50 protein-coding genes (1 of these 50 running past the window's edge) are annotated in these 57,671 nt (G+C 61.1%); 32 read left to right on the top strand and 18 right to left on the bottom strand.

Annotated elements, in window-relative coordinates; translation table 11 throughout:
* The 4 genes from AAGW23_RS12420 to AAGW23_RS12405 form a co-directional block, all read right to left on the bottom strand.
* Positions 1-32, bottom strand: the 5' end (the start) of a protein-coding gene (locus tag AAGW23_RS12420; RefSeq protein WP_342406793.1) for an NADP-dependent oxidoreductase. The gene continues 1,003 nt to the left of window position 1, outside the view; the window shows 32 of its 1,035 coding nt (coding positions 1-32); it begins with the start codon at positions 30-32; the stop codon falls past the left edge of the window.
* 169 nt (positions 33-201) lie between these two features.
* Positions 202-534: a hypothetical protein gene (locus AAGW23_RS12415; protein ID WP_342406792.1), complete on the bottom strand. Its 333-nt coding sequence runs from the start codon at positions 532-534 to the stop codon at positions 202-204.
* Positions 535-877: 343 nt separating this feature from the next.
* Entirely contained in the window at positions 878-1,198 is a 321-nt protein-coding gene (locus AAGW23_RS12410) for a hypothetical protein (protein WP_342406791.1), read from the bottom strand.
* 86 nt (positions 1,199-1,284) lie between these two features.
* Entirely contained in the window at positions 1,285-1,638 is a 354-nt protein-coding gene (locus AAGW23_RS12405; RefSeq protein ID WP_342406790.1) for a hypothetical protein, read from the bottom strand.
* A gap of 384 nt (positions 1,639-2,022) precedes the next feature.
* Between AAGW23_RS12405 and rfbD the strand changes: the two genes are divergently transcribed.
* On the top strand, positions 2,023-4,068 hold the full coding sequence (rfbD, locus tag AAGW23_RS12400) for a dTDP-4-dehydrorhamnose reductase (protein ID WP_342406789.1): 2,046 nt from the start codon (positions 2,023-2,025) through the stop codon (positions 4,066-4,068).
* Positions 4,069-4,187: 119 nt separating this feature from the next.
* The gene (locus AAGW23_RS12395) at positions 4,188-5,351 is read left to right on the top strand and encodes an NAD(P)-dependent oxidoreductase (protein ID WP_342406788.1); all 1,164 of its coding nucleotides are present in this window, start codon (positions 4,188-4,190) and stop codon (positions 5,349-5,351) included.
* A 200-nt stretch (positions 5,352-5,551) separates the two neighbouring features.
* On the opposite strand, the gene AAGW23_RS12390 is transcribed toward AAGW23_RS12395, so the two are convergent.
* Positions 5,552-5,761: a hypothetical protein gene (locus tag AAGW23_RS12390; RefSeq protein WP_342406787.1), complete on the bottom strand. Its 210-nt coding sequence runs from the start codon at positions 5,759-5,761 to the stop codon at positions 5,552-5,554.
* Between the two features lie 227 nt (positions 5,762-5,988).
* Positions 5,989-6,357, bottom strand: coding sequence for a DUF2892 domain-containing protein (locus AAGW23_RS12385; protein ID WP_342406786.1), 369 nt, complete (start codon positions 6,355-6,357; stop codon positions 5,989-5,991).
* 636 nt (positions 6,358-6,993) lie between these two features.
* Here AAGW23_RS12385 and hppD point away from each other — a divergent pair.
* The 6 genes from hppD (at position 6,994) to AAGW23_RS12355 (ending at position 15,035) form a co-directional block, all read left to right on the top strand.
* Positions 6,994-8,073, top strand: a complete 1,080-nt coding sequence (hppD, locus tag AAGW23_RS12380; protein ID WP_342406785.1) for a 4-hydroxyphenylpyruvate dioxygenase — start codon at positions 6,994-6,996, stop codon at positions 8,071-8,073.
* A 300-nt stretch (positions 8,074-8,373) separates the two neighbouring features.
* Positions 8,374-8,730: a hypothetical protein gene (locus AAGW23_RS12375; RefSeq protein WP_342406784.1), complete on the top strand. Its 357-nt coding sequence runs from the start codon at positions 8,374-8,376 to the stop codon at positions 8,728-8,730.
* A gap of 95 nt (positions 8,731-8,825) precedes the next feature.
* Positions 8,826-10,079, top strand: coding sequence for a TolC family protein (locus AAGW23_RS12370; RefSeq protein ID WP_342406783.1), 1,254 nt, complete (start codon positions 8,826-8,828; stop codon positions 10,077-10,079).
* Positions 10,076-11,521 carry an efflux RND transporter periplasmic adaptor subunit gene (locus AAGW23_RS12365; RefSeq protein WP_342406782.1) on the top strand — a complete coding sequence of 482 codons (1,446 nt, stop codon included), beginning with the start codon at positions 10,076-10,078 and terminating at the stop codon, positions 11,519-11,521. The genes AAGW23_RS12370 and AAGW23_RS12365 overlap by 4 nt, the downstream gene beginning before the upstream one ends.
* Complete coding sequence (locus tag AAGW23_RS12360) at positions 11,518-14,682, top strand: efflux RND transporter permease subunit (protein ID WP_342406781.1); 3,165 nt, start codon at positions 11,518-11,520, stop codon at positions 14,680-14,682. Before AAGW23_RS12365 ends, AAGW23_RS12360 begins: the two co-directional genes overlap by 4 nt.
* Entirely contained in the window at positions 14,679-15,035 is a 357-nt protein-coding gene (locus AAGW23_RS12355; protein WP_342406780.1) for a copper-binding protein, read from the top strand. The genes AAGW23_RS12360 and AAGW23_RS12355 overlap by 4 nt, the downstream gene beginning before the upstream one ends.
* Before the next feature lie 199 nt (positions 15,036-15,234).
* Here the strand turns inward: AAGW23_RS12355 and AAGW23_RS12350 are convergent, their stop codons facing one another.
* The 3 genes from AAGW23_RS12350 to AAGW23_RS12340 form a co-directional block, all read right to left on the bottom strand.
* Entirely contained in the window at positions 15,235-15,651 is a 417-nt protein-coding gene (locus AAGW23_RS12350) for a GFA family protein (RefSeq protein ID WP_342406779.1), read from the bottom strand.
* A 219-nt stretch (positions 15,652-15,870) separates the two neighbouring features.
* Positions 15,871-16,659: an alpha/beta hydrolase gene (locus tag AAGW23_RS12345; protein WP_342406778.1), complete on the bottom strand. Its 789-nt coding sequence runs from the start codon at positions 16,657-16,659 to the stop codon at positions 15,871-15,873.
* Positions 16,660-16,860: 201 nt separating this feature from the next.
* Entirely contained in the window at positions 16,861-18,498 is a 1,638-nt protein-coding gene (locus AAGW23_RS12340) for an AMP-binding protein (protein ID WP_342406777.1), read from the bottom strand.
* A gap of 602 nt (positions 18,499-19,100) precedes the next feature.
* On the opposite strand from AAGW23_RS12340, the gene AAGW23_RS12335 reads away from it, so the two are divergent.
* The 3 genes from AAGW23_RS12335 (at position 19,101) to AAGW23_RS12325 (ending at position 22,033) form a co-directional block, all read left to right on the top strand.
* Positions 19,101-19,868 (top strand): TerC family protein, encoded by a 768-nt coding sequence (locus tag AAGW23_RS12335; RefSeq protein WP_342406776.1) that lies wholly within the window; start codon positions 19,101-19,103, stop codon positions 19,866-19,868.
* 286 nt (positions 19,869-20,154) lie between these two features.
* Positions 20,155-20,370 (top strand): hypothetical protein, encoded by a 216-nt coding sequence (locus AAGW23_RS12330; protein ID WP_342406775.1) that lies wholly within the window; start codon positions 20,155-20,157, stop codon positions 20,368-20,370.
* Positions 20,371-21,319: 949 nt separating this feature from the next.
* On the top strand, positions 21,320-22,033 hold the full coding sequence (locus AAGW23_RS12325) for an HDOD domain-containing protein (protein ID WP_342406774.1): 714 nt from the start codon (positions 21,320-21,322) through the stop codon (positions 22,031-22,033).
* Between the two features lie 412 nt (positions 22,034-22,445).
* On the opposite strand, the gene AAGW23_RS12320 is transcribed toward AAGW23_RS12325, so the two are convergent.
* Positions 22,446-23,234 (bottom strand): IclR family transcriptional regulator, encoded by a 789-nt coding sequence (locus AAGW23_RS12320; protein WP_342406773.1) that lies wholly within the window; start codon positions 23,232-23,234, stop codon positions 22,446-22,448.
* A gap of 116 nt (positions 23,235-23,350) precedes the next feature.
* On the opposite strand from AAGW23_RS12320, the gene hmgA reads away from it, so the two are divergent.
* A complete protein-coding gene (hmgA, locus tag AAGW23_RS12315; protein ID WP_342406772.1) occupies positions 23,351-24,655 on the top strand; it encodes a homogentisate 1,2-dioxygenase in 1,305 nt (434 codons plus the stop codon).
* A 16-nt stretch (positions 24,656-24,671) separates the two neighbouring features.
* On the top strand, positions 24,672-25,973 hold the full coding sequence (gene fahA / locus AAGW23_RS12310) for a fumarylacetoacetase (RefSeq protein ID WP_342406771.1): 1,302 nt from the start codon (positions 24,672-24,674) through the stop codon (positions 25,971-25,973).
* A gap of 69 nt (positions 25,974-26,042) precedes the next feature.
* Here fahA and AAGW23_RS12305 read toward each other — a convergent pair whose 3' ends face one another.
* The 4 genes from AAGW23_RS12305 to AAGW23_RS12290 are packed head-to-tail and all read right to left on the bottom strand — an operon-like array spanning position 26,043 to position 30,847.
* On the bottom strand, positions 26,043-27,110 hold the full coding sequence (locus AAGW23_RS12305; protein WP_342406770.1) for a hypothetical protein: 1,068 nt from the start codon (positions 27,108-27,110) through the stop codon (positions 26,043-26,045).
* 3 nt (positions 27,111-27,113) lie between these two features.
* A complete protein-coding gene (locus AAGW23_RS12300) occupies positions 27,114-27,362 on the bottom strand; it encodes an acyl carrier protein (RefSeq protein ID WP_019339589.1) in 249 nt (82 codons plus the stop codon).
* Complete coding sequence (locus tag AAGW23_RS12295) at positions 27,359-29,278, bottom strand: HAD-IIIC family phosphatase (RefSeq protein ID WP_342406769.1); 1,920 nt, start codon at positions 29,276-29,278, stop codon at positions 27,359-27,361. Before AAGW23_RS12295 ends, AAGW23_RS12300 begins: the two co-directional genes overlap by 4 nt.
* Before the next feature lie 30 nt (positions 29,279-29,308).
* Entirely contained in the window at positions 29,309-30,847 is a 1,539-nt protein-coding gene (locus AAGW23_RS12290; protein WP_200639555.1) for an MBOAT family O-acyltransferase, read from the bottom strand.
* A gap of 663 nt (positions 30,848-31,510) precedes the next feature.
* On the opposite strand from AAGW23_RS12290, the gene AAGW23_RS12285 reads away from it, so the two are divergent.
* Positions 31,511-33,193 carry a methyl-accepting chemotaxis protein gene (locus tag AAGW23_RS12285; protein WP_200639556.1) on the top strand — a complete coding sequence of 561 codons (1,683 nt, stop codon included), beginning with the start codon at positions 31,511-31,513 and terminating at the stop codon, positions 33,191-33,193.
* Between the two features lie 276 nt (positions 33,194-33,469).
* On the opposite strand, the gene AAGW23_RS12280 is transcribed toward AAGW23_RS12285, so the two are convergent.
* From AAGW23_RS12280 to AAGW23_RS12265, 4 genes are all read right to left on the bottom strand, one after another.
* Positions 33,470-34,810 carry a short-chain fatty acid transporter gene (locus AAGW23_RS12280; protein ID WP_342406768.1) on the bottom strand — a complete coding sequence of 447 codons (1,341 nt, stop codon included), beginning with the start codon at positions 34,808-34,810 and terminating at the stop codon, positions 33,470-33,472.
* Between the two features lie 133 nt (positions 34,811-34,943).
* Positions 34,944-36,125 carry an acetyl-CoA C-acetyltransferase gene (locus AAGW23_RS12275; protein WP_342406767.1) on the bottom strand — a complete coding sequence of 394 codons (1,182 nt, stop codon included), beginning with the start codon at positions 36,123-36,125 and terminating at the stop codon, positions 34,944-34,946.
* A 75-nt stretch (positions 36,126-36,200) separates the two neighbouring features.
* Positions 36,201-36,860, bottom strand: a complete 660-nt coding sequence (locus AAGW23_RS12270) for a CoA transferase subunit B (protein ID WP_200639559.1) — start codon at positions 36,858-36,860, stop codon at positions 36,201-36,203.
* Between the two features lie 24 nt (positions 36,861-36,884).
* Positions 36,885-37,583, bottom strand: a complete 699-nt coding sequence (locus tag AAGW23_RS12265; protein WP_342406766.1) for a CoA transferase subunit A — start codon at positions 37,581-37,583, stop codon at positions 36,885-36,887.
* Between the two features lie 148 nt (positions 37,584-37,731).
* On the opposite strand from AAGW23_RS12265, the gene AAGW23_RS12260 reads away from it, so the two are divergent.
* From AAGW23_RS12260 to pcaD, 18 genes are all read left to right on the top strand, one after another.
* Positions 37,732-38,631, top strand: a complete 900-nt coding sequence (locus AAGW23_RS12260; RefSeq protein WP_342406765.1) for a LysR family transcriptional regulator — start codon at positions 37,732-37,734, stop codon at positions 38,629-38,631.
* Positions 38,632-38,857: 226 nt separating this feature from the next.
* A complete protein-coding gene (locus AAGW23_RS12255) occupies positions 38,858-39,811 on the top strand; it encodes an AraC family transcriptional regulator (RefSeq protein WP_342406764.1) in 954 nt (317 codons plus the stop codon).
* A 204-nt stretch (positions 39,812-40,015) separates the two neighbouring features.
* Positions 40,016-41,941, top strand: a complete 1,926-nt coding sequence (locus tag AAGW23_RS12250; RefSeq protein WP_342406763.1) for a PAS domain S-box protein — start codon at positions 40,016-40,018, stop codon at positions 41,939-41,941.
* A 226-nt stretch (positions 41,942-42,167) separates the two neighbouring features.
* Entirely contained in the window at positions 42,168-43,529 is a 1,362-nt protein-coding gene (benA, locus tag AAGW23_RS12245; RefSeq protein WP_342406762.1) for a benzoate 1,2-dioxygenase large subunit, read from the top strand.
* Positions 43,529-44,017 carry a benzoate 1,2-dioxygenase small subunit gene (gene benB, locus AAGW23_RS12240; RefSeq protein ID WP_342406761.1) on the top strand — a complete coding sequence of 163 codons (489 nt, stop codon included), beginning with the start codon at positions 43,529-43,531 and terminating at the stop codon, positions 44,015-44,017. The genes benA and benB overlap by 1 nt, the downstream gene beginning before the upstream one ends.
* Before the next feature lie 10 nt (positions 44,018-44,027).
* Entirely contained in the window at positions 44,028-45,038 is a 1,011-nt protein-coding gene (gene benC / locus AAGW23_RS12235) for a benzoate 1,2-dioxygenase electron transfer component BenC (RefSeq protein ID WP_342406760.1), read from the top strand.
* Positions 45,039-45,110: 72 nt separating this feature from the next.
* Positions 45,111-45,890 carry a 1,6-dihydroxycyclohexa-2,4-diene-1-carboxylate dehydrogenase gene (locus AAGW23_RS12230; RefSeq protein WP_342406759.1) on the top strand — a complete coding sequence of 260 codons (780 nt, stop codon included), beginning with the start codon at positions 45,111-45,113 and terminating at the stop codon, positions 45,888-45,890.
* 103 nt (positions 45,891-45,993) lie between these two features.
* The gene (locus tag AAGW23_RS12225; RefSeq protein ID WP_342406758.1) at positions 45,994-47,337 is read left to right on the top strand and encodes an MFS transporter; all 1,344 of its coding nucleotides are present in this window, start codon (positions 45,994-45,996) and stop codon (positions 47,335-47,337) included.
* Positions 47,338-47,366: 29 nt separating this feature from the next.
* Entirely contained in the window at positions 47,367-48,488 is a 1,122-nt protein-coding gene (locus AAGW23_RS12220; RefSeq protein ID WP_342406757.1) for a muconate cycloisomerase family protein, read from the top strand.
* Positions 48,489-48,503: 15 nt separating this feature from the next.
* Complete coding sequence (gene catC / locus AAGW23_RS12215; RefSeq protein ID WP_342406756.1) at positions 48,504-48,794, top strand: muconolactone Delta-isomerase; 291 nt, start codon at positions 48,504-48,506, stop codon at positions 48,792-48,794.
* 74 nt (positions 48,795-48,868) lie between these two features.
* The gene (gene catA, locus AAGW23_RS12210) at positions 48,869-49,807 is read left to right on the top strand and encodes a catechol 1,2-dioxygenase (protein ID WP_342406755.1); all 939 of its coding nucleotides are present in this window, start codon (positions 48,869-48,871) and stop codon (positions 49,805-49,807) included.
* Positions 49,808-50,010: 203 nt separating this feature from the next.
* A complete protein-coding gene (locus AAGW23_RS12205) occupies positions 50,011-51,234 on the top strand; it encodes a benzoate/H(+) symporter BenE family transporter (protein ID WP_342406927.1) in 1,224 nt (407 codons plus the stop codon).
* A 97-nt stretch (positions 51,235-51,331) separates the two neighbouring features.
* A complete protein-coding gene (locus tag AAGW23_RS12200; RefSeq protein ID WP_342406754.1) occupies positions 51,332-52,603 on the top strand; it encodes an OprD family porin in 1,272 nt (423 codons plus the stop codon).
* A 91-nt stretch (positions 52,604-52,694) separates the two neighbouring features.
* Positions 52,695-53,537 (top strand): IclR family transcriptional regulator domain-containing protein, encoded by an 843-nt coding sequence (locus tag AAGW23_RS12195; protein WP_342406753.1) that lies wholly within the window; start codon positions 52,695-52,697, stop codon positions 53,535-53,537.
* Positions 53,538-53,722: 185 nt separating this feature from the next.
* The gene (locus AAGW23_RS12190; RefSeq protein WP_342406752.1) at positions 53,723-54,592 is read left to right on the top strand and encodes a CoA transferase subunit A; all 870 of its coding nucleotides are present in this window, start codon (positions 53,723-53,725) and stop codon (positions 54,590-54,592) included.
* Positions 54,592-55,386 (top strand): CoA-transferase subunit beta, encoded by a 795-nt coding sequence (locus AAGW23_RS12185; RefSeq protein ID WP_342406751.1) that lies wholly within the window; start codon positions 54,592-54,594, stop codon positions 55,384-55,386. The genes AAGW23_RS12190 and AAGW23_RS12185 overlap by 1 nt, the downstream gene beginning before the upstream one ends.
* Positions 55,383-56,588 carry a 3-oxoadipyl-CoA thiolase gene (pcaF, locus tag AAGW23_RS12180; RefSeq protein ID WP_342406750.1) on the top strand — a complete coding sequence of 402 codons (1,206 nt, stop codon included), beginning with the start codon at positions 55,383-55,385 and terminating at the stop codon, positions 56,586-56,588. The genes AAGW23_RS12185 and pcaF overlap by 4 nt, the downstream gene beginning before the upstream one ends.
* A gap of 139 nt (positions 56,589-56,727) precedes the next feature.
* Positions 56,728-57,516: a 3-oxoadipate enol-lactonase gene (pcaD, locus tag AAGW23_RS12175; RefSeq protein ID WP_342406749.1), complete on the top strand. Its 789-nt coding sequence runs from the start codon at positions 56,728-56,730 to the stop codon at positions 57,514-57,516.
* Positions 57,517-57,671 lie beyond the last annotated feature (155 nt).

Below are 57,671 nucleotides of genomic sequence, written 5' to 3'. Positions count from 1 at the left end.
ATGCTGCGATTGAGTTGCGACTGCTGTGGCATCGAGGTTCTCCCATGTTTGATCAGCGGATCAAATTGGGAGCTCGTCTCGCGCGGGACGTTCCATCGTATGGGCAGCGACCTGCTATCTCGCTGGCGGTGAAACCACGGTTTGATACAACCGCCCCCGTGAGGGAGCGGCTACACCGCAATGCACGCTCGAACCATGGCGTCAGAGGTCGAGCCAGCCTTCGTTTTCAGAATCTTCGCGGAACCGGTTGTACTCGTCTTCGTTCCAGTCGCCGCTCTTGTCGCGGTCGTAGGTGTTGTACACGCCCTGACCATACTCATCATTGGTAAGTACCCCGTCCCGGTCCGCGTCCCAGCGCGAAAACATGCCATCGTTATCGAAGCGAGTACCCCACTCGTTGTAGTCCACGGAGCCGGACCTGTCGGCGTCCCAGGCGTTGTAGTCCATATCCGCTGCGTAGGCCATGACCGAGCCGCCTGCAAGGGCCGCCGCTACAGCGAGACCGCCGACTGTTTTTTGCCATTTGATGTTCATGCTGCTTCTCCTCCGCAAATTTCCGGGTAGTCATCACCAGAGGATGGCGCTGACATTAATTTCGTAACCAGTGAGCAGACAGAGTTCTGGCAAAGCGCCGGTTACCGACCCACGGCTGTGCCGTGGCCAATTGAAGCATCCAGCGCGATTGCTGTACGCCACGCCAGAAAGTGAAGGGGAGGTACTGCCAGAACGCTCAGCGAAAAACCAGGCGAACGATCAGGGTCGGTGCTGCGCGGGCGCGCTTATCCGGTAAGGCCGAATGGTTGTATCACCCGGCCTATTGCCGCGGTCTTGGCGGGATCTGTAGGCGGCAGAGAACATAGTGTCCAGACCCTGGCTGCTATTCAATTTCTCCCGGTGTAGCGGAGTAGTGCGCCGGGTCCTTTGTCACCGTGTCCTGCTCAGTGCGATGCATGTTGCGGTTGGGCACGCTGTCGTTCTCAGGCAGGCCTTTAACGACACGGCCATCCTCCGTGACGATTTGCCCCTGATCGTTGTGGTGGGTTTCGAGCTTTTTCATCGGAGCGGGCGTACCCATTGGGCTTGGACGTGACCCGGTATCGTCTTGCGGCGTGCCAGCTGGCCACTGTGCCAGGGCCGGTTGGGCGGCGCTCGCCAGTAAAGTGGCCAACGTCAACGACATTAGAAGGGATCTGTTCATAACAGTCTCCTGATCTGCCTGTTCGGCAGATTGGTGGTTTGGGGCCGTCCAGGCAGACGGTCCATGGTCGTGCAGGCTCAATGCGACTAAGCGCCCTCGGGCTGACACACCAACAACGCAATGGGCCCTCCACTCGAATATTTGCCGGGTACCCTCGCCACGGCTTGTTCGTTTGGGCTTATCGACATCGCTGGCGTCGCCGTCATCACGGTTTCTTCCGGCAGCGCATGGAACTGGCACGACGCAACTTCCGGGCTGCGATTGGTTATCTTGATCGCTGGAACGCCGCGCAGATCAACGTCGTCCGAGGATGCCTCCGGCACTCCGAGTTCTTCAATCTCGAGGTTCATACCGTTCAAGCGGGTAACAACTAGCGGCTCCTGGGCGAACGCAGGCAGAGCAAACGCCAAACTGATCAATGCTGATAGAGGTCTATGCATTCTGCTTCTCCGTTTTGGTGACTTATTCATGTGAACAGGGCGGGCACGGCGAGTTCGGGCATTCAATCGAGCCTTCCAGCAGGTCGTTCGAATCAGCCCGTGAAGGGCCGCTTCGGATGGCCTGTCATTGATCCAGCTAAGGTAGTTCGCACCACGCCGGGCGTTAGGAATGGCGGTGCATAGGGACGTACTTCACTCAAGCCAGCCGGGGGCCTGCGGCGGGCCACATCTTGTTGCAATTCACTGAACCCCTTTCCTCTTCTTAGGTCAGAGCTGAGCGTCGCGGCTCAAGGCTGTTCCACAGCGCAGCGCACCCTGCCGCCAGGTCAGCAAGTCGTCTACCAGGTCGTAGTTTCCCCTTTATTAATGTTGCTGAGCGCGCCAATGGATAAGATCTACGCCGTCGTACTGTCTTATAAACGCAAGGATTTGCTTAAGCGCTGTCTGGATGGAATCGGTGCCCAGAGCCGCCCCTGCGACGCCGTTATCGTGGTCGACAACGCCAGCAACGATGGGACCGAGGAGATGTTGCTCGAGTCGAACATCGCCAATCTCAAGGTCTATGTACTGTCCCAAAACACCGGTGCATCAGGTGGTTTCAGTGCCGGGTTTCGCATCGCTTATCAGCAGGGAGCTGACTTCGTCTGGATGATGGACGATGACGTCATTCCCGAACCCGATGCGCTGGAACAATTGCTTGAGGCGGATCAGCGACTCGCTGAGCGCAAACAGCCCCGTGCTTTCCTGTTATCGATGGCCTTTACCGAGGCGGGGTTGCTGACCAACGTGCCGCGAATCGATGAGCGTACCAACGCCATCGATTACGAAAACTGGCCTACGTTGCTGGATATCGGGGTGGTGCCGGTGCGACCCGCTACCTACGTATCGATTCTGGTGCCGCGAAAATCGTTGGCTCAGCACGGTTTGCCCCTGGCCCCCATGTTCATGTGGGGGGACGACACCGAGTTTACCTTGCGTATCAGCCAGCACACGCCCGGTTACCTTGTCGCCGCGAGCAGGGTTCTGCACTTGCGACGCGCCAGCGGCACGATCGATATCCTGCGCGAGCCTGACCCCAGCCGGATTGCGCTGCACCGGCATCTGGTGCGAAACGAAATTTTTGTGGCACGCCGATACTTCCGCAAACGCCGCGTAGTGGGCCTATATACCTCGCGTCTGAACCTGGTTGCGGCAATGCTTCTGCGAGGACAGTTCGCCAAAGCACGCATCATTCTTTCCGGTCTGGTTGAAAGTCTCAGCTTCTCGCCGTCCGCTGAGTCGGCCGATGCGCCGGTTGAGGCGCTGGGGGTGACCGTGCGTGAGTTGCTCCCAAAGCGGTCAGACCTTGCAAGTGAAGCAACCTCGCCGCCGGACGCCGCCCATTCAGTGGATAGTTGCGCCGAAAAACCAGCTGAAGAGCGGCAATCCAACCTGCGGATTTTGGTTTGCGGCGCTGAAGGGCAGGTCGGCTACTGCCTGATCAATCAGGCCGCGAGCTTCGGCTTGGAAGCCATAGGCCTGTCTCGCCAGGCGTTGGACATCACCAATGCGGAGCAGGTGTGCGAGGCCATAGATCGTCACAAACCGGCGCTGATCATCAACGCTGCGGCCTACACCAATCTCGATCACGCCGAAGCCGAGGTGGCCCAGGCGCAAGCAGTGAATCGAGATGGTGTAGCCAACCTGGCTGCCGCCGCCCGGCAGTTCAATATTCCCTTGTTCCATCTGTCGAGCGAATACGTCTTCTCCGGTGATGCTGACAAACCTTACCGTGAGACGGATCAGCCGACGCCCAACAGCGTATACGGCTCCACCCGTCGCGCGGGCGAGGTGGCGATCAGCCAGACGTTGGATCGCTACCTCATTCTGCGTACCAGCTGGATTTATGGGGAGCGCGGAAACAATTTCGTAAAAACGATGCTCAACCTGAGCAACAAGACAGAGGAAGTTTCTGTTGTCAGTGATCAGATAGGGTGCCCGACCCGGGCCCGTAGCGTTGCACGCGTCCTGATTGAACTGGCCTTGCGCTATTGCCGTGACGGTGACCTGGAGTGGGGGCTGTATCACTACAGCGGCGCTTCACCTTGCAGCTGGGCCGAATTTGCCACCCAGATCTTCCAGGAAGCCGAGTCGGCCGGGTTGATCGATACCGCGCCTCGTGTACTTCCGGTACCTAGTTCGAGCCTGCCTCGGGCTGCGATGCGACCTGCTTGGTCGGTGCTCGATTGTTCGCTCATTGAGGAAACTTTCGGCATTCGACCCAAGCACTGGCGCGATGAGTTGCGTCATGTGATTCGTCGAATCAGCGATATGCCGGTGGTGCCGTTCGGGCCTTCGCCAAGCCGGGTCCCGTTCAGAGCTTATCCGTTCTGCATCAAGGAACGACCTGCACAGCTGTCCACCTCCAGACGCTCGGTCGCCGGCGACTAGACTCGCATCACAAAAGAAAACCTTTTCTAAATATTACGGTCCGACGGTCAGGACTTTTTCGAAGGGATGTCGCCATGACAGACGCAGCGATTAAAAGAGTTGGTGTTTCAGGTACAGGGATGATCTCGCACTGTTTCGTTCGTCTGATCATGCAGCACTACAGCGATCTGCGAATAAGCCGCGTGTTGACCCGCAGAAACGTCGGAACACTGAGTAGTTTCCCGCTGGCCGAGGTACTGACCAACTCCATTGACGATCTCATTGCGAACTCGGATGTGATCGTTGAATGCACGGGTGATGTGTTTTTTGGTACCGAAGTGATCGAGCGTGCCTTCGAGGCAGGGGTGCCAGTCGTTACCATCAATGCCGAGCTTCAGGTCACCACTGGGTCCTACCTATCGGGCAAGGGATTCTTGACCGAAGCCGAAGGGGATCAGCCAGGCTCGCTCGCCGCGCTGCGCGAAGAGGCCTTGCAGATGGGCTTTCAGCCACTCGTGTACGGCAACATGAAGGGGTACCTGAACCACAATCCCAGTCCTGAAGACATGGCTTACTGGTCCAAGCGCCAGGGCATCAGCATTGAGCAGACCACGTCTTTCACCGATGGCACCAAGGTGCAGATCGAGCAGGTCGTGGTCGGCAACGGGTTTGGCGCGACCATCACCCGGCGCGGCCTGGAGGGGTTGGCCTCAACCGATCTCAATGTCAGTGGCAACGCTCTTGGCCTGATTGCCGAGGACGCCGGCCAGCCGATCGTCGACTACGTTCTGCCCAACGGTTATTCGGCCGGCGGCGTATTTCTGGTGTGCAGGCACGATGAAATGCAGGCGCAGGCAATCGAATACTTCAAGCTGGGCCCGGGTCCCTATTACGTGCTAACCCGCCCGTTCCACCTGTGCTCGCTCGAAGTTGGCAAGACAGTACGCCGTGTATTAGCCGGTGGTGGCGTGCTGCTAAACAATTCTGTCTCGCCCACCCTGGGTGTCGCGGCAATAGCCAAACGCACTATGAAGCCGGGAGAAGTGATCGCCCGAGGCATAGGCGGATTCGACGTTCGCGGCGAAGCGGTGAAGCTTGCCGATGAGCTTGACCACGTACCTATTGGCCTGTTGCGCAACACGGTTCTCAAACGATCGGTGGAACCTGGGCAGCTGATCACCTTCGACGACATTGAGGTTCAGCCAAGTCGGGTGCTGGATATCATTTTCCAGCAACAGCAACAAGTGCTGCAGCAGGTTCAAACAAAAGTTCAGCCAGCGATGTTGTGTCAGGCCCTGCCGTGAGAGCCCGGGACGAGGCGGAGGTGTGGGCCGACGGATACGGTTTCGTGGAGTTTCAGCGGACCGGGACCGGCCTTGTCCCATATCACCACGAATCTCGCGCAACAATCTCGCCTTTGCCAAACGCAGCGTCCGCGCCGTTGGTCGACGATAAGTCGGCCGACGACGGGGATGGTTTTACCCTGCTGGCTTGATCGGCTGACTTACACGGCTGAGTCTGGGCGCGGGCTGACTTCGGCGGTCATATTGAGAGTGTTCCAAAGGTTGCACGCCAAGCGCACCACCGCACCCCCGAATCCGCTGGCCTCTGTTCGAGCATCCTGCTCGTTGTCGAAAACCGTCAGCACGCTGCCATAGGAGTAAACAACTCCCCAGTGATTCGTGCTTTCGTTATCTGCCTTGATGAAATCCATGAACGTCTCCTTATGTCACAGGGGTGTGACAAAAATACGTCGCATAGATAGCACGGCGTCATAGCACCGACAATTGCCATTCGGCGGAGGTGCAATTAACCGCCAGACGGCAAATTGGTACCGATTTTTAAAGTGTCACAAACTCAACGCAAACACGCGCTTTCGACCGACTGCAGCAGCGAAAGCTCAACCGCTGCACCGGGTGGGAGTTCGGTGGTCGCACTCTTTCAAGAGCTGCCACGGCGCTCGCCCGGATGCGTCTCGTGGCCCATCGGCGTGGTGTCCGGAAGGGTCACACCTGGCTCGGCGAAATCGGGGCTGTGCACTTCCGAGTCCAATGGCATGTGACTGTAGCGCTGCTTGTCAGGAGAGGCCTGAAGTGGCGGCTGCTCGGTTGCTGTGAGAATACGTTTTGCCTCGCAGCGGCCGCTGATACCTCGAGCCAGAGCCATGCCACCCATTGCGAGCTGCAGCAGACCGGTGACACCGCCGCGCCGCAAACCTCGGCCCAGCATCACCAGCCCGCCCGCCACCGAGGCGCCGCGCTCCCAGCCATGCACATTTTGTGGGGCGTTCTTGTCGAATAGTCGATTCATAGTCATTCCTTTAATAGCTATCAGCCATTGAACGTGATGCCCGGTGAGGGCGATAACGGAGCCAGGAGGCGCCGATGCGGCTCCGAGAGGCTGCGCTGCCTGGCTAGCCTGTGCTGTGGTGCTATGGCTCGTTTCGTTGGTCTTAGGTTCGGCAGCAATATAGGGGAAATCGTTCGAGACTGGAGATGAGCGGTCCGACACAAGGCTTGACAGTTGGGCAAGGGTCCCGCAGATTTCGCTAAACGTAATCGAATTACGCAAAAAAATAATAGAGCGCTGCGCAGAGGCGGCGCGCCTTGCACGCAGCCATGGCAACGAATATGGATTCTTCAGTTTTCTTCCGTTTCATCGAGCCCGCTCGTCACCATAGAACTCAGGCGTCTACCCGCTGGGTGAACCTGATCGCTTCGGTTGGCCGATTGGCGGCTGGGGATACACGTCGGCCAATCCAGCCAAAGCGCAGCGCGCGGGGTAGGGCTGATACACGAATGAGCCGTTGAAATGAAGATTTTGGGCTTTCGATTGACGCTGGGCGACCATCTGGGTCGCAGTGTCCGTGGGATTTCCTGTGCGCCACCGGGTTGACCTCCGCATAACGTCAACCTCCAAACGTACCGTTATTCCAAGGAGCCAATCATGGCCGACCTGTTTGAAAACCCAATGGGCCTCATGGGCTTCGAGTTCATCGAATTTGCCTCGCCCACCCCGAACGTTATCGAGCCCGTGCTGGAAAGCATGGGCTTTACCCATGTGGCCAACCATCGTTCGAAGGACGTGGCCCTGTACCGTCAGGGCGAAATCAACGCCATCGTCAATCGCGAGGCAACGGGTCTTCCAGCCTATTTTGCGGCTGAGCACGGACCGTCCGTGTGCGGCATGGCATTCCGCGTAAAGGATGCACAGAAGGCCTACTCACGCGCCCTGGAATTGGGTGCGCAAGCCATCGAGCTGCCGACCGGCCCGATGGAACTGCGCCTGCCAGCGATCAAGGGCATTGGCGGCGCGCCGCTGTATCTGATCGACCGCTTTGGTGAGGGCAGCTCGATCTATGACATCGATTTCGTATTCCTCGAAGGCGTCGAGCGTCATCCAGTCGGAGCGGGCCTGAAGCTCATCGATCACCTGACCCACAACGTGTACCGCGGCCGTATGGCCTATTGGGCGGACTTCTACGAGAAGCTGTTCAACTTCCGTGAAATCCGCTACTTCGACATCAAGGGTGAGTACACCGGCCTGACGTCGAAGGCCATGACTGCCCCGGACGGCATGATCCGCATCCCGCTCAACGAAGAGTCGTCGAAGGGCGCGGGGCAGATCGAGGAATTCCTCATGCAGTTCAACGGCGAGGGCATTCAGCACGTCGCCTTCCTGACCGACAACCTGATTGAAACCTGGGACAAGCTGAAGGCTGGCGGCACAGTCTTCATGACCGCACCGCCGGAAACCTATTACCAGATGCTTGAAGAGCGGTTGCCCAACCACGGTGAACCTGTGGAAGAACTCAAGTCGCGGGGCATCCTGCTCGATGGCGCTGAGGAGGACGGCGAGCAGCGTCTGCTGCTGCAGATCTTCTCTGGCACGGTGTTGGGCCCGGTATTCTTCGAGTTCATCCAGCGCAAGGGTGACAGTGGGTTTGGCGAAGGCAACTTCAAGGCGCTGTTCGAATCCATCGAGCGTGATCAGATCCAACGCGGAGTGCTGAGCACCACCGAGTAACTGCCGAAACGGCAACCGGCTCCGGTTGCCGAATCTATCAATCGGTTTGCTTGATGGCCGTTCGAGAGCACCATAAGGGCACCAGCTGATGTTGGTGCCGCTTTGGTCGAGTTGCCTCCTCCCAGTATCGAAACGGCTCTGCGACGCGGACCTGTCATAGCGGCGAAGCCAGCTGAGACCCGGCGCGTGTCGCCCTCGATCATGCTCAGGCTTCGGGCACAGCTTGTTTGCTATCACCAGCGTGCGCCGCGACCGATTGTCTTATTGATCGCTTATGCGCTGCCGCTTAGGCTTAAGCCCATGACCGTTAACATGCGCTCCTTCCTTATCCTGCTGCTGGCACTTACGCTTCCGATCAATGGGATGGCGCAACTGCTCATGCCGGCGGGATCGTCAGTGCATCACGCGATGGCTGATATAGAGCACATGGATGGAATAGTCGGCATGGACGGTGCCGAGGATGATTGCCACACGGGGCGCGATCAAGGCAAAGCAACCCTGTGTAAGACCGGACAGGAATGCAAAACCGCCAGCCTCCTTCAGATTGTTGCTGTGAAGGCGAATGTGATCCCGGCAGCCAAGCCTGTGTCCGCACCCTATAACGACCTGATGCCTTCCCGTCTTCTGGATGCCGTCTGGCACCCACCCCGCGTCTGATTCCGATCAAATTCTAGAAATCCGTCCGAATGTGAGCATTCGGGCTGACTGCCGCGTGCCCTTTGGCCCGCATGGAAGATCAGGAATCCATTTCGATGAAACCCCTCATTTGCTGGGCGCCCCACCACGTGGCGGCCCTGATCATGGGCGCATTCTCGTTCCCCGGGTCTGTGCCAGCTCTGACGCTGGAAGAGGCCCTAAGTCTGGCCGAGCAACAGGCGCCTTCGTTGGTCGCGCAAGCCGCCAGCCTACAAGCTGCTCGCAGTGCCGCGATTCCGGCAGGCGAGCTTCCCGACCCAAAGCTCAAACTTGGGCTGCAAAACGTACCTATCGAAGGCGACACACGCTGGCGGCTGGGCGAAGAGGCCATGACCATGCAAATGGTTGGGGTCATGCAGGAGGTACCGAATCGAGCGAAGCGGCAGGCCCGTGTCGAGGCTGCGCAGGCCGGCGTTGCGCTCGCAGGCGTCCAGCAAACTATGGAGCGTCTCAGCGTTCGGCAAGCGACCGCCGAGGCATGGATCGCTCGCTTCGCAGTCGAGCAAAAACTGAGTCTGTTCAAGCAGCTCTACGGCGAGAATAAGCTTTTTTCCAAAGCCGTTCAGGCGCGCATAGCAGGCGGCCGCGGCCAAATCGCGGACGGTGTGCTACCCAAGCAGGAAGCCGCCTTGCTCGCAGAGCAGGAGGATGAACTGCTGCGCAACCAGGCCGTTGCCCGGGCCGATCTGCGCCGGTGGGTAGGCGCTTCGGCAGGCCAGCCGCTGACCGGTGACTGGCCGCGGTGGCATGCCGACGTCGAGCATTATCAGAACAACCTCAACAGCCACCCGACACTGCTCGCATTCGATCCGATGACGCGCGAGGCAGAGGCCAGGATCCGCCAGGCTGTTGCCGAGAAAACCCCGGACTGGAGCTGGGGCGTCGATTACCTGCGTCGTGGTCGGGAATACGGCGACATGGTCAATCTCAGCGTTAGCTTCGACCTGCCCGTGTTCGCCGGCTCGCGGCAGGACCCAAAAATCGCCGCCGAGCGGGCGCGGCTTGCGCAGGTCGAGGCTCAGCGGCAAGACACGCTGCGCATGCATGACCAGCAACTGACCACCGATCTGGCTGAATACCAGCGATTGACGCGGGTACTGGATCGCCTAGAGCAGACCCTGCAGCCGCTCGCTGAACAAAAGGTCGAGCTTGCCATGGCCGACTACCGCTCGGGGAAAGGCGAACTGACCGCCGTGATTGATGCGCGGCGCCAGCTTGTCGAGACCCGTCTGCGCCGCATCGACACGTCTCGAGACCTCGCGCTGAGCAACGCCCGCCTGCATTTCGCCTTTGGAGATACCCGACCATGAGCTTCCAGACAAAGCAGCTGGCCCTCGTCCTCAGCCTGGTGATCGGCGCGACCACTGCAATCACCTTGTCCGCCTTAGCCTCCGCGCAAGCCCCTGCTGACGAGGGCAAGGTGGTGCTCTACTGGTACGACCCGATGGTTCCCCAGCAGAAGTTCGATAAACCAGGCAAATCGCCTTTCATGGACATGGATTTGGTCCCGCGCTATGCCGATGAAGGCAGCAACGGGGCCTCGATAAATATCGACCCGAGCGTAACGCAGAATTTAGGCATCCGTCTGGCGACCGCCGTGCGTGAGCCGATCAGCCAATCGCTTGAAGCCACAGGCGCGTTGACCTTTGACGAGCGCCACGTGGCGGTGGTGCAGGCGCGCGCCGGGGGTTTCGTCGAGCGCGTCTACGACCGTGCGCCTGAGGATGTCATCGAGAAAGGGGCGCCGCTGGCCGATCTGCTTATCCCGGGGTGGGCAGCGGCCCAGGAAGAGTATCTGGCGCTCAAAGACCTCGGCGAACCCCAGCTGCTGGCGGCGGCTCAGCAGCGGTTACGCCTTGCCGGCATGCCGGTAGATGTCATTGCTCAGCTGCAACGGAGCGGTAAGTCTCGTCCGGTCTGGACCGTCACCAGCCCGCTCAGCGGCGTGTTAAGCAGCCTCGACATTCGCGAGGGCATGACCATACCTGCCGGCGCGCCCCTGGCGCGCGTGAATGGGCTGAGCAAGGTGTGGCTAGAGGTGGCAGTGCCCGAGGCGCAGGTCAGTCATCTAGCCCAGGGGCAGACGGTCACAGCGCGCCTGCCAGCCTTTGCCGGCGAAGATGTAAGCGGGCGGATCCAGGCCGTGTTGCCACAAGCCAACCTGGACAGCCGCACCGTGCGAGTTCGTGTCGAGCTGCCTAACCCACAACAGCGATTCCGTCCCGGCATGACCGCTCAGGTGACCTTGAACCGCGACGCCGAGCAGGTCCTGGTCATTCCTTCCGAGGCGGTTATCCGCACCGGTCGACGCGCATTGGTCATGTTGGCGGAGGGCGAAGGCCGTTACCGTCCCGTTGAAGTGCGTATCGGCCGGGAGTTTGATGACAGAACCGAGGTGCTTGAAGGGCTGGACGCCGGTCAGACGGTTGTCGCGTCCGGCCAATTCCTGCTCGACTCGGAAGCCAATCTACAGGGCGTGATAGCGCAGAGCCTGGAGCAATCTGACGCTGCTTCCGAACTGGTGTTGCACGAGTCCGAAGGCACCATTGTCGGTCTCAAGGACGGCATGGTTGGCTTGTCGCATGGGCCGTTCAAGACATTGAACATGCCGGGAATGACGATGGCTTTTCCGGTCGCCGATCCTTCGTTGCTGTCCGGCCTGCAGTCGGGCAACCGTGTCCGTGTCGGCGTGCGTGAAAGTGATGAAGGCCTGGTAATCGAGCGCATCGTGAAGCTCGGGGGCCAGCCATGATCGCAGCCATAATCCGCTGGTCAGTCGCCAACCGATTTCTGATTCTCTTGGCCACATTGTTTGCGGTGGCCTGGGGCGTGTGGTCGGTCAAGAACACCGCTGTTGATGCTTTGCCTGACCTTTCTGACGTTCAGGTCATCATCCGCACCCCCTATCCGGGGCAAGCCCCTCAGATCGTCGAAAACCAGGTCACCTACCCACTGACGACGACGATGCTGTCGGTGCCGGGTGCGAAGACGGTCCGTGGTTACTCGTTCTTCGGGGACAGCTACGTGTACGTCCTGTTCGAAGACGGTACGGACCTCTATTGGGCCCGCTCGCGGGTGTTGGAATACCTGAGCCAGGTGCAAAGCCGATTGCCTGCCGCCGCCAAGCCCGCCCTGGGCCCCGACGCCACGGGCGTTGGCTGGATCTACCAGTATGTGCTGGTGGATCGTACGGGCACGCATGATCTCTCGCAGCTGCGGTCACTGCAGGACTGGTTCCTGCGCTATGAGCTCAAGACACTGCCCAACGTGGCGGAAGTCGCCCCCATTGGCGGGATGGTCAAGCAGTACCAGGTAGTACTCGACCCGGTACGCATGGCCAGTCGAGGTGTGACACAGCAGCAGATCGCTCGGGCCATCGATGAGGCGAACCGTGAAACCGGCGGCAGTGTTCTGGAACTGGCGGAAACCGAATTCATGGTCCGTGCCACCGGCTATCTGCAGACGCTGGGGGATTTTCGGGCCATTCCTCTGCGTCTCGATGGCAGCGTGCCCGTGACCCTCGGCGAGGTTGCGCACGTCCAGCTCGGCCCCGAGATGCGCCGCGGCATTGCCGAACTCGACGGTGAGGGTGAGGTCGTGGGCGGGGTCATCATTCTTCGCAGCGGCAAAAACGCGCGGGAAACCATCATTGCAGTCCAGACCAAGCTCGACGAGCTAAAGGCCAGCTTGCCGAAGGGTGTTGAAATCGTCACGACCTACGACCGCAGCAAACTGATCGACAGTGCCGTTGAAAACCTCACTCACAAGCTCATCGAGGAATTCATCGTCGTTGCACTGGTTTGCGCTGTTTTCCTTTGGCATTTGCGCTCGTCGCTGGTGGCAATCGTTTCCTTGCCGGTCGGCATCCTGATCGCCTTCGTGATCATGCAGCGGCAAGGCATCAACGCCAACATCATGTCCCTGGGGGGCATCGCCATTGCTATCGGGGCGATGGTCGATGCGGCAATCGTGATGATCGAAAATGCGCACAAGCACATCGAGGTCTGGCACAAGCGGAACCCCTCGTCAGATCTGAAAGGTCAGGAGCACTGGAAGGTCATCACCGAGGCGGCCGTTGAGGTTGGGCCGGCCTTGTTCTTCAGTCTGCTGATCATCACGCTGTCATTCATTCCAGTGTTCACGCTGGAGGCGCAGGAAGGGCGACTATTCGGTCCGCTTGCATTCACCAAAACCTATGCAATGGCGGCGGCTGCTGGCCTATCTGTCACGCTGGTCCCGGTACTGATGGGGTACTGGATACGGGGCAGAATCCCTGATGAACACCGTAACCCGCTTAACCGCGGGCTGATCTGGGCCTATAAGCCGGCCTTGAATGCGGTGCTGCGTTGGCCCAAAACGACATTGCTGATCGCTGTCCTGATCTTTCTGACCGGCCTGTGGCCGGCCACACAACTGGGCGGTGAATTCCTGCCGCCGTTGGACGAAGGTGACCTGCTCTATATGCCCACTGCGCTTCCGGGGCTCTCTGCGCAGAAGGCTTCCCAACTGTTGCAGCAGACGGACCGGCTCATCAAAACGGTTCCCGAGGTCGCTCGTGTATTCGGCAAGGCTGGGCGAGCCGACACGGCTACCGATCCCGCGCCGCTGGAAATGTTCGAGACGACCATCCAGTTCAAGCCGAAGGATCAGTGGCGCGCAGGAATGACGCCGGAAAAACTGGTGGAGGAGCTGGACCGCACGGTGCGGGTGCCTGGATTGGCCAACCTGTGGATCCCGCCGATCCGTAACCGCATCGACATGCTGGCGACAGGTATCAAGAGCCCTATCGGCGTGAAGGTGTACGGCACTGAACTGGCGCAGATCGACAAGGCTACCCTGGCCATCGAGCAAATCGCCAAGACAGTGCCCGGAGTCAGCTCGGCGCTGGCCGAGCGACTGACCGGAGGGCGCTATATCGATGTGGATATCGACCGCATCGCGGCGGCGCGCTACGGCTTGAATATCGCGGACGTGCAGTCGATCGTGGCCGGTGCCATCGGAGGCCAGACCATCGGTGAGACTGTCGAAGGGCTTGCGCGGTATCCGATCAACCTTCGCTACGGTCGAGAGTGGCGCGACTCGCTGACGGATCTGCGCGACCTGCCTATCTACACGCCGCAGGGTAGTCAGATCACCTTGGGAACGGTGGCCAAGGTCCAGGTGGCCGACGGCCCACCGATGCTCAAAAGCGAAAACGCCAGGCTGTCGGGCTGGGTTTATGTCGACGTACGCGGCCGCGACATGGCTGCTGTCGTGCGCGATCTGAAGCAAAAGGTCAGCGAGGGTGTTCAGCTCGAGTCAGGCATGAGCATCAGCTATTCGGGTCAGTTCGAGTTCATGGAACGAGCCAACGCCAAGCTGAAACTGGTAGTGCCGGCCACCTTGCTGATCATCTTCGTTCTGCTCTACCTGACGTTTTCCCGCTTTAGCGAGGCGATGTTGATCATGGCCACTTTGCCGTTCGCCCTGACCGGTGGAGTCTGGTTCTTGTATCTGCTGGGCTACAACCTTTCCGTCGCCACCGGGATCGGCTTCATTGCGCTTGCCGGGGTTTCCGCGGAGTTCGGCGTCATCATGCTGCTGTATTTGACGAATGCCTGGCGCGACCGCCTGAACACCGGCGCGCGAGGTGAGGGTGTCCTGCTCGAGGCGATTCGCGAAGGTGCTGTGCAGCGCGTGCGCCCGAAGGCCATGACCGTCGCCGTCATCATTGCCGGTCTGTTGCCCATCCTGTTGGGTAGCGGAACCGGTAGCGAAATCATGAGCCGCATCGCCGCGCCCATGGTTGGCGGAATGATTACCGCACCTTTGCTTTCCCTGTTCGTCCTGCCCGCAGCCTACTTGCTGATGCGCCGCCGCCAGTCTCATGCCACCCCGCACCCATCATCTAACGTCGCTGGAGAACAGCCATGAACATCAAGCTCATTACCTTTGCGGCACTGCTGCTGATGCCAACGGCCTATGCCGCCGACCAGCAATCCACGAACGGACTGCCGATGAATAACAAGTATATGGATGCGCCAGCCAGCCAGGAAACGGGCAGAAATACCGTGACGGCTAGCGGTACGGTCAAAAAGGTGATTCCGGAAAAGGGGCTGGTCACCATTGCTCATGGCCCGGTCGAAGCGCTCGGCTGGCCTTCTATGACGATGAGCTTCAGAGCAAACCCTGATCAGCTCCAGACGCTGGAAAAAGGCGATCAAGTGGCGTTCGACTTTTTCTCCGAAGGGATGGACTCCGTCATCACGCGGATGGAAAAACAGTAGGGTGGGTGGCAATCGCCGGCATCGTGGTTGCGATTCGCTAACGGTTTGCTGAGAACCGGCTTGCGGCTGAGCGGCAGCACCTCGGTGCCGACGGAACGGTGTGCCACTGCCACGCCGCATCATCATGATGCCTCAGATGGCCAGGCGCGACGCCAGTTCATGAACGGCGTGTCTGGGGCGTCCCGTTGCGTAGCAACGGTCATGTCGGGTCGGCAGATGGCGTGGTGCCGTGGTCGCCAGCGCTAGCGTCACGATCCCTTTCGTAGCGTTGGGTGTGCTGAAACAGCGGCAACCAGTCCTCGCGACGAACCGTCCAGCACTCGTAGGTGGGCGCCAGTTGGTTGGGAGTATCAAGAGAGCCCAGATGCACTTCGATTTCGTCCGCAGTGCGCGCGAAAACGGACGAGCCGCAGCGGGGGCAGAAGAATCGACCGGCATAGCTTTGCGCTTCACCACTGATCCTCACCGCATCCTGGGGAAACACCGCGGCGGCATAGAAGAGAGCGCCGTGATGCTTGCGACAGTCGAGACAATGACACAGGCCAACCCGGCTCGGGAGACCCGTCGCCACGAGGCGCAGGTTGCCGCAAAGGCAACCACCAGTGAATCGCTCCATGCTGTGCTACCTCTGGCAGGCGGGCAATTGGGACTGTATGAACAGTCATAGCCGAAATGTCGAGAAGCGCCCGAGCGGCCGATCAATTGTCGACCGCGACTGCGCATCAGTTCCTCTGCGACGCCCGCAGGCGACCGAACACTGAAAGTCGCACTAGATCGTTCACGACAAACGTCAGCCGCTTGTTAACGCTTCACGACCGAGTGCTCGCTGTAACGGTCATCCGACCGAGGTGCGGAGAAACTGGGCGATTGCCTCGATCACCGTTTCAGGTTGCTCACGATGGGGAACGTGCTGACACCCGTCGAGCGGTAGCTTCTGAACGCTGCCGCTTCCCAGCGCGGCGACACGATGAAGATGGTCCAGCGAACCGTATTCGTCTTCCCGGCCATGAATCGCCAGCAGTGGGCAGGCGAAGCTGGGAGCGCTTTCTTCTATCGTCCAGGTGGCGTAGCTGTTTGACAGCCAGGTGTTGATCCAGGCCCACAGAATCCATTCAGCCTTATCCCCGTGGTATTTGCGTAGCCGTTCCAGCTGGCCGGGTTCGGCGAATGCTGCCTGGGTGTCACGAATGCCCTGCAGGGTTCGGTCTTCGACGAACGCGAGGGCGGCGATGGTGATCAGCGCGCGACAGTGGTTCGGATGATGAGCGGCGAGGCTGGCGGCCATGATGCCGCCAACGCTGTGGCCGAGTGCGATGAAGTGCTCGATGTCCAGCGCGTGCCGCACCGGCGGGAAGAAATGCTTGGCTTCGTCGCGAATGAAGCGGTTCGACCAGTCACCCGGATGCCGTGCGGAGCGACCGTAGCCAAGCCGGTCATAGGCAACGACGTCGTGCCCGGTGGCCGCCGCTAAGCGCTCGGGAAAGTCGCGCCACAGGTCGACGCAACCAAGGGAATCGTGCATCAGGACGATGGGCGATTTGCGTGAATCACGGACGCGCCAGCGACGGGTGAACACGTCGCCGCGTGCCGTGGATAGGACGCGGTCTTCCGTCGAAACGATCATGAGAATCCTTGTGACGCCGGTTCTGGTTGGCATCGATCTGCGCGCCGGGCGTCAGCGTCATGCATGGCGGCCTCAGGCAGGCCGCCTCGTCGCTGAGTAAACCGCGGGCCGTTGCGAGCTTTAAGGCCCAGGCGGCGCCGGAAGTACTGATCAGCGGCCGCCTGTCGCGGCCATGCCATGACGTGTGCGTCGGCGCTGGTTTCAGCTCGCCGCGGCCGCTGCCGCTGGCTGCTGTGCCGCCACTTCTCGGTCGCGCAGCAGGAACCGCTGGATTTTCCCGCTCGGGGTTTTCGGCAGTTCGCTGACGAATTCGATTTCGCGCGGGTAGGCATGGGCGGACAGACGCTGACGCACGTGCTGCTGTAACTCATCGGCCAGCGCCTGGCCGGCCTGATGGCTGGCATGCAGCACGACGAAGGCTTTCACCACTTCGGTTCGCTCCGGATCCGGCTTGCCGACTACCGCCGCTTCGATAACTGCGGGGTGTTCAACCAAGGCGCTCTCCACGTCAAAGGGACCGACTCGGTAGCCCGACGTGGTGATGACGTCATCGGCGCGGCCGACGAAACTGATGCTGCCGTCGGCGTTGAGTTCGACGGTGTCGCCGCTCAGGTAGTAGTGCCCAACGAAGGCCTTGGTGCGGCCGCCCGCATAACCATTGAACCAGAGCAACGGTGACTGATTGCGGTCCAGTGCCAGCATGCCAGGTTTGCCTGGCTCCAGTTCGCGTTGTTGATCGTCGATGACCACGACGCGGTGCCCGGGCATCGCATAGCCTGCCGTGCCGATGCGCACGGTATGGCTCAGTGCATGGTGGTTGCACAGGACCATACCCAGTTCGGTCTGCCCGTAATGATCGTGGATAGTGCAGCCAAGGCCGCTGCTGAACCAGCGGATCACCTCAGGGGTTAGCGGTTCGCCCGCGCTGCTCACGGCGCGCAGCTGCCCCTTTATCTTGCCTTCGACCTCATGCCGCGCTGCCAGAAGTAGGCGGAACGCGGTAGGAGAGCCGGCCATGTTGGTGATCTTGTATTCATTGACGATGCGACAGGTGCTGTCGACGGTGAATCCGCCTTCATAAAACAGAGTCGAATGGCCCATCGCGAGCGGTCCGGTAACGGCGTAGTACAGACCGTACGCCCAGCCTGGATCGGCAATGTTCCAGAAATTGTCCTCGGGCCTTAGATCGACCGCATCACGCATATAGGTGACGAACGCCACGATGGCCTTGAGCGGTACGTGCAGCTGTTTTGCTGGGCCTGTGGTGCCAGAGGTGAACATGGCGAGAAAGGGGGCCTCACCGTCCAGCAGCACCGGCTCGAATTCGCTCGGTTGTTGGTTGACCTGTGACCAGAAATCGCCAGCTCCGTCGCCGACTACCAGGCGACGCGGCGCGGCTTCAATGGCATCCAGCTTTTCGCTGTTGGCAGCATCGGTGACAACGATCATCGCGCCAGATTCCTTGACCCGGTGCTCAACCGCTTTGGGGCCGAAGGCGGTGAATAGTGGCTGATAGATCGCACCCGCGCGCCAGGTGCCGAGGATCGTGATCAATAACTCGGGCGTACGCGGCAGCAGACCGGCAACGGTATCGCCCGGCTTGATGCCATAACTGGCCAGCAGGTTGGCGAAGCGCGCCGAGGCCTCCTTGAGCTGGGTGAAGGTCCATGTGGCGCGTTGGCCCTCGCGACCTTCCCAGATGAGGGCGACCTTGTCTGAGTCGGCGTGGCGGTCACAGCACTCGACACAGGCGTTCATGGCGGTCAGATCGCCGCTAAGAATGGCCGAGACCGTTTGCTCGTAGCTGAATTCACTGGCCGCAGTGGCATGGTCGCGCATGGCGGGCTCCTGAATATTGTTGTTATTGGGTTGCGCGGATATTGGCGCTGCGAGCGGCCCGCAACAATGGCAAAAGCCATCAAGGTGGGTGAGCGGTTTGGACAAATGCAAAAGCACAGTCCGCTCCTAGAGAGGCGCCACCGCCCGCCGATAGCGCTGCTCGCTTAATCAGCCACAACACGTCATGCCGCGGCCATCGAGCTACCGATTTGATGCCCAAGCGCAAAGAAATCACGGGAATATTCGGACGGATTATTGTGGAGTTGCTGTTAGCTGCCTGGTCCGTTTGGCGTGCCAGTGACACAGCCGGTATATCGATGACTGGGGTAGAAACCCGATCGCCACCCTGAGCCATGGAGCACCCGGGTTGGCGTTTCACCGTGTCAGCTTGCGGTTTGGCCCATGCCGCTCATGGCTTTCTCTGGGAGCGATGTGCAGACCTTCAGGCGGCTAGTGCTCTGTTTACAGGATGAGTGTTGATGCGAATGACTTGATACAAATGAGTGGTGCGGAAGTGCTCGTCGTAGCGATCGATATGGATATGATCTGCCGCCCCGTCTCGTGCTTCACGGGGCCTGACTGCCAACAACTTGAGATACCCGATGGAATCCCTCATCCAGCTGTTTTCCGAACCCACCACATGGGTGGCTGTGGCCACGCTGATCACCATGGAAGTGGTACTCGGAATCGATAACCTGATCTTTATATCGATCCTGACGAACAAGCTTCCAGAGCATCAGCGCGAACGAGCGAGGCGGATCGGTATTGGTCTTGCGCTGATCATGCGCTTGGGGCTGCTGGGCACCGTGGCCTGGATTGTTCAACTCACCGAGCCCGTGTTCGAGTTGTTTGGCAATGCGTTCTCCTGGAAGGACATGATCCTGATTGCCGGTGGTCTGTTTCTACTGTGGAAGGCAACAAAAGAAATCCATCACAGCATGGATCCCACGCCCGGCGGGGACATGTTCGAGGGCAAGCCGCTCGGAAACGCGGTGGCGATGGGCTTCGGTACAGCAATTGCCCAGATCCTGCTGCTGGATCTGGTGTTCTCGATCGACAGCATCATCACCGCCGTGGGAATGACGGAGCATGTCGCGATAATGGTGATTGCCGTGGTCGTCGCCGTGACGGTGATGCTCGTGGCGGCCAACCCGCTCGCCAAGTTCATCAACGATAACCCGACGGTGGTCATGCTCGCCCTGGGCTTTCTGTTGATGATCGGTATGACACTGATCGCGGAAGGTTTTGGCGCTCATGTGCCCAAGGGCTACGTCTATGCCGCCATGGCCTTCTCGGCGGGTATCGAGGTGCTGAACATGCTTTCCCGACGTGCTAAGCAAAAGAAGCTCGCCTCGACACAGACCCGTTAAGGCGAACGACAGCGGCCGTCCTCAAGTATGGATGGCCGCTTCGCCAACGATAAGAACCTAGATGTGAGGCACGGGCACTTATCAGACCTGCCGCTCGGCGTGCATGATCGTAATGGCTCACTCTGGAGTTTTGTCGTGTTGTTATTGCGGGTAGCAACGCTGACAGCCCGCGACAATGAACATGCCAGTCAGGAGGCAACGCATTACTTGGCGACATGCGGCCCGCACCAATCTGCGTAGCCTGCATCGAACGTTGGAACCATCGGCGTTCAATGCGAGGTGCTCCATGAGTATCGATCCGCTCGACAGACCCCACGACCAGCAACCGGTGCCGGGGCAGGACCAGAATCCCAGCCATTCACCTGAGCCTGATTTCATTACCGACAATCCTGATGTGCAGCCTGGCTCTGAGCATGGCAACGGCAGCCAACCCTCAGGCCCGGCGAAGCGCCCGCCAGCTACAGACCCGAACGAGCCAGGGCTGGGCAATCCGCTGCCTTGAGTTCGTTAAAGCTTTATCGCGCCTGACGGACGGAGCAGCCCCGCTCCAATGAACGAAGGTTGCGAAGCCTAGGGGACGGCTGCCCATGGGTTTCCGTTGTCTAGGCCAGCCCTGGCACTGCGCCAAACGCGGCAGGTTAGGGCTCCGAGGCGTTTTGGGACGTTTGCAGCCAGCGTGTTGCGCTCGCCTTCAAAATGTCCATCTTGCGCTCTTCGCCAAGGTTGACTCATCAGATGCGGCGCTGAAAAGCCGGCGATGTCAGTCCGTGTTGTCCGCCGTCAAATACTTTGTAATTCATAGCTTTATGATGGCCTCGTACGTGGCGCCGCAGGCACCGCCGAGCGCATGTCTCAGCAGTATTAGAAAGCCGCGACCGCCACTGACCGGTCGGCTAGCGCTCATGCCTGGCGACTGGTCATTGTCAACGAAGCGATAGTTTGAGCGTCCGAGTGAGTATCTCCTACGTATTGATTGCCTATAACGAGCCCTGGCGTGCTGACGAGCTTGCCCGCCTGGTCGTAGCACTGCGTCCAGGAATCCGTACTGTTCAGGTCAATGATGGTCAGGCGGCACTCAGGGTCTGCCGAAAGCAACCGCCGAGCTTTCTGATCGCTGACGGTGAGCTTGCGCAATTGGATGCTCGAAATCTGTTGCACGAGCTGCGTAATCAGCAAGCGACGCGGCTGTTGCCCGCCATAGTCATCAGCGATCGGGTGGACGGTGCAAGTGTGCGTGCCGTGCGTCCGTTGGCGCCGAAGGCCTATTTAAAGAAGCCTTACAGCGTGGGCGACTTGCGGGTTCGCCTAAACTCACTCTTGCCCGGTCCCCGTACAGTTAGTGCACCAGCCACTAGCACAACCGGGACACTCAGCGACTTTCTAGACCGAATGCGCTCGAACAACGCGGGGGCGCCAGTTATGGAATCGCTGCAGGTGCAGTCGAGGCCTGCATGCAGACGGAAGACTGGGACCTTGCGGTGCTGGAATCGAAGCTATCGTCAGATCCCCAAATTACGGCTCGCCTGATATCGATTGCCAACAGTGCCGGGCAGCACAGCGGCGCCGTGTGCAAGACACTTGGCCAGGCTTTGCTGCGCCTAGGTGTGAAGCGAGCGCTGAATCTAACGTTGCAGCTCACGCTTCAGAATAATGCCACCTTGTCGGATCCTCGCTTGAAGCATCAGGCGGCTTCCAGCACCGATTATGCCCAGCGCGCCGCAGAGCTGGCTTACTGGCTTGCAGGCGAACTCAAGCTCGACACGGAGATCTCCTACACCGCTGGACTGCTGCATAACATCGGCGAGCTTGCTCTACTCAGAAGTCAGCAGGAGTGGTTGGATAGCGGTGGTGAACTGACGGAGGACGAAATCCTCTGTGCCTTGCGCGAACGCTCCGCCAGCTTTGGATCAGCCCTGCGGGCGCAGTGGCGAATACCGTTGCGGTTACGCCAGCTAATCGCCGCGTTCTATTCCCTGGGCGCGGAGGTCTTCACTCGGGAAGCGCTGGTTCTCAATGTGACCGGCTCATTGCTGCGCTTACCACCGTCCAGTGCCATTGTTGATCTGCTGCAAGACCGCGCAGTCCGATTGCTTCGACTTGATGAAGCAATCCTTGAGCGAGCGCCTACGGGCATCCGGTTGGCGACGTCGTCCTGCGAGAAATGACGACCCGGTGTAGCGCTGTTTTGCCTGCACATGATCGGCGGCGAGGCGTTCGGTTTGATTCTTCCCCAGACAGAAGAGCTGGGCGCGATGCTCGTCGCAGCGAAACAGCGCATAGCTGTCGAGAATGCTGTCATCTCAACAGAACGAGACCCGGTGCAGGTCACGATCAGCGCAAGGTTTGCAGGCGGCGGGGCGGCGGGAGAGGGCTGAAGTCGTCTCGTTATCCGCGCAGAGGATGCGCTCTATACTGCCAAGCAGACCGGCCGGAAGAGTCTGTTTTGCGCCTGCTGCTGAAGGGTCTCCAGCACAACCTGAGACGGCAGGGCGAGCAACGGTCTAGAGCCGCTCGGCACGCGCTTCGCTGGGCCGTTATGGTTGTACCGGTAAACGTGCCCTGACGGCGTGGTCCACCTTAGTCGTCAACGCTTGGTGCACCCATCCGCGCGCTGATCTTGCGCGCGACTTCCAGCAATCGCTTCGCCGCGTCGCCATCCGCTTCGGCCATGAAACCCGGCTCGCCACCGACGATGGTGATGACACCGGCCAACCGCTGGTTGCCACTGAACAGCGGCGCGGAGAGGGCGTTGACGCCAGCCATCAACAGACCGTGCACAGGCTGGATGTGGGTGCGTCGCAGTTCGCTCATAGCGGCTAGCAGCGCGTCTGCCCTGGGGGCCGAGGGAAGCCGTAGTTCCGCTTCGCGCAGTTGTGCGGTTTCGGCATTGGGCATGAACGCGTTGAACACGAGCCCGGTGGAGGAGCCAAGCAGGGGTAGCACCGAGCCCACCTGCGTCACCAGCGTCACGGCGCGCACCGCTTGCTCGACATGTACGACGGCCGGGCCACGATTGCCCCATACCGCCAGAAAGCAGGTTTCGTTGAGTTCGTCGCGCAGCTGTGCCAGATGCGGCGTTGCCAGTTTGACCACGTCCAGTCGGCCCAAAGCGGCCAGTCCCACGAACAGCGCGGCGCGGCCCAGCGCGTAATGGTTGGTCAGAGGGTCCTGCTCAGCGAAGCCGCTGGCCATCAGGGCCTGCAAATAGCGATGGACCTTGCTGGCAGGCATCCCGACATGTTCGGCCAGGCGCGATAGTGAGGTCGCCGGGGCCAATTCGGCCAGAGCCGTGAGGATGTCCGTGCCTACCTCTGCGGCCTGCACTTTCTGTCGACGAGGCGTCGTGTCCGTGTTGCTGTCTGCCATGGTTTCCAATGCCCGTTGTGCCGGCCTGCTTGAATAAGGCGCTGTTTATAGCTTGACGCCCCAGTGAGTTCAAATTACTTTTTGCGTAACCGTATTACGCAAAATGAGAGACGGCTATGCAACCACAACAACAAAGGGGCGAAACCTCTCGATACCTGTCCGGCTTCGGCAACGAATTCAGCAGCGAGGCCCTGTCAGGTGCGTTGCCTGTCGGGCAGAACTCGCCGCAAAGGGTCCCTTATGGCCTTTACACCGAATTGCTCTCTGGCACCGCTTTTACCGTGGCTCGCAGCGAAGCAAGGCGGACCTGGCTGTACCGCATTCGGCCCTCGGCCAACCATGGCCAATACCTGCGCCTGGAGCGGCAGCTGAACAGCGAGTTGGGGCCGATCACGCCCAATCGACTGCGCTGGAATCCAGAACCCATTCCGGAGAGCGCGACTGACTTTCTCGATGGGCTGACGTGCGTAGTGGCCAACGCCGAGCCCAGTCAGCCTGCCGGGGCGAGCATCTACCGCTACGCGGCCAATCAGTCGATGGAGAGGGTGTTCTTCAACGCCGACGGCGAGCTTCTGCTGGTGCCGCAGCTGGGCGCGCTGAGACTGGTTACCGAATTGGGTGTGCTGGAGGTTACACCGCTTGAGATCGCGGTTATCCCGCGCGGCATGCGCTTTCGGGTCGAGCTGCTGGATTCGACGGCGCGTGGCTACGTCTGCGAGAACCACGGGTGTGCGCTTCGCCTGCCGGACCTTGGGCCGATTGGTAGCAATGGTCTGGCTAACCCGCGCGACTTCCTCACGCCGGTGGCGCACTTTGAAGAGCGCGACGAGCCAGTGCAGCTGGTACAGAAGTTCCTCGGCGAGCTCTGGTCGACCGAACTGGATCACTCACCGCTGGATGTGGTCGCCTGGCATGGTAACAACGTGCCGTATAAGTACGACCTGCGTCGCTTTAACACCATCGGCACGGTCAGCTTCGATCATCCCGACCCGTCGATCTTCACCGTTCTGACCTCACCCAGCGCGGTTCACGGCATGGCCAATATCGACTTCGTAATCTTTCCGCCGCGCTGGATGGTGGCGGAAAACACCTTCCGCCCGCCGTGGTTCCACCGCAACCTGATGAACGAGTTCATGGGCCTGATCGATGGCGCCTACGATGCCAAGGCTGACGGCTTCCTGCCGGGTGGCGCCTCGTTGCACAACTGCATGAGCGCGCATGGCCCGGACCAGCTATCGACCGAACAGGCGATCAAGACCGAACTCAAACCGCACAAGATCGAAAACACCATGGCCTTCATGTTCGAGACCGGCCAGGTGCTTCGCCCCACACGCCAGGCGCTGGAAAGCTCTCTGCTGCAGACTGAGTACGACAGCTGCTGGACCGGCCTGGCCAAAACTTTCGACAAGAATCAGAAATGACAGGACGGCACAGACCATGACCGTACAAAACGATCAACGCAGCTGGGTCGAGTCGGCCAATGGCCATTCGGACTTCTCCCTCGCCAACCTGCCGCTGGGCGTGTTCAGCTGTAGTGGCGACCAGCCACGCGGCGGCGTCGCCGTTGGTGACTTCATCTTTGATCTGAGGGCAGCCTGCGAAGCCGGGCTGTTCGATGGTCCGGCGCTGGAAGCGGCCAAGGCGGCCCGCGGCGGCAGCCTCAATAGCTTCTTTGCACTTGGCGCTTCAGCGCGCAAAGCGCTGCGCGACGCGCTGCAGGATCTGCTCGACGAGGGCAGCGCTCAGCGTGAGCGGCTGCAGGGCATGGGCGAATCATTGCTGCAACCCATGGAGCGCTGCCAGATGCATCTGCCGGCCAAAGTGGGCGACTACACCGACTTCTATGTCGGCATCCACCACGCCAATAACGTCGGCAAGCTGTTCCGGCCGGACAACCCCTTGCTGCCAAACTACAAGTACGTGCCCATCGGCTATCACGGCCGCGCTTCGACCATTGACGTGTCCGGCGCGACCGTCAAGCGCCCCAATGGCCAGACCCTGCCACCGGGTGCCAGCGAGCCCAGTTTCGGGCCTAGCAAGCGGCTCGACCATGAACTCGAACTGGGCATCTGGATCGGGCCAGGCAACGCGCGTGGCGAGTCGATCCCGATCAGTGAAGCAAGCAACCATGTCGCCGGTTTCTGCCTGCTCAACGACTGGTCTGCTCGTGATCTGCAAGCCTGGGAGTACCAGCCGCTGGGCCCGTTCCTCTCGAAGAGCTTCGCCACCAGCGTTTCGCCATGGGTGGTGACGCCTGAAGCACTGGAGCCATTCCGTTGCCCACAACCCGCGCGAGCCGAAGGCGATCCACAGCCATTGCCGTATCTATTTGATGAGCAGGATCAGCAGCAGGGGGCGCTTGATATCGAACTTGAAGTGCTGCTGCTGACTGCGGCCATGCGTGACAAACGTCAGCCTGCGCAGCGCATCGCCCTGAGCAGCACGAAGAACATGTACTGGACGGTGGCGCAGATGGTCGCGCACCACAGCGTCAACGGCTGCAGCCTGCAACCCGGCGATCTGTTCGGATCCGGCACATTGTCTGGTAGCAGCGCTGAAAGCCTCGGTAGCCTGCTGGAAATTACCCAGGGCGGGAAACAACCTTTGGAACTGCCTGGCGGCGAGACCCGTACCTTTCTGGAAGACGGTGACGAAATCATCCTCAAGGCGCGTTGCCGTCGGGATGGCCAGTCGTCTATCGGTTTTGGCGAGTGTCGCGGTCGGGTGACGCCGGCTTAGCACGGAGCGTGATGAGCAAAAAGCCCGGGCATGTTCAGGCAGCCCGGGCTTTTGTATTTCTACAACCAATCAGGGCACCTTGGCGGTTTCCAGGGACGGTGACGGCATAGGCGCGATTGCTGTGTCTCGTATTTGTTCGGCCAAGGCTGCTGTGAAGTCATGTACAACGGACCAGCGCATGTGAACTGCGTCGACAAAGGAGGTGACCGGCGTGCTCCAGTCCTTGTCGGCGTTCCAGTAGGTGCCACCGGTGGCGCTGAGGGTATCCATGATTCGCTTGTCGAAGTCGGCCATGAAGGTGCCGTCCGGATCGTATTTTTCCTTCCACATCGGATGCAGCGGGGTGGAGACAACCATCAGCTCACGGTCTTCTTCGGCCAGGCGCGCGCTCATCCCGCGCAGTGCGTCGAAGCAGCTGGCGTCCAGCGGGTCCGGGCGACCATAGAGCAGCTCCCGGGTATTGCCGGTGTCCAGCGGGCCGTCGCCGAAGCGGTTGAACACCAGCGGGTCCCATTCAATCTCGCCGGCGCGCTGCGCTTTTACGGTCAGCGCGTTGCGCGCCAACGACTTCGGCGAGAAATAACGCATGTAGTGGCCCCAGGGCGAGGCGTTTTCGTAGACATAGGGGTCGACGTGCTCACGGTTGAACACCGCTGCGGGTACGCGCCAGCAACCGGCGAAATCCTGTGGATCGGCAATCATTACCACGCTCTGGATGCTCGGCTGGCGGTCGAGCAGCCAGTGCCCCACGTAGGTCGACTGGTTGGCGAAAAGCCCACAGAATGCGCCGTTCATCGGTCTCACTTCGGGCAATGCCTCGGTCAGCACGTTGCCGTCCACGTGGCGCCAGGCCACGGAGGACCCGATGATCAGCAAATTCGGCGACTGGATCGGGTTGTCGCGCATGAAGTTGAGCTTTTCGTCGGCGCAGGAAATATTGGAGAACGCGGGAGGCGGCAGGTTGCCGGTCCGGTCCAGCGCGAACAACGTCAGGCAGAACATCGCCAGCGCACCGAAAAGCCCGCCAAAAAGCGACAGCAGATACCGCGAACGCACCCGACCTGGTGCGCGGGCCGCGCTGCCTGCATTCGGCTCGGCATGGCTCCCGTCCTTGGGGACATCTGCTGTCTGGATCATGATTTATTTGCCCTCCAGCTTGGCGCTGATTACCTGTGCGAAATGACCGACGTTGCGCAGCGATTCCAGCTCTGCAGTCCGAAACTTGATGCCGAAGCGCTGTTCGGCCGCGACCGTGAGCATGACGTGGGTCTGACTGTCCCACCCCTCGATATCGTTGGCGGTCATTTCCGGCGAAAGCACAATGCTGTCGTCGTCGAACACATCGTGGAAAACCGGGGTGAGCTGCTTGAGTACTTCTGCTTCGGTCATGCCAATACCTCGATGAAATGGCGGGGTGTGCGGGGGGAGTTGAGTTCGTAACGCCAGAAGGTCGCATTTGACTCACTGTCAGAAAGCGCCGGATGCTGAACGAAGCCCAGCCGGGGGAAGTGCTCCGCAACCATGCTGTTACGTTCGGTTGGTCGGTACTCACCGATCAGTGCGCTATAGCCTGCAGCTGTTGCGGCGTTGGTCAGTACCTCAAGTACGGCGTCTTCGACCTGACGACCTAACACCCGGCAGCTCATAAGCCAGCTGTCGATCAGCAGTTCGTCGCTGGCGATGGACGCATCCGGGCGCGCCAGGACCACGCTGATCAGACCGTTGTCGCCGAATTTGTCTGCCAGGCGAATGGCCAGGGCGACGGCCGTCGGATTGCTGGCGATGCGCTCGACCTCCGCCTCGCTGTAACGGCGAGTGGTTAGGTTGAACTGGTTGGTCTTGTTGATCAGCTGCGTGCTGCGGGCCAGTTCGGCGGGGCCGATCGGGGTGGCGGTGAGCACCATCTCCAGACCGCGCAAATAGCCTTCCATGTCCGTCGCCTGGCTCATCGCCACCTTGCGCTCGGCATTCAAGGCGTAGTTGCGCCCACGGGTGGCATCATCGGAGGTGAAGGAGACGGCTTCGAAATAGCCGGCGGCGGCAACGCGAGCGGGATAGTCGGCTACATCATCCGGCAATTCCGGCACGGCGACTTCCGGCAGCTCGCGCCGCACGATGTCTCGCTCGGCCGGGTTGTCGTCGACGAACACCAGGCTGTCGAGGCCAATGTCCAGCATCGAGGCGATGCGCCGCAGGTTGCCGGCCTTGTCTTCCCAGTTGGCGACAAAGGCGGCGATGTCACTGCGCTTGAGCGCCATTTCGGGGTGATTGAAGGCTGCCTCGGCCACACTCAAATCATTCTTGCTGCACACCGCGAGGATGATGCCGCGGCGCGCCAGTTGTGCTGCATAGCGTTGGAACGCGAGGAAGGCTTCGCCACTGGGCGAGCCCTGGCCGAGGTGGATGCCGTCGACGCCATCGTCGCCGACCACGCCGCCCCATAGCGTGTTGTCCAGATCCAGCACCAGACACTTGCGCGACAGGCCGGCGCTGGCTGCGGCGATGCGTGCCAGTTGGTCGCCATACAGCGGCGCCAGGTTCGGGCTGACCAGTTGCTTGGCCTGGTGCCAACGCACCGGTTCGGCCAGGCCGTCGCCATAGCTGCCGCGGGCCGCTTCCCAGGCCAGATCCATCAGCAGCACGCCGTCTTCACGAGCCGCGGCACGAATGGCGGCGTTGAGGCGCTCGATCAACGCGTAGGGCGCGGCTGGGACCAGCGCTTCGAACGAGCCGAAAATCGGCGGGTCGGCGGGTACGATGGTCTGTTGAACGACCTGCACGGCATAGCGTTCACGTGCCCGGCGCCAGAGCAGGCGCAACTCGTCGACACGCTTGGCGACTGCTGCATCAACGTCTTGCTGCGAGGCTTCGAGTGGCAACTGCAAGGGGGCATCTCTGGCATCCAGCGCCAGGACGATCAGCTGCGGAGCAAAGCTGGCGAGCTCCGCATCGTCCATCAACAAGGCCTGACGGTACATCCCATACGGCGCGACATGCACCGAGAGCGCCAGCCGGCGTTGCAGGCCCGCGACGCGAATGGCCGGCACCAGATGATCCACGGTATGCGACGACAGCAGGGCGATGCGCAGCGGCTGCAGTCCGATGGCTGAGGTTTCGGCGTTTGCCAGTGCTCGCAGACCTTCGCCTGCCAGCCGGTCCAAACGGGTGGTGAGGGTGAAGTCGCGGCGGTACCCGGCGAGCTGCGTGGCCAGACCCAGGCGAATTAACGGGTCGGCTTCCCGCTTGGCCTCGCCGATGGCGCCGCCAAGATCCGGGTGCTGCGCTAACCAGAGAAGCTGATCCATTTAGCGTGTCACTCCTTTGTTATTGGGCGGTTAGAACTGGAAGTAAAGAAACTCGGTAGGCGCCACAGAAAAGGCAACAGCCAGTGCAAAGAAGCTCAGCACGCCGATGGCGATGCCGATGACCGGCGTTGGGCTCCACATGGCAATCGGGAACCAGCGCAGCAGCCAGTTTTCGCGCGGCTGGGCGTCCAGCGCCGTACGAAAGCCTGCCATCCACTGCTGCACGTTGGGCATGATCCAGACGAAGGCGAGCAGTATGGCGACGGTGAGGTAGTCGGACTTGTCGAAGTCGGTGCGCAACTCGCTCAAGCCAACCATGCCCGACAGCATGGCCATCGCCGCCGTCAGGCTGTTGGCACGGAAGAACACCATCGCCACGACTACACAGAGGAAGGTCAGCAGCACGGCGCCGACATGGTGCCAGAGCTTGTCACTGTCCAACGGCAGACCATGGCGCGCCTTGTAAGCACGGAAGCCGTGAGCGACGACCAGGTAGAAGCCGTGCAACAGTCCAAATGCCACGAACTGCCAGCCGGCGCCGTGCCACACACCAGAAATAAACATGGTCAGCACGGTGGGGTAAGCGATCAGCACGACAAAGGTCCCGACACTCATCTTCCCTCGCCGGGGCAGCGGCTTGCCGGTGGCCATCCGCTTGCGGGTGATCCGCATCACGATAGGGTTGTAGATGTAGGCGGTGAGAAAGCGCGTAAGCGTCATGTGCCAGCGCGACCAGTAATCGATCACGTTGTGAGCCTTGAACGGGCTGTTGAAGTTCACTGGCAAGCGCAGGCCGAACAGCAATCCCAGGCCGATCGCCATGTCGCTGTAGCCGGAAAAATCGAAGTAGATCTGCAGCGTATAGCTGAGTGCGCCATACCAGGCGTCATACAGCGACGGGACGGTGCCGCTCGCGGCAACCGCAAAGACCGGCGAGGCATTCTCCCCCAGCGGGTCGGCGAGGATCACTTTCTTGAACAGGCCGAGCACGAAGACCGTCAGTCCCAGCGAGATATTGTCGATCCGAGGGCGAAAGGTGCTGCTGTCATTGAACTGCTTGAGCATCTCGCCATGGTGGGTAATGGGACCGGCGATCAACTGTGGGAAGAAACTGATGAACAGGCAGTAATTGACGAAATCATGCTCGGCGACTTCGCCGTCGTGCGCGTCCACCAGATAGGCGATCTGCTGGAAGGTAAAGAACGAAATCGCCAGCGGCAGGATGATGTCGCCCACGGACCAACCGAGGTTGAAGACACTGTCGAGTGTGCCGAAGAGAAAGCCCGTGTATTTGTAGTAACCCAGCAGGGCGACGTTGGCGGCAACGCCGAGTATCAGCACGGCCTTCGATGGCCGTCGCAGCAGGTGGCCACCGATCAGGTAGTTGACCACCATGCTACCCACCAGCAGCGGAACATAGGCTGGGTTCCACCAGCCATAGAACACCAGCGACGCCAGTGTCAGCCAGATGGCGGCAAAGCGTTGTCTGCCGGAGCCCGCGAGAAGAATGAAGCCCAGTAAAACCACCGGAAGAAACCCGGCGATAAATACCATCGAATTGAAGAGCATTGTTCTTATTCCCTATCCCTGAACAAATAACAGCCGTTCTTCGGAACGGTGAATGTAGTGATGACCCATCACATACCGAACTACGCTCGCTGGTGCGTTTCCGAAGTCACGCAAGCCCGAACTTAGCTCTTGTTGCGAACAGTTGTCAGCTGCACATAACCAATGCCTGGTCTGTTAACTGCGACACAGAGTTGTAAGCGAAAGTTGCTCCGCTCATCCATTTGTCTTAGCAGTCCAGACAGGCGGCAAGCCAGCAAAATCAAGCGAAACGGCCCTTTTAGAGCCGTTTGTGAGAGACCGGGGAATACGCGAATAGAAGAGGCGGCGTGTTGCCGCATGCGTCAGGGCCACACGCGGGTGCTGTGCGCTTGGATTCGCCTTGCCTCGAGTGGCGCTGGATCTAGGTGATCTGAAATTTCAACCACGCGACCAGCGTCGGGAATCCCCTAAGGATTCGCTTTGAACAAGTCGATATGCAGATGTACCGAGCGCAATACTGTATTCAGACAGGTATTTAAAGCGGAGCGTAAGAACGCCGACCTGCGGTTCTTTAGCGGCAAGTGTGCTGTTCGTCGCAGAACCTCTATCTGAGGTTGGACCGGCGTAAAGATCCGGCTGAGTCAGTCGATGACTGATAAGTACTCACATACTCGGATGCCATCCATGCGACTCACGCTAAAAACTAAAGTCCTTCTTCTTGCGCTGGTGCCCGTCACCCTTTTTGCTTTGGTCCTAAGCGGCGCCGCGGCAAAAATCCTTCACGGTCTCGCCGACGAAGAGTTGGAAACTACCCGCGAGCGTATGATCGACGATGCTCGGACTCGGCTCGAGGATTACATGCGAATTGGTGTGAGCAGTGTGGCTCACCTCTACGAGCCGGCCGCGCAAGGGGATTTGGCCAGCCGTGACGAGGCCATCGCCATCCTCAAGAAGATCAAGTTCGGCAAAGATGGTTACTTTTTCGGCCATGACTCCAATGTTGTTCGGCTGTTCCGTGGGGAAAGTCCGGTGGATGTTGGCTCCAACCTGAGCGACCGCCGTGACTCCAATGGCGTCTACATCAATCGTGAATTGGTGGCCGTCGCGAAAAACAACACCTATTACGTCAACTACTCATCGCCTTTGCCCGGTAATGACAAGGTATCGGTACCGAAACTTGCCTACAGCTATTACCTGCCGAAGTGGGACTTGGCGCTGGGTACGGCGGTCAATCTCGACAATATCGAATTGGCCCTGGACCGGGTGAGGACGGACATCGAAGGCCGGGTCAATTCGATCCTAACCAGCATTCTGGTTATCGCTGGCGTGATGCTGGCGGCGCTGTGTATCGCTGGCGTGCTGATCAGCAACTCCATCGTCAAGCCGATCCAGGTGATTCGCGCTCAGCTCGATGATATCGCCGCAGGCGACGGTGACCTGACTCACCGCCTGCCGGAAGATCGCAGCGACGAACTGGGCCAGCTGGCCGGCTCGTTCAACCGTTTCGTTGGCAAGATCCACACCATGGTCAGCCAGGTTGCGGAGATGACCGGGCAACTGACCGGCATGGTCGCCGAGGTCGCATCCCAGGCACAGCGTTCCGAAAAAGCCATGGAGACCCAGCGCCAGGAAACCGATCAGGTCGCCACGGCAATCAATGAGATGTCCGCTGCTGCGCAGGAAGTTGCACACAGCGCGCAAGGCGCCGCTGAAGCCGCGCAACAGACCGATCAGGAAGGGCAGCAGGCAAAAGCCGTGGTCGATTCCAGCATTCGCCAGATCCATTCGCTGGTTGAGGAGATCCGCAGCAGCGGCACCTCGCTGGATGCTTTGCAGCAGGATGTGCATGCGATCGTGGGGGTGCTCGACGTGATCCGTTCGATTGCCGAGCAGACCAACCTGCTGGCGTTGAACGCCGCCATCGAGGCCGCTCGCGCCGGTGAGGCCGGACGTGGCTTCGCGGTCGTCGCCGATGAGGTTCGTGCACTGGCCAGTCGCACCCAGCAGAGTACCCAGGAAATCCAGGGGATGATTGACCGCCTGCAGAGCGGCGCCAAGCAGGCCGTAGCCGCCATGAGCCGTTCCAGCGAAGCGGGTGATGCCAGCAGTGCTCAGGCCAATCAGGCAGGCGCTTCGCTGGACGCCATCGCCCAGCTGATCGCCACTATCAACGGTATGAACGCACAGATCGCCAGCGCCGCTGAAGAGCAGACGGCGGTGGCAGAAGAGATCAACCGTAGCGTTCACCAGATCGCCACAGCAGTGGAAAACGTCGCCGAGGAAACCCAGCAGGGTGCCCAGACCGCGCGCAACCTGGCCAATGTGGGTGAGCGTCTGGGTGGGTTGGTGCGCCAGTTCCGCATCTGACGCGGCCCAATCTGGTCAGATCGGCTCAATATCAGTTTTATAAAGAAAACCCCGCACGCGCGGGGTTTTTCGTTTAGCGCAGGCCAGCTCTCAAAGAGCCGATCTTGGTCTATCAGCCGAAGACATAGCGGCGGCACCCTGGCGCACCGATCTTCATGCACACCTAGGGTGGATCACGCTTCATCGATCCACCGGGTGGCGATCCACCGGGTGGCTGCCCACCGAGCGATGTCACGGTGGATGTAAAAAGCGACATCCACCCCGCCGGACTTCGCATCAGCCGAAGAAATACAAACAGCCTGAAATGACGATGCCCGAATACACCAGCATCAGCAGGCAATAGCCCATGATGTCGCGCGCACCGAGCCCAACGATGCCGAGGATCGGCAGTGCCCAGAACGGCTGGATCATGTTGGTCCAGGCATCACCCCAGGCAATCGCCATGGCTGTGACGGCTGGCGTCACGCCGAGCGCCTGGCCAGCCGGCAGCATGATCGGTCCTTGCACAGCCCATTGGCCGCCACCGGATGGTACGAAGACGTTGACCAGCCCAGCGCTTAGAAAAGCCAGCACCGGGAAGGTGTCTGCCGAAGACCAGGCGATGAAGGTGTCGGTGATCTGCCGGCCCAGTGACAACCCCTCAGCGTTGGCGCCGACCATCATCCCCATGATTCCGGCGTAGAAGGGGAATTGGATGACGATGCCACTGATGCCGCCGATTCCGTCCTGTACCGCACGCATGTAGCGTTCGGGCGAGCCGTGCAGCGCCAGGCCGATAAACAGGAATAAGCCGATGACGATGTTCAGTGTTAGAGCGAAGCCGTTCGCAGCGAAGTAGAAACCGAAATACACCACAGCCAGCGCAACGATGATCAGGTTGAGGATGCGGCTGTCGTCCATGCGCTGCGCCAGGGTGTTACGCGGCAGGGCCTCATGAGCGGGGTCTAGCAGTTTTGCAGGGTCCGCAACTTTTGGGTCTTTCGGATGCATGGCCCAGTTGAGGATCGGCAGACCGATCACCAGCAGTGCAATGATGGTCAGGTTCATGGTTGTGAACAGGGTGTCGCCGACGCCGATGGCGGCAGTCACCACGCCGCCGGTCATGCGCTCCAGATCTGCCCCTCCAGTGGCCAGCGAAAGGGGGATGGAACCGGACAGTCCGCCGTGCCAGATCAGAAAGCCCGAGTAGGCCGCAGCGACCAGCAATGGATAATCGACGCCTTTTACTTCACGGGCCAGTGCGCGGGCGAACACCGCACCGATCACAAGGCCGAAGCCCCAGTTGATCCACGAGCCGGCCAGCGCCACCAGCGTAACCAGTACTACCGCACGGCCTGGTGTGCGGGCGGTTCGCGCCAGGCCCGCCAGCAAGCGATGGATCAAGGGGGCGCTGGCCAGGGCATGGCCAGTGACCAGGATCAGCGCCATCTGCATGGCGAAGGTGAGCAAATTCCAAAAACCCGTACCCCAGTGCTGGGCCATGGCGGGCAAACCCTGGCCGGTGACCAGCATGCTGGCAGCAAGGACGATGAGGCTGAGGAGAATGGCAAACACGAAAGGCGAGGGGAGGTATCGCTGAATGAGCTTGACGCTCAAAGCGGTAACGGAGCTGAGCATGGCTATTGATCCTTGGTTATTCTTCTTTTTAAGGCGGTGCACGTGCGTGGCGTGCGCCTCAGTCATTTCAATACGTCGAGCGGTCGATCCTGGTCGCAGCGTTAATTCTCCGTTATGAGCCGATGTAGTTGGTTTAGCCGCGCTCGATGGCCAGTGCAACGCCCTGGCCGCCGCCGATGCACAGCGTGGCAAGGCCTTTTTTCGCGTCGCGGCGGATCATCTCGTGTAGCAGCGTGACCAGCACCCGGCAGCCCGAAGCACCAATCGGGTGGCCCAGGGCGATGGCGCCGCCGTTGACGTTGACCTTGCTCGCATCCCAGCCGAGCTCTTGCTCCACCGACAGTGCCTGAGCGGCGAAGGCCTCGTTGGCTTCGATCAGGTCCAGCTCGTCGAGCGACCAGCCGGCTTTGTCCAGGCAGCGACGGGTGGCCGACACCGGCGCAATCCCCATGATTGCGGGGTCAACGCCTGCGTTGGCGTAGGCCTTGATCGTCGCCAGCACCGGCAGGCCGAGCGCCTTGGCTTTGTCGGCGCTCATCAGCAACACCGCCGCGGCGCCGTCGTTGAGACTGGAGGCGTTGCCCGCGGTGACTGAACCGTCCTTCTTGAAGGCTGGCCTGAGCTTGGCCAGTGACTCGGCGGTGGTCCCGGCACGTGGTTGCTCGTCGGTGTCGAAACGCAGCGGATCACCTTTGCGCTGAGGAATTTCGATGGGCGTGATCTCGTCGTTGAAACGCCCGGCCTCGATGGCGGCGACGGCCTTCTGCTGTGATGACGCAGCGAAGGCGTCCTGCGCTTCACGGCTGATCTGGTACTTGTCGACGAGGTTCTCCGCCGTGATACCCATGTGGAAATCGTTGAAGGCATCCCAGAGGCCATCGCTGATCATGCTGTCGACCAGCTCGGCATGGCCCATGCGCAGGCCTGTGCGGGCCTTGGGCAGCACATAGGGCGCGAGGCTCATGTTTTCCTGGCCCCCGGCAATAACCACCTCGGCATCGCCGCAGCGAATGGCCTGGGTCGCCAGATGCAGCGCCTTGAGGCCCGAACCGCACACCTTGTTCAGTGTGAATGACGGTACGGCATGGGGCAGGCCGGCCTTGATAGACGCCTGACGCGCAGGGTTCTGGCCGGAACCGGCGGTCAGCACCTGGCCGAGAATGACTTCGTCGACTTCGGCAGGGTTGAGCCCCGTCTGCTCGAGCAGGCGCTTGATCACGGCTGCACCCAGATCAGGCGCGGCGATGTTCGCCAGGCTGCCTTGGAAGGCGCCAATGGCAGTGCGAGTGGCGGCGACGATAACGACGTCTTGCATGAAAAATTCTCCAATCCGAAGCGGGAAAAGCCCCGCATGCGCTGCGCGCACCACGAGGCCTTGGAAATACGCCGATCAGGCGAACTGCATTTCCGGAACGTGATCCGGGACCACCAGCTCACCGGCAGTCTTGGCGACAATCTCCTCGACGCTCACGCCCGGCGCGCGTTCCTTGAGGACAAAGGCGCCTTTCTCGATTTCCAGATAGGCCAGGTCGGTCAGTACCCGCTTGATGCAGCCGGCACCGGTCAGCGGCAGGGTGCACTTGGGCAGCAGCTTGGACTCGCCATCCTTGGAGGCGTGCGTCATCAGCACGATGATGTTTTCGGCACCAGCAACCAGGTCCATGGCGCCGCCCATGCCTTTGATCAGCTTGCCGGGGATCATCCAGGAGGCGATGTTGCCCTGAACGTCGACCTCGAAAGCGCCGAGTACGGTGAGGTCGATATGCCCACCACGGATCATCGCGAAGGATTCGGCGGAGTTGAAAATGGACGCCCCGACCCGTGCGGTGACAGTCTGTTTGCCGGCGTTGATCATGTCGGCGTCGAGCTCTTGCTCGGTGGGGAAGGCGCCCATGCCGAGCAGGCCGTTCTCCGACTGCAGCATGACTTCCATGCCTTCCGGCACGTAGTTGGCAACCAGAGTCGGGATGCCGATGCCGAGGTTCACGTAAAAGCCGTCCTGCAGTTCGCGGGCGACGCGCTGGGCCATTTGTTCACGAGACAGTGCCATGGTCTGTTCCTCTTATTCTTTTGATTAGCTGCGGACGGTGCGCTTTTCGATGCGCTTCTCGAAGGTGCCGCAGATGAGGCGGTCGACGTAGATGCCAGGCGTGTGGATCTGGGTGGGGTCGATCTCGCCGGGTTCGACGATTTCCTCGACCTCCACCACGGTGACCTTGCCGGCGGCGGCGGCCAGCGGATTGAAGTTCTGCGCGGTGTGGCGGTAGATGACGTTGCCGTAGCGGTCCGCCTTCCAGCCCTTGACGATGGCGAAGTCGCCGGTGATGGCGTGCTCGAGGATGTGTGGACGGCCATTGAAATCACGCACGTCCTTGCCTTCGGCGATGGGGGTGCCGTAGCCGGTCGCGGTGTAGAAGGCCGGAATGCCGGCTCCGCCTGCGCGCATCTTTTCCGCCAGCGTGCCTTGGGGCGTCAGCTCGACCTCCAGCTCGCCGTTGAGCAGCTGCTTTTCGAACAGCGCGTTTTCACCGACGTAGGAAGCGATCATCTTGCGGATCTGCCGATCCTCCAGCAGTACCCCGAGGCCGAAGCCGTCGACGCCGCAGTTGTTGGAAACGACTGTCAGATCGCGGGTGCCCTTGCGCTTGATTTCGGCGATCAGGTTTTCAGGGATGCCGCAGAGGCCGAAGCCACCGGCCAGAACAGTCATGCCGTCTTCGAGGCCTTCAAGTGCCTCGGCATAGGAATTCACGCGCTTGTCGAAACCAGCCATAAACGATTCCTTTTTGTTGTTGGGTTGTTCGTGGTGAGCTGCAAACGAGTGTTCCCATCTGTGATGGATTTGTTAAGTTGATTTTTAAGCGCGATTGATTGATAAAACGAAACAAAGCGTCGTTACGCGCTCTCCCGGATCCGATTTGATGACCGTCAAACAACTTCGCGCTTTCCTGGCTGTGGCGCACACCTTGAGCTTTGCCCAGGCCTGCGAACGTCTGCATCTGTCGCAGTCGGCGCTGAGCCTGACCATCAAGGCGCTTGAGGACAGCCTGGGAGGGCGTCTGTTCAGCCGCACCACGCGTGCCGTCGGCCTTACCCCTGAAGGCGAAGCGCTGCTGCCGCTGGCGCGTCGCCTGCTGGCCGATTGGGATAATGCCGAGGATGAGCTGCGTCAGCGGTTTACGCTGCGACAGGGGCGGGTGGTTCTGGCCTCGATGCCGTCCTTTGCCGGCAACTTGCTGCCGGCGGTCCTGCGAACCTTTCGCGACCGTTACCCCTCGATCAGCGTCACGGTGCACGACGTGATCAACGAGCAGGTCATGGAAATGGTCCGCGATCGCCAGGTGGAGATCGGCATCGCCTTCGAACCCGAGCCGAGCACGCCGCTGACCTTCACCCCCCTGTACACCGACCGTTTCGTGGCGGTGGTGCCAGCTGACTCGATGTTGGCGAGCCAGAAGGAAGTGAGTTGGGAGGCCTTGCTGGAATATCCCTTCATTACGCTTCAGCGCCCCTCGACGGTGCGCGTCATGCTTGAAGACCACCTGCGCCCGAGGGGCCGTCAGTTGCCGGTGCAGTTCGAAAGTCACCAGCTGGCAACGGTGGGGCGCATGGTTGGCAGCGGTCTGGGTGTCAGTGCCGTACCGGCGCTGTGTCGTCAGCAGATGCTGGAGCTCGGTGCGTGCTGTGTTGCGCTGACCGATCCGGTGATCGAGAAACCTGTGGGCATCCTGACCAAGCCCGGCCATGAACTCTCGGTGGCGGCACAGGCCATCGCAGACACGCTGCGCGCAGAAACGAGCTATCCATGTGGTCCTGCCTGAGCGCTTGAGGTCACGGCAACAGTGGCTTTGGACCTGGCGAAGCTCTTCGAAAGCGTGCGGTAACCGGCCGCCTGGGATGTCGAAGTCCGGGCCGATCTTCTATGCTCTTGGCAGTTGTATGCTTCGCAGCCCGACCGGCCGGCCAATGCCCGGAATCAGGAACGGGCAGGCCTGGCGCCGCTGTGTTGGCGCGGCCTCACCATAATAAAGACAAGAGTGCCTCGCGATGGACAATCTGCTGAATAGCAAAAGCCGGATCTTTGACCGGGTCGACCCTCACCTGGTCTCGGAGTACGTCAATCAGCACGTCGGCACGCACTGCATTCAGCTACCGCGTACGGGCCACCCGCAAGCCAGCCTCAGCCATTGCACTTTCGGCAAGCTTGATCTTTGCAAGCTAAGTTATGGCGGTAGCGTCCATGTCACCTCGCCAGCCTTGGAAACCATCTATCACCTGCAGCTGCTGCAACGCGGGCATTGCCTCTGGCGTGGTCGTGGACAGGAGCACTATTTCACCCCAGGCGAGCTGCTGCTGATCAACCCGGACGATCCGGTAGACCTGACATACTCCGACGATTGCGAGAAGCTGATCGTCAAGTTACCCGCTTCGTTTCTTGAAAAGGCCTGCGCCGATAATCAGTGGCGAGCACCCGGTGAGGGCATCCGATTTACCGCCAGCCGGTACGAGCTCAAGCAGCTCGAAGGCATCGAAAGTCTGCTGGGCCTGATTTGCCAGGAAGCCGAAGCCGACCACTGCGTGCCTCAACTGCAGGAGCAATACAGCCGCATCATCGCCTCCAAGCTGCTCTGCACCCTGGCCAATAACATCTACCGTGAGCCGCTGAGCGAGAGCTGCCCGTCGTTCGGGCGCATCACCGATTACATTGATGAACACCTCAAGCACGACATCTCCATCGAGCAGCTTGCGCAGCTGGCCAACATGAGCGCGCGTTCGCTGTACACGCTGTTCGAGCGCAAGGTCGGCACGACGCCGAAGTCCTACATCCGCCAACGCAAGCTGGAGCACATCCACGGCCGCCTGAGCGACCCCTCGGCCAAGGTCCGCAACATCACCGAAATTGCCATGGACTACGGCTTTCTCCATCTCGGGCGATTCTCCGAAAGCTACAAGAGCACCTTCGGCGAGCTGCCGTCAGACACACTGCGCAAACATCACTAGTCTCCCGCTTGCCGGTAGTGCAACCGAGGTTGCGCTGTGCGCCGTTGCACAGCGCTTGGCGAGCGCTTCTATTCCCCCGCCGCGCGGGCGAACTCTCGCGTTGCCGGGGTGCCTATCCTGATGGGACGTTGGCCAGCTGCGCATATCTTCTGCGTTCAGCGCTCGTCACTATCCTGACTAAATCACTCGGCAAGGGATATTGGCATGCTAGGGGCCGCGTCGAACACGCTGATGGGACTCGATGATCGATATCGGCTGCTGATCGAAGCGGTGACCGATTATGCGATCTACATGCTGGATGTCGACGGCCGGGTCGTCAGTTGGAACGCCGGCGCGAGGCGCTTCAAGGGTTACGAAGAGGCCGAGATCATCGGCGAGCACTTCTCTCGCTTTTATACGGCGGAAGACCGCGCGGCCGGCATGCCGCAGCGGACGCTGGATCAAGCGGCGAGTGGGCGTTTCGAAGGTGAGGGCTGGCGGGTGCGCAAAGATGGCTCGCGCTTCTGGTGCCATGTGGTGGTCGACCCGATCCGCTCGCCGGACGGCGGCCTGATCGGTTTTGCCAAGATCACCCGCGACCTCACCGAGCGCAAGCTGGCCGAGGAGTCGCTCAAACATAGCGAACAACAGTTTCGGCTGCTGGTGCAGAGCGTCACCGATTACGCCATCTATATGCTGGACCCGACCGGGCTCGTCACCAACTGGAATGCGGGCGCGCAACGGATCAAGGGATATCAGCCCGATGAAGTGATTGGTCAGCACTACTCGCTGTTCTTTACCGAGGAAGATCGACAGAACGGCACGCCACAACGAGGCCTCGCTACTGCGTTGCGCCAGGGTCGGTTCGAGAGTCAGGGTTGGCGGGTGCGCAAGGATGGTTCGCGGTTCTGGGCGAGCGTGGTGGTCGACCCGATCCGCAGCGAGACCGGCGTTCTGATCGGCTTTGCCAAGGTGACCCGCGATATCACCGAAACTGTGGAGGCGCAGCGCGCACTGGAGAAGACGCGCGAGGCGCTGTTCCAGGCGCAAAAGATGGAATCTCTCGGCAGGCTGACCGGTGGCATCGCCCATGACTTCAACAACCTGCTGATGGCCGTGCGCGGCGGCCTCGAAATCGTCCGTCGGCGCGTGGACGGCGACCCGAGGGTCGTTCCCTTGCTGGACAACGCCATCCAGGGTGCGCAGCGGGGCATATCGCTGTCCCAGCGCATGTTGGCCTATGCACGACGCCAGGAATTGCACCTGGAGCTGGTCGATCTGTCTGCTCTGGTCCGCGGCATGGCGGATCTGCTCAGACAATCGCTCGGACCCTGTATCAACATCGACACGCGCTTTCCGCTTTTGCTCCAGCCCGTCCTGGCGGATGCCAATCAGGTCGAACTGGCGCTGCTGAATCTGGCCGTGAACGCGCGGGACGCCATGCCCAATGGCGGCACTGTCACCATTTCCGCGTGCGAACACCGCTTCGATACCAAAGAGGGTCCTTTGCAACCGGGCAACTACGTGTGCCTGGCGCTGACCGATGATGGCTCGGGGATGGACGAGGCGACGCTCGCACAAGCGATGGAACCGTTCTTCACCACCAAGGGTGTTGGCAAGGGCACGGGCCTGGGACTCTCGATGGTTCACGGTTTGGCCGCTCAGTCGGGAGGGCGCCTGTTGCTCAAAAGCGAGAAGAGCCGTGGCACCACCGCCGAGCTGTGGTTGCCCCTGGCGGTCAGTGCGGTTGCACCGGCTAAAACCGACAGCGTCCAGCAGCCGGAGCCACAGAGCGTGATGGCGCTGCAAGTGCTGGCGGTCGATGATGATCCGCTGGTGCTGATGACGACCGCTGCAATGCTCGAAGAGCTTGGTTGCGAGGTGATCGAGGCAAGTTCTGCCGAGCAGGCGCTGGAGATACTCACGCGACACCAGATCGATCTGGTGCTGACCGATCAGGCCATGCCGCACATGACAGGCACACAGCTGGCCGACTTGATCCGGCACCGGTATCCGCAACTGCCGGTCATTCTCGCCACCGGATACGCCGACAAACTCGGCGGGCGCGCCGGCAACCTGCCTAGGCTGGGCAAGCCTTTTGATATGGACGCCCTGGCCGAGAAGATTACAGCGGTCATGGGCCAGCCCTGACGGTTGGCGCGTCTGATCAATTCCTGTCGTAATCCGCACTGACGCGATCACCCGGCGCCGCTTATGGCGTCACGGCTTGTTGCGCAAGGTCGTCCGGCTTCATCGGGCCACGCGCTCCATTGTTTTGCAGAAAACGGATAAAGGTGCTGCAGGAATCGGATATTGATGCCGTCTCCCGCGCCGTAGCCTTCATCACGTAGACACAATAACAATGGAGGCCCCGGCCATGTCCCTGGGATTCGACTACCTTGATTCGCTGCTCGAAGAAGATAAAGAGAAGGGCGTCTTTCGCTGCAAGCGCGAGATGTTCACCGACGCTCGGTTGTTCGATCTGGAGATGAAACACATCTTCGAGGGCAACTGGCTGTACCTCGCTCACGAGAGCCAGATTCCCGAGAAGAACGACTACTACACCACCCAGATGGGTCGTCAGCCGATCTTCATCGCCCGCAACAAGGACGGCGAACTCAACGCCTTCATCAACGCCTGTAGCCATCGCGGCGCGATGCTGTGCCGCTTCAAAAGTGGCAACAAGGCGACCTACACCTGCCCGTTCCACGGCTGGACGTTCAATAACTCCGGCAAGCTGCTGAAGGTCAAGGACCCGAAGGAGGCCGGCTACCCGGATAGCTTCAACTGCGACGGCTCCCACGACCTGAAGAAGGTTGCGCGCTTCGAGTCCTATCGCGGCTTCCTGTTCGGCAGCCTGCGTGAGGACGTGGCACCGCTGGAAGACTTCCTCGGCGAATCGAAAAAGATCATCGACATGGTGGTCGACCAGTCGCCGGACGGCATCGAAGTGCTACGCGGCTCGTCCACCTATGTCTATGAAGGCAACTGGAAGCTGCAGGCCGAGAACGGTGCCGATGGCTACCACGTCACCGCCGTGCACTGGAACTACGCCGCCACCCAACAGCAGCGCAAGCTCAAGGAAGCAGGTGATGATATCCGCGCCATGAGCGCCGGCGGCTGGGGCAAGAAGGGCGGCGGTTTCTACTCCTTCGAGAACGGCCACCTGCTGCTCTGGACACGCTGGGACAACCCGGAAGACCGCCCGCTTTATGCGCGCCGTGACGAGATGATCGCCGAGTTCGGCCAGGCGCGGACCGACTGGATGATCGAAAACTCGCGCAACCTCTGCCTCTACCCGAACCTGTATCTGATGGACCAGTTCGGCTCGCAGCTGCGCATCGCCAAGCCGATCTCCGTCGACAAGACCGAGGTCACCATCTACTGCATCGCCCCCAAGGGCGAAAGCGCCGAAGCCCGCGCCCGCCGCATCCGCCAGTACGAAGACTTCTTCAACGTCAGCGGCATGGCCACCCCCGACGACCTGGAAGAGTTTCGCGCCTGCCAGCATGGCTTCGCCGGAAGGGCGATGGAATGGAACGACATGTCCCGCGGTGCAAAGCACTGGATCGACGGCGCTGATGAGGGCGCGCAGGAGATCGACCTGCATCCGCTGATGAGCGGCGTGCGCACCGAGGATGAAGGCCTGTTCGTGCTGCAGCATCACTACTGGCAGCAGCAGATGATCAAGGCGGTGCAGCAAGAGCAGGACCAACTGATCCACGTGGAGGGCGCGTAATGACGCTTTCCTACGAAACCGCGCGCGACTTCCTCTACCGCGAAGCGCGCTACCTGGACGACAAGGACTGGGACGCCTGGCTCGAACTCTATGCGCCGGACGCCACCTTCTGGATGCCGGCCTGGGATGACCGCGACCAGCTGACCCAGGACCCGATGAGCGAAATTTCGCTGATCTGGTACGGCAACCGCAGCGGCCTCGAAGACCGGGTGTTTCGCATCCGCACCGAGCGGTCCAGCGCGACCATTCCGGATACGCGCACGAGCCACAACATCAGCAATCTAGAGCTGCTCGGACAGGCCGATGGCGTCTGCAAGCTGCGCTTCAACTGGCACACGATGAGCTTTCGCTACAAGACAGTCGACCACTTCTACGGCACCAGCTTCTACACCCTGGATACGCGCGGCGAGAACCCGCTGATCAAGGCCAAGAAGGTCGTGCTGAAGAACGACTACATCCGCCAGATGATCGACGTGTACCACCTCTGAGGGCGCCGCCATGACTCACAAGATCGCATTGAACTTCGAAGACGGCGTCACCCGTTTCATCGACGCCAACTTAGGCGAAACCGTCGCCGATGCCGCGTACCGCCAAGGCATCAACGTCCCGCTGGATTGCCGGGACGGTGCCTGCGGAGCCTGCAAGTGCTTCGCCGAAAGCGGTCGCTACGACCTCGGCGAGGAATACATCGAGGACGCGCTGAGCGACGCCGAAGCCGAGCAGGGTTACGTATTGACCTGCCAGATGCTCGCCGAAAGCGACTGCGTGATTCGCGTGCCGGCCGCTTCTGACATCTGCAAGACCCAGCAGGCCAACTACCAGGCTGCGATCAGCAATGTGCGCCAGCTCTCCGAGAGCACCATTGCGCTGTCGATCAAGGGCGAATCGCTGAACCAGCTGGCGTTCCTGCCCGGGCAGTACGTGAACCTGCAGGTGCCCGGCAGCGACCAGACCCGCGCCTATTCCTTCAGCTCGCTGCAGAAGGACGGCGAGGTCAGCTTCCTGATCCGCAACGTGCCGGGCGGCCTGATGAGCAGCTTTCTGACCAACCTTGCCAAGGCTGGCGACAGCGTCAACCTGGCCGGCCCGCTTGGCGCCTTCTATCTGCGCGAAATCAAGCGGCCGCTGCTGTTGCTGGCGGGCGGCACCGGCCTCGCGCCGTTCACCGCAATGCTGGAGAAGATCGCCGAGCAGGGTAGCGAGCATCCGCTGCACCTGATCTACGGCGTCACCCACGACCACGACCTGGTGGAGATGGAGAAGCTCGAGGCCTTCGCTGCGCGTATCCCTAACTTCACTTACAGCGCCTGCGTCGCCAGCCCGGACAGCGCCTATCCACAGACGGGTTACGTGACCCAGCACATCGAGCCCAAGCACCTGAATGACGGTGAGGTGGACATCTACCTCTGCGGCCCGCCTCCGATGGTCGAGGCGGTCAGCGGGTTCATTCGCGAGCAGGGGCTGGAACCGGCGAACTTCTACTACGAGAAGTTTGCCGCCAGCGCCTGATTCGCCAGCCGTAGGGTGGGCAACTGCGCCGCATTGCCCACCGAATCCCTCGCCATTCCAGAGGTTGGGTAGATGAACACACGTTTTCAGAACAAGGTCGCCGTGATCACCGGCGCGGCCCAGGGTATCGGTCGGCGTGTTGCCGAGCGCATGGGCGAAGAGGGTGCCAGGCTGTTGCTGGTCGACCGCTCTGAGTTGGTCCATGAACTGGCCGATGAGCTAGGGGCGAAGGGTGTCGAGGTGCTGACCTTGACCGCCGACCTCGAACAGTTCGCGGACTGCCATCGGGTGATGGATGCTGCCCAAGAACGCTTCGGCCGTCTCGACATCCTTATCAATAATGTCGGCGGCACCATCTGGGCCAAGCCCTTCGAGCATTACCAGGAACACGAGATCGAGGCCGAAGTGCGCCGCTCGCTGTTCCCCACGCTGTGGTGTTGTCACGCCGCGCTGCCGCACATGCTGGAGCAGGGCGCGGGCGCCATCGTCAACGTCTCTTCGATCGCCACCCGCAGCCTCAACCGCGTGCCCTACGGCGCGGCCAAGGGCGGCGTCAATGCGCTGACCGCGTGCCTGGCCTTCGAAAATGCCGAGCGCGGGATTCGCGTCAACGCCACCGCGCCGGGCGGGACCGAGGCGCCGCCGCGCCGTATTCCGCGCAACGCCGCCGAGCAGAGCGAGCAGGAAAAGATCTGGTACCAGCAGATCGTCGATCAAACCGTCGACTCATCGCTGATGAAACGCTACGGGACAGTCGACGAGCAGGCCGGCGCCATCCTGTTTCTCGCTTCGGACGACGCTTCCTACATCACCGGCGTGACGCTGCCGGTGGGTGGTGGCGACCTCGGCTGAATCACAGAGACCGGCCTGATCGGCCAGCGTCAGGGCACCTCGGGCTTGCAGCGCTACCGCTGCGGCCGAACCGCGACTAACAAAAACAATAGAGAGTCTTGCCATGCGAAAAGTAGATGTTCACGAAATCATCGATAACGCGCGCTTCAGCCGCTTCCACTGGCTGGTCGTGTGCCTCTGCGCACTGCTGCTGATCTTCGACGGCTACGACCTGTTCATCTACGGCGTGGTGCTGCCGGTGATCATGAAAGAGTGGGGGCTGAGCCCACTGGAAGCCGGCGCCCTCGGCAGTTATGCGCTATTCGGCATGATGTTCGGCGCGCTGGTGTTCGGCACCCTGGCCGACCGCATCGGCCGCAAGAAAGGCATCGCTATCTGCTTCGTGTTGTTCAGCGGCGCCACGGTGCTCAACGGTTTTGCCAGCACGCCCACCGAGTTCGGCATCTTCCGCTTTCTCGCCGGTCTCGGCTGCGGCGGGCTGATGCCCAACGTGGTGGCGCTGATGAATGAATACGCGCCGAAGAAACTGCGCAGCACGCTGGTAGCCGTCATGTTCAGCGGCTACTCGTTGGGCGGCATGCTGTCGGCCGGCCTCGGAATCTACATGCTGCCGCGCTTCGGCTGGGAAGCGATGTTCTTCGCTGCTGCCGTGCCGCTGCTGCTGTTGCCATTGATTCTCTGGTATCTGCCGGAATCGGTGGGTTTCCTGGTTCGTCAGGGCCGCGTTGAACAGGCCCGAGCGCTGCTGAACAAGGTCGACCCCAGCAGCCAGCTGTCCGCAGACGATGAACTGGTAATGACCGACGTGAAGGGCAAGAGCGCCTCGGTGCTGGAGCTGTTTCGTGATGGTCGTGGTGTGCGCACGGTGTCGCTGTGGCTGGCGTTCTTCTGCTGCCTGTTGATGGTCTACGCGCTGGGCTCCTGGCTGCCGAAACTGATGGCCAACGCGGGTTACAGCCTGGGTTCCAGCCTGTCGTTCCTGCTGGCGCTGAACTTCGGCGGGATGGCTGGTGCCATTCTCGGCGGCTGGCTGGGCGACCGTTTCAACCTGTCGAAAGTGGTGGTGGTGTTCTTCGCCGTGTCGGTGGCCTCCATCAGCCTGCTGGGTTTCAAGACGCCGATGCCGGTCCTCTACACACTGATCTTCATCGCCGGTGCCACCGTGATCGGCACGCAGATCCTGCTGTACGCAACCGCCGCCCAGTTCTACGGCCTGTCCATCCGCTCCACCGGTCTCGGCTGGGCCTCGGGTATCGGCCGCAACGGCGCCATCGTCGGCCCATTGCTGGGTGGGGCACTGCTGGGCATCAACCTGCCGCTGCAACTCAACTTCATGGCCTTCGCCGTGCCGGGCGTCGTCGCCGCACTGGCCATGGCCGTCTTCGCCATCTCCAGCAAGCGCAGCCCGGACGCCCCACCAATCGTGCTGTCGGCGGCCAAGGCGTGAATTCTGACACTGGTAAATCGGAAATCGATATGAGCCCCATCCTGATCGAAAGCATCCAGGCAATCGTCGTCGACCTGCCAACCATCCGCCCGCACAAGCTGGCCATGCACACCATGCAGAGGCAGACGCTGGTGGTCATCCGCGCAAAGTGCAGTGACGGTCTCGAAGGCATCGGTGAGTCCACCACCATTGGTGGCCTGGCCTACGGCAACGAGAGCCCGGATAGCATCAAGCAGAACATCGACAGCCACCTCGGCCGGCTGCTGGTGGGGCAGGATGCGGCGAACATCAACGCTGCCATGCTGCGCCTGGACAAGGCGGCCAAGGGCAATACCTTCGCCAAGTCCGGCCTCGAAAGCGCACTGCTGGACGCTCAGGGCAAGCGCCTCGGGCTGCCGGTCAGCGAGCTGCTCGGCGGCCGCGTACGTGACCGCCTGGAAGTCGCCTGGACCCTGGCCAGCGGCAACACGGCCGAGGACATCGAAGAGGCCGAGCGCATGCTCGATATCCGCCGCCATCGCATCTTCAAGCTGAAGATCGGCGCTGGCGAAGTGAATGCCGACCTCAAGCACGTCATCGCCATCAAGCAGGCCCTCGGCGAGCGCGCCAGTGTGCGTGTCGACGTCAACCAGGCGTGGGACGAGTCGGTGGCGCTGCGGGCCTGCCGCATCCTCGGCGACAACGGTATTGATCTGATCGAGCAGCCCATCTCGCGGATCAACCGCGGCGGGCAGATCAGGCTGAACCAGCGCAGCCCCGCGCCGATCATGGCCGACGAATCCATCGATAGCGTCGAGGACGCCTTCAGCCTGGCGGCCGACGGCGCCGCCAGTATTTTCGCCCTGAAGATCGCCAAGAACGGCGGCCCACGTGCCGTGCTGCGCACCGCGCAGATCGCCGAAGCCGCAGGCGTGGCGCTGTATGGCGGCACCATGCTCGAAGGCGCCATCGGCACCCTGGCTTCGGCGCATGCCTTCCTCACGCTGAACAAACTGCAGTGGGGCACCGAGCTGTTCGGGCCGCTGCTGCTCACCGAAGAAATCGTCACCGACGCACCGGTCTATCGCGACTTCCAGCTGGAAGTGCCGCGCACGCCGGGTCTCGGTCTGACCCTGGATGAAGAGCGCCTGGCGTTCTTCAGTCGCAAATAACCGGAGGCTGAACCGATGCTGTTCCACGTAAAGATGACCGTAAAACTGCCCGTCGACATGGACCCGGGCAAGGCCTTCAAGCTCAAGGCCGACGAGAAGGAACTGGCCCAACGCCTTATGCGCGAGGGCAAGTGGCGCCACCTGTGGCGCATCGCCGGTCAGTACGCCAACTACAGCGTGTTCGATGTGGCCAGCGTGCAGGAGCTGCACGACACCCTGATGCAGCTGCCGCTGTTCCCCTACATGGAAATCGAGGTCGACCCGCTGTGCCGGCACCCATCCTCGATTCGTGAAAACGACAGCTGATCGAATTTGAAAGAGGCCGGTGTCCGCCGGCCAGCGACCCAGCGTTACCACAACTACAAGATGAGGCCTGAGCCATGATTGTGAAAATCTCCCACTCCCCGGAAATCCAGCAATTCTTCAAGGAAGCCAGCGGCTTCAACAATGACGACGGCAGCAGCCGGATGAAGACCGTGACCAACCGCATCCTGGTCGACGCGGCGAAGATCATCGAAGACCTGGAAATCAGCCAGGACGAATTCTGGAAGGCAGTTGACTACCTCAATCGCCTCGGCGGGCGCAATGAAGCCGGCTTGCTGGTCGCCGGGCTCGGCCTCGAACACTTTCTCGACTTGCTGGAAGATGCCAAGGACGCTCAGATCGGCCTGACTGGCGGTACGCCGCGCACCATCGAAGGGCCGCTTTACGTCTCCGGCGCGCCGATTGCTGAAGGCGAAGTCCGCATGGACGATGGCAGCGAGGAGGGTGTCGCCACGACGATGTTCCTGCAGGGGCGTGTTACCGGGCCGGACGGAAAGCCTCTCGCTGGCGCCACTGTGGACCTGTGGCACGCCAACACCCAGGGCAACTATTCCTACTTCGACAAGAGCCAGTCCGACTACAACCTGCGTCGCCGCATCGTCACCGACGAGAGCGGCTGTTACCGCGCGCGCAGCATCGTGCCGTCCGGCTATGGCTGCTCGCCCGACGGTCCGACCCAGGAGGTGCTCGACACTCTCGGTCGCCACGGTCAGCGCCCGGCGCATATCCACTTCTTTATCTCCGCACCGGGTCATCGTCATCTGACCACCCAGATCAACCTGGCCGGCGACAAGTACCTGTGGGACGACTTCGCCTACGCCACCCGTGACGGCCTGGTCGGTGACATTCATTTCAACGACGAACCAGAGGCGGCGCAGGCTCGTGGGGTGCAGGGGCGGTTTGCGGAAGTCGAATTCGACTTCCAGCTGCAGAAAGCCCCGGCGCTTGAAGCCGAGCAACGCAGCAACCGCCCGCGGGCTTTGCAAGAGGCGTGAGGCGTGGCTGCGGCGGCAAGCACGGATGTCGCGGCTGACGTAGGGTGGATGACGCTCTTTTCATCCACCGGCTCCATGCATTGCCGGCGGTGGATGGGTGAAGCGTCATCCACCCCACGCTCAACGGGCCAGACTGCATGACCACAACAACACGAGCGCGCCGGACGCTGTCACGGGGCGCCATGCCTGACGTGCGAGGCGATATGAAAGCGCTGTACCAAGATTTTTCCCTGTCGGCGGTTGTCGCCGGCTTTATCGCGACGGTGATTTCCTACGCCGGGCCGCTGGTGATCATCTTCCAGGCGGCGGAGGCGGGTGGCTTGCCGCGCGACATGCTGTCCTCCTGGGTGTGGACGGTGTCCATCGGGAGCGGTGTGCTGGGCATCGTTCTCAGCCTGCTCTACCGTGTGCCGATCATCATTGCCTGGTCCGCACCGGGTTCGGCGTTGCTGGTGACCATGCTGCCGGACATCAGTCTGAACGAGGCGGTCGGTGCCTACCTGGTCTCCAGTCTGATCGTGCTGCTGGTCGGGCTGTCGGGCGCGTTCGACCGAATCATTCGCAAGCTGCCCGCGGCGATCTCCGCGGCCATGCTGGCGGGCATCCTGTTTCGCTTTGGCACCGGGTTGTTCGTGGCAGTCAAGGAACAGCCCGGCCTGGTACTGGCAATGTTCGCAACCTATCTGCTGTTCAAGCGGGCAATGCCGCGCTATGCGGTGATGGCTGTGCTGGCGGTAGGGGTGGCCATGGCCGTTGCCAGCGGCGAGCTGCACAGCGAGGCGTTGGTGATCGGGCTGGCGACACCGATCTGGATCACCCCTGAGTTCAGCTGGCAGGTGGTCGTGGGCGTGGCCTTGCCGCTGGTGATGGTCGCGCTGACCGGGCAGTTCGTACCGGGCATGGCGGTGCTGCGCAACGAAGGTTACCAGACGCCGGCGAGCCCTTTGATCAGCAGCAGTGCGTTGGGCTCGCTGATCCTGGCGCCGTTCGGTTGCCACGGCCTGAACCTGGCTGCAATCACCGCCGCGATCTGCACCGGCAAGGAAGCCCACGAGGATCCGGCTAAACGCTATGTCGCCGGCGTCTCCGGCGGGGTGTTCTACCTGTTGCTGGGTATTTTTGGTGCGACTCTGGTATCGGTGTTCACGGCGTTTCCCGCGGCACTGATCGCTGCCTTGGCCGGGCTGGCGCTACTGGCCGCCATCGGCGGCGCACTGAGCGCTGCGATGTCAGTGCCAGCGGATCGCGAAGCCGCACTGATCACCTTTCTGGTGACCGCCTCCGGCATGTCGTTGCTCGGTTTGTCCGCGGCATTCTGGGGGCTGATCTTCGGCTTGGCCGCCCATCTACTGCTGGCGGCGCGACGGCCTCGGTCGACAGCATCGGTTGGCACTCCGGTGCTTGAAGAGAAACAGCCAACGCGCTGAGCCACACCGCTTCCAACTGAACCTCGTCTGTCTGCCAGCTCATGCTGGCGGTACGGCGGGTGTGTACCTGAAAAACAATAACGACGAGTCCATAAGAATGAAAAACAAGCTGAAACTGTCCCGCATCGCCCTGGCCGTCGGCACCAGCCTCAGCCTCTTCACAGCGCATGCTGCCGAGGTGGGCTTCATCGACGGCACCACGGCAACGCTGCTGGCGCGGAACTATTACTTCAGTCGCGACTTCTCCGACATTGTCGGGCCTAACCAGCAATCCAAAGCGCAGGAGTGGGCGCAAGGTTTCATTCTCAACGTCAGGTCGGGCTACACCGAAGGCGCCGTCGGTTTCGGCGTCGATGTGCTTGGCCAGCTAGGCTTCAAGCTCGACAGCAGCGGTAGTCGGGTCAACACCGGCTTGCTTCCGACCGGCAGTGATGGCAACGCGGCAGATGACTTCGGACGCATTGGCGCGGCGCTCAAGGCCCGGCTGTCGAAGACCGAACTCAAGCTCGGCGAGCTGACCCCGAACCTGCCAGTTCTGACCTTCAGTGACATCCGCCTGCTGCCACCGACCTATCAAGGCGCCAGTCTCGTAGCCCAGGAAATCGACGGGCTGACTGTGCAGGCCGGTCAGTTCCGCTCGGCCAGCGTGCTCAACGAAGCGGGTGACGGCAAGATGCGCGCGAAGCTCGGCCATATCCCGCAGTTGGGTGGCTATGCCGAGACTGACCGCTTCAACTATGCCGGCGCGGACTATGCCTTCAACGACAAGCGCACCAGCGCCGGCATCTGGTACGCGCAGCTCAAGGACATCTACAATCAGCGTTTGTATAACCTCAAGCACAGTGAGCCGGTGGCAGATTGGGTGTTCGGCGCCAATCTCGGCTTCTATGATTCTGAAGAGGACGGCGAGCGCATGCTGGGTGACATCGATAACCAGGCGCTGTTTTCGCTGCTGTCGGCCAAGCGTGGAGGCCACACCTTTTCGGTCGGCTACCAGGCGATGTTCGGCGACGATGCCTTTCCCCGGGTTTTCAACAACGTCAGCCCGCTGGGCAATGAAGTGCCCACTTACGAATTCGCCGGTGCCGATGAGCGCTCCTGGCAGTTGCGGCATGACTTCGACTTTTCTGCTGTCGGTATCCCTGGACTGGTGTCCACGCTGCGCTACCTGCGCGGTCACAACGTAGACACCGGTCGGGGCTTCGAGGGGCAGGCGTGGGAGCGCGATCTGGACCTTGGCTACACCTTTCAGAGCGGTGTGCTGAAGAATCTGGCGGTACGGGTGCGCAACGTCACCGCGCGCTCCAACTATCGCAGCGATATCGACGAAAATCGGCTGATCTTCAACTACACCTGGCAACTTTTGTAACAGCTACAGCCCTTGGCTTTAAGTGATCAACTCTGCGATTATCGAACGACAGTACGATAATCGCCCATCGCTTTCGCCGAGGACGCCTGCCATGAATGACGAATCCCGCCCCAGTCTTGCTCCGATGGCGCCGGCCATCATCGCGTCGCCGGCCAAACGCATCGAAGCGCTGACCGGCGATCCCAATTTCATGACCTCGCTGGCGCGGGGGCTGGCGGTGATACATGCGTTTCAGGAGCGCAAGCGCCATCTGACCATTGCCCAGATCAGCCACCGCACGGAAATCCCCCGGGCCGCGGTGCGGCGTTGCCTGCACACGCTGATCAAGCTGGGCTACGCCACCACCGACGGGCGCACCTATTCGCTGCTGCCCAAGGTACTGACCCTCGGCCATGCCTATCTGTCCTCAACGCCGCTGGCGGTCACCGCGCAGCCGATCCTTGACCGTCTCAGCGATCAGCTCCACGAAGCCTGCTCGATGGCGACGCTGGAAGGCGATGAAGTGCTCTATTTGGCTCGTTCTGCCACGCCGCAGCGACTGATTTCGGTCGACCTCAGCGTAGGCAGCCGGCTGCCGGCGTACTGCACCTCCATGGGCCGAATTCTGCTGGCGGCGCTGGACGATGCCGCGCTGGACGATTATCTGGAACACGCGAACCTGCAGATCAAAACCAGCCGCACGTTGCACACGCCTGAGGCCATCCGTGCCTCGATCGCCGAGATCAGGCAGCAGGGTTGGGTCATCATCGACCAGGAGTTGGAAGTCGGCCTGCGCTCGCTGGCCGTACCGCTGAAGGATTCCGCAGGCCAGGTGCTGGCTGCGCTGAACGTCGGCACCCACGCCAGTCGAATGACCAAGCAGGAGCTTGAGACACGCTTCCTGCCAGTGCTGCTGGAGGCGAGCCAGGAGCTGAGTACCCGTCTGTTCCACTGATGCAGCGGACGGTATCCGCGTACGGGAGATGGCGAGGAAGGTCGTCTCGGTCGATCGGGGTGATTGTGGTTAGTGTTCGTTAATCGCACAGCTAATCGATTATCGGATTGTCCCGAGTGGGCTCGATGGGTAGTGTGAATCGCAAGCGCATCACGCGCATTTCGCTAGCCACACGAGACAGACCCATGGCCGATCTTCTTTCCCTTCGCGAAGCAGTGGATCGCTTCGTCAGCAACGGTGACACCGTTGCGCTTGAAGGCTTCACGCATCTGATCCCCACCGCCGCCGCCCATGAACTCATCCGTCAGGACAAGAAGGACCTGACCCTGGTACGGATGACCCCCGACCTGGTTTATGACCTGCTGATCGGCGCCGGTTGCGCGAAGAAACTGGTGTTCTCCTGGGGCGGCAATCCGGGTGTGGGTTCCTTGCACCGCCTGCGAGACGCCGTGGAAAAGCAGTGGCCACAGCCGCTGGAAATCGAAGAGCACAGCCACGCCGATTTGGCCAACGCCTACGTTGCCGGTGCGTCCGGACTGCCGTTCGCGGTGCTGCGCGCCTACCTGGGTTCCGATTTGCCGAAGGTCAATCCGATGATCAAGTTCATCGATTGCCCCTTTACTGGCGAAACGCTGGCTGCAGTTCCCAGCGTGCGCCCGGACGTCACCGTGATCCACGCGCAGAAGGCCGATCGCAACGGCAACGTGCTGATCGCCGGTATTCTGGGTGTGCAGAAGGAAGCGGCGCTGGCGGCCAAGCGCTGCATCGTCACCGTCGAGGAAATCGTCGATGACCTGCAGGCACCGATGAATGCCTGCGTATTGCCGACCTGGGCGCTGAGTGCCGTGTGCCTGGTACCGGGAGGCGCGCATCCGTCCTATGCGCATGGCTACTACGAGCGTGACAACCGCTTCTACCAGCAGTGGGACCCGATTGCCCGTGACCGCGATACCTTCACCGCCTGGATCAATGAGTTCATTCGCGGTACCGAAGATTTTTCAGCCTTTCAAGAAAAGATAGGGGCCAGGCTGGCCGCGCAGCAGGAGGCCCAGTGATGAGCGCTCACGCCAATGATTACAGCACCAATGAAATGATGACCGTTGCCGCCTCCCGTCGGCTCGGCGACGGCAGTGTCTGCTTTGTCGGCATCGGCCTGCCATCCAAAGCCGCGAACCTGGCGCGCCTGACTCACGCACCGGAGGTGGTGCTGATCTACGAATCTGGCCCCATTGGCGCCAAGCCGTCCGTGCTGCCGCTGTCCATCGGCGATGGCGAGCTGGCAGAGACCGCTGACACTGTGGTGCCCACCGCCGAGATCTTTCGCTACTGGCTGCAAGGTGGCCGCATCGACGTCGGCTTTCTCGGCGCGGCGCAGGTGGACAAGTACGGCAACATCAACACCACGGTGATCGGTAACTATCACCAACCGAAAGTTCGCTTGCCAGGGGCTGGCGGGGCGCCGGAAATTGCAGGGTCGGCTAAAAAGGTGCTGATCATTCTCAAACAGTCGCACCGCACCTTTGTCGACAAGCTGGCGTTCATTACTTCGGTCGGGTTTGGCGAGGGTGGTGACCACCGCAAGCGGCTCGGGCTGCCGGGCAGCGGGCCGGTTGGGATCATCACCGACCTGTGCATCATGGAGCCCGAAGCGGGGTCCAACGAATTCGTGGTGACTTCGCTGCACCCGGGCGTGACCCGAGAACAGGTAATCGAGAACACCGGTTGGGCCATCCGTTTCGCCGATCAACTGGGCGAAACCGCGGCGCCGACCAATACTGAACTGGAGGCCCTGCGTGCCCTTGAGGCCCGCACCGCCGCCGCCCACGGACAAGCTGGAGGTGACGAGTGACACGCGAAGTCTATATCTGCGATGCGGTACGCACGCCCATTGGTCGCTTCGGCGGTGCGCTGGCTGCCGTGCGAACCGACGATCTGGCAGCCACGCCGATCAAGGCACTGCTCGAGCGCAACCCCGGACTCGACCCGGCAGCGGTTGAGGAAGTCTTCATGGGCAGCGCCAACCAGGCCGGTGAGGACAACCGCAACGTCGCGCGCATGGCCGCGCTGCTGGCCGGCCTGCCGGAAACCGTACCGGGCGTGACACTCAATCGCCTCTGTGCGTCGGGCATGGATGCCGTGGGTAGCGCTTTTCGCGCCATCGCCTGCGGTGAAATGGAGCTGGCCATCGCCGGCGGCGTCGAGTCCATGACCCGCGCGCCTTACGTGATGGGCAAGGCCGATACCGCGTTCGGCCGCACGCAGAAGATCGAAGACACCACCATTGGCTGGCGCTTCATCAACCCGAAGATGAAGGAGATGTACGGCGTCGATGCCATGCCCCAGACCGCCGACAACGTAGCCGAAGAGCACCAGGTCAGCCGTGAGGACCAAGACGCCTTCGCACTGCGCAGCCAGCAACGCACCGGCAAGGCGCAGGCGGCCGGTTTCTTCGCCGAGGAAATAGTTCCGGTGGTGATCAAAGGCCGCAAGGGCGATACCGTCGTGGATACCGACGAGCATCCGCGCCCAGACACCAGCGTCGAGGCGCTGGCCAAGCTCAAGCCGGTTAACGGACCGGACAAGACGGTCACCGCCGGCAATGCTTCGGGCGTCAACGACGGAGCAGCAGCGATGATTCTCGCCAGCGCTGAAGCGGTCAAGAAATACGGCCTCAAGCCTCGCGCCAAAGTGCTCGGCATGGCCAGCGCTGGCGTGGCGCCGCGGGTCATGGGCTATGGTCCGGTCCCTGCAGTGCGCAAGCTGTGCGAGCGGCTGAATCTGGCCGTGAGCGACTTCGATGTGATCGAACTCAACGAAGCCTTCGCCGCTCAGGCGCTGGCGGTGACGCGCGACCTGGGACTGGACGATGACAGCCTGAAGGTCAACCCGCAGGGCGGGGCCATCGCCCTCGGCCACCCGCTGGGCATGAGCGGTGCGCGTCTGGTGCTGACCACCGTCCACGCGCTGGAAAAGAACGGCGGCAAGCTGGGGCTGGCGACCATGTGCGTCGGCGTGGGGCAGGGTTTGGCGCTGGCGCTGGAAAAGGTCTGACCTTTTGCCAGGGTGGGTTGCAGCGGAACGCCGCGCGGCCCAACGACGGCCATTGATGTCGCGCCCTCGTCGGGTAGTCTTCAGTCCGCCAGTCAGTCCACCCGCATCTGCTGTTAATTTGTTACCCAGGAGAGCTCCCATGCCCAGCATCAAACTCGCCGATGGCGAACTGAATTACCGCTTCGATGGCCCGGTGGATGCGCCTGTACTGGTGCTGTCCAACTCGCTGGGCACGACATTCGAGATGTGGGATGCACAGGTCCCCGCGTTCAGCGAACACTTCCGAGTGCTGCGTTATGACACCCGCGGCCACGGCGGATCTTCCGTCACCCCTGGCCCGTACAGCATCGAGCAGCTCGGCCGGGACGTGCTGGATCTGGTCGATTCCCTGGCAATCGACCGTTTCGCCTTCTGCGGTTTGTCCATGGGTGGCCTGATCGGCCAATGGCTGGGCATCCACGCAGGCGAGCGCTTGACCCGTCTGGTGCTGTGCAACACCGGCGCGAAAATCGGCACCGACGCGGTGTGGAACGAGCGGATCGACGGCGTGCTGCGCGGCGGCGAGCAGGCCATGCGCGACATGCGAGATGCCGCCGTTTCACGTTGGTTCACACCGACCTTTGCCGGACGCTCGCCGGAACAGACCAGCCGTATCACCCAGATGATCGCAGGCACTTCACCAACCGGATACGCCGCCAACTGCGCTGCGGTGCGCGATGCCGATTATCGGGAGCAGCTGGGCGCGATCAAGGTACCGACGCTGGTGGTCTGTGGCCGCCACGATCCGGTCACGACAATTGAACACGGGCGCTTCATCCAGGCTCATGTGGACGGTGCACAGTTGATCGATCTGGAGGCGGCGCACCTGTCGAACGTCGAAACCGGCGATGATTTCACCCGTCCGGTGCTTGCGTTTCTGCGCGGCTGAGGGGCTCTCGATTCGATAAAAACCCGGGCCGCCAGGGCCCGGTAAAAGATCAACGAGGAGTCAATGCAGTGATGCTTGCTGGTCTTACCAGAGCGCCAGGGTGTAGCTGAGGATCAGGCGGGTTTCGTTGATGTCGCTGCCGAAGTTGCTGCGCA

This window comes from Stutzerimonas chloritidismutans (assembly GCF_038562055.1).
Taxonomy (GTDB): domain Bacteria; phylum Pseudomonadota; class Gammaproteobacteria; order Pseudomonadales; family Pseudomonadaceae; genus Stutzerimonas; species Stutzerimonas chloritidismutans_A.
Note: the sequence above shows the minus strand (reverse complement) of the source record. Positions and strands in the feature narration are given on the sequence as shown.

Bases quoted from the DNA above. Each gene is read 5' to 3' on its own strand.
- AAGW23_RS12415 (WP_342406792.1), bottom strand. From the start codon at position 534: ATGAACATCAAATGGCAAAAAACAGTCGGCGGTCTCGCTGTAGCGGCG.
- AAGW23_RS12410 (WP_342406791.1), bottom strand. From the start codon at position 1,198: ATGAACAGATCCCTTCTAATGTCGTTGACGTTGGCCACTTTACTGGCG.
- AAGW23_RS12405 (WP_342406790.1), bottom strand. From the start codon at position 1,638: ATGCATAGACCTCTATCAGCATTGATCAGTTTGGCGTTTGCTCTGCCT.
- rfbD (WP_342406789.1), top strand. From the start codon at position 2,023: ATGGATAAGATCTACGCCGTCGTACTGTCTTATAAACGCAAGGATTTG.
- AAGW23_RS12395 (WP_342406788.1), top strand. From the start codon at position 4,188: ATGATCTCGCACTGTTTCGTTCGTCTGATCATGCAGCACTACAGCGAT.
- AAGW23_RS12390 (WP_342406787.1), bottom strand. From the start codon at position 5,761: ATGGATTTCATCAAGGCAGATAACGAAAGCACGAATCACTGGGGAGTT.
- AAGW23_RS12385 (WP_342406786.1), bottom strand. From the start codon at position 6,357: ATGAATCGACTATTCGACAAGAACGCCCCACAAAATGTGCATGGCTGG.
- hppD (WP_342406785.1), top strand. From the start codon at position 6,994: ATGGCCGACCTGTTTGAAAACCCAATGGGCCTCATGGGCTTCGAGTTC.
- AAGW23_RS12375 (WP_342406784.1), top strand. From the start codon at position 8,374: ATGACCGTTAACATGCGCTCCTTCCTTATCCTGCTGCTGGCACTTACG.
- AAGW23_RS12370 (WP_342406783.1), top strand. From the start codon at position 8,826: ATGAAACCCCTCATTTGCTGGGCGCCCCACCACGTGGCGGCCCTGATC.
- AAGW23_RS12365 (WP_342406782.1), top strand. From the start codon at position 10,076: ATGAGCTTCCAGACAAAGCAGCTGGCCCTCGTCCTCAGCCTGGTGATC.
- AAGW23_RS12360 (WP_342406781.1), top strand. From the start codon at position 11,518: ATGATCGCAGCCATAATCCGCTGGTCAGTCGCCAACCGATTTCTGATT.
- AAGW23_RS12355 (WP_342406780.1), top strand. From the start codon at position 14,679: ATGAACATCAAGCTCATTACCTTTGCGGCACTGCTGCTGATGCCAACG.
- AAGW23_RS12350 (WP_342406779.1), bottom strand. From the start codon at position 15,651: ATGGAGCGATTCACTGGTGGTTGCCTTTGCGGCAACCTGCGCCTCGTG.
- AAGW23_RS12345 (WP_342406778.1), bottom strand. From the start codon at position 16,659: ATGATCGTTTCGACGGAAGACCGCGTCCTATCCACGGCACGCGGCGAC.
- AAGW23_RS12340 (WP_342406777.1), bottom strand. From the start codon at position 18,498: ATGCGCGACCATGCCACTGCGGCCAGTGAATTCAGCTACGAGCAAACG.
- AAGW23_RS12335 (WP_342406776.1), top strand. From the start codon at position 19,101: ATGGAATCCCTCATCCAGCTGTTTTCCGAACCCACCACATGGGTGGCT.
- AAGW23_RS12330 (WP_342406775.1), top strand. From the start codon at position 20,155: ATGAGTATCGATCCGCTCGACAGACCCCACGACCAGCAACCGGTGCCG.
- AAGW23_RS12325 (WP_342406774.1), top strand. From the start codon at position 21,320: ATGCAGACGGAAGACTGGGACCTTGCGGTGCTGGAATCGAAGCTATCG.
- AAGW23_RS12320 (WP_342406773.1), bottom strand. From the start codon at position 23,234: ATGGCAGACAGCAACACGGACACGACGCCTCGTCGACAGAAAGTGCAG.
- hmgA (WP_342406772.1), top strand. From the start codon at position 23,351: ATGCAACCACAACAACAAAGGGGCGAAACCTCTCGATACCTGTCCGGC.
- fahA (WP_342406771.1), top strand. From the start codon at position 24,672: ATGACCGTACAAAACGATCAACGCAGCTGGGTCGAGTCGGCCAATGGC.
- AAGW23_RS12305 (WP_342406770.1), bottom strand. From the start codon at position 27,110: ATGATCCAGACAGCAGATGTCCCCAAGGACGGGAGCCATGCCGAGCCG.
- AAGW23_RS12300 (WP_019339589.1), bottom strand. From the start codon at position 27,362: ATGACCGAAGCAGAAGTACTCAAGCAGCTCACCCCGGTTTTCCACGAT.
- AAGW23_RS12295 (WP_342406769.1), bottom strand. From the start codon at position 29,278: ATGGATCAGCTTCTCTGGTTAGCGCAGCACCCGGATCTTGGCGGCGCC.
- AAGW23_RS12290 (WP_200639555.1), bottom strand. From the start codon at position 30,847: ATGCTCTTCAATTCGATGGTATTTATCGCCGGGTTTCTTCCGGTGGTT.
- AAGW23_RS12285 (WP_200639556.1), top strand. From the start codon at position 31,511: ATGCGACTCACGCTAAAAACTAAAGTCCTTCTTCTTGCGCTGGTGCCC.
- AAGW23_RS12280 (WP_342406768.1), bottom strand. From the start codon at position 34,810: ATGCTCAGCTCCGTTACCGCTTTGAGCGTCAAGCTCATTCAGCGATAC.
- AAGW23_RS12275 (WP_342406767.1), bottom strand. From the start codon at position 36,125: ATGCAAGACGTCGTTATCGTCGCCGCCACTCGCACTGCCATTGGCGCC.
- AAGW23_RS12270 (WP_200639559.1), bottom strand. From the start codon at position 36,860: ATGGCACTGTCTCGTGAACAAATGGCCCAGCGCGTCGCCCGCGAACTG.
- AAGW23_RS12265 (WP_342406766.1), bottom strand. From the start codon at position 37,583: ATGGCTGGTTTCGACAAGCGCGTGAATTCCTATGCCGAGGCACTTGAA.
- AAGW23_RS12260 (WP_342406765.1), top strand. From the start codon at position 37,732: ATGACCGTCAAACAACTTCGCGCTTTCCTGGCTGTGGCGCACACCTTG.
- AAGW23_RS12255 (WP_342406764.1), top strand. From the start codon at position 38,858: ATGGACAATCTGCTGAATAGCAAAAGCCGGATCTTTGACCGGGTCGAC.
- AAGW23_RS12250 (WP_342406763.1), top strand. From the start codon at position 40,016: ATGCTAGGGGCCGCGTCGAACACGCTGATGGGACTCGATGATCGATAT.
- benA (WP_342406762.1), top strand. From the start codon at position 42,168: ATGTCCCTGGGATTCGACTACCTTGATTCGCTGCTCGAAGAAGATAAA.
- benB (WP_342406761.1), top strand. From the start codon at position 43,529: ATGACGCTTTCCTACGAAACCGCGCGCGACTTCCTCTACCGCGAAGCG.
- benC (WP_342406760.1), top strand. From the start codon at position 44,028: ATGACTCACAAGATCGCATTGAACTTCGAAGACGGCGTCACCCGTTTC.
- AAGW23_RS12230 (WP_342406759.1), top strand. From the start codon at position 45,111: ATGAACACACGTTTTCAGAACAAGGTCGCCGTGATCACCGGCGCGGCC.
- AAGW23_RS12225 (WP_342406758.1), top strand. From the start codon at position 45,994: ATGCGAAAAGTAGATGTTCACGAAATCATCGATAACGCGCGCTTCAGC.
- AAGW23_RS12220 (WP_342406757.1), top strand. From the start codon at position 47,367: ATGAGCCCCATCCTGATCGAAAGCATCCAGGCAATCGTCGTCGACCTG.
- catC (WP_342406756.1), top strand. From the start codon at position 48,504: ATGCTGTTCCACGTAAAGATGACCGTAAAACTGCCCGTCGACATGGAC.
- catA (WP_342406755.1), top strand. From the start codon at position 48,869: ATGATTGTGAAAATCTCCCACTCCCCGGAAATCCAGCAATTCTTCAAG.
- AAGW23_RS12205 (WP_342406927.1), top strand. From the start codon at position 50,011: ATGAAAGCGCTGTACCAAGATTTTTCCCTGTCGGCGGTTGTCGCCGGC.
- AAGW23_RS12200 (WP_342406754.1), top strand. From the start codon at position 51,332: ATGAAAAACAAGCTGAAACTGTCCCGCATCGCCCTGGCCGTCGGCACC.
- AAGW23_RS12195 (WP_342406753.1), top strand. From the start codon at position 52,695: ATGAATGACGAATCCCGCCCCAGTCTTGCTCCGATGGCGCCGGCCATC.
- AAGW23_RS12190 (WP_342406752.1), top strand. From the start codon at position 53,723: ATGGCCGATCTTCTTTCCCTTCGCGAAGCAGTGGATCGCTTCGTCAGC.
- AAGW23_RS12185 (WP_342406751.1), top strand. From the start codon at position 54,592: ATGAGCGCTCACGCCAATGATTACAGCACCAATGAAATGATGACCGTT.
- pcaD (WP_342406749.1), top strand. From the start codon at position 56,728: ATGCCCAGCATCAAACTCGCCGATGGCGAACTGAATTACCGCTTCGAT.